Raw genomic sequence first — 57,671 nt, 5'->3', positions numbered from 1 at the left:
GGCCAAGGCGCGCGGCGCGCGTGGCCTGGCGTACGTGGTGCTGGACGCCGAGACCGGCGAGGCACGCGGGCCGGTGGCCAAGAACCTCTCCGCCGAGCACCTGGGCGGCCTGGCCGACGCGGTCGGGGCCAAGCCGGGCGACGCGGTCTTCTTCGCCGCCGGCACGAACACCCGGGAGGCGCAGGAACTGCTCGGCGCGGCCCGGATCGAGATCGCCAAGCGGGCCAAGCTGGTCGACGAGAGCGCCTGGGCGTTCTGCTGGGTGGTCGACGCGCCGATGTTCGAGCGCACCGACGACGGTGGCTGGACGGCCGTGCACCACCCGTTCACCTCGCCGAACGCCGACTGGGTCGACCGGTTCGAGGAGTCCCCGGACCGGGCGCTGGCGTACGCGTATGACATCGTCTGCAACGGCAACGAGATCGGCGGCGGCTCGATCCGTATCCACCGGGGCGACGTGCAGCAGCGGGTCTTCGACCTGCTCGGCATCACCCCCGCCGAGGCGCAGGACAAGTTCGGCTTCCTGCTGGAGGCGTTCAAGTACGGCGCCCCGCCGCACGGCGGCATCGCGTTCGGCTGGGACCGGGTCTGCATGCTGCTGGCCGGGGCCGACTCGATCCGCGAGGTGATCGCCTTCCCGAAGACCCGGGGCGGCTTCGACCCGCTGACCGGCGCCCCGACCCCGATCACCGGGCAGCAGCGCGCCGAGGCCGGCATCGACGCCAAGCCCAAGCCGGCCGCCACCGCGTCCACCGGCACCGCCGGCCCGGCCGCCCCGGTTGCCGACCCGGTCTGACCCCCCCCACCCGGAGCCCGGTCCGGCCCACCCGGCATCGTTGATCAAGAGGTTTGCGTCATCATCGCTCTCCGAGGTGACGCAAACCTCTTGATCGTGACGGGGGAGTGGTGGGATGCGGATGCTCGTGGTGGGCGGAAGCGGGTTTCTCGGGGGTGAGGTGTGCCGGCGGGGGGCCGCTGCCGGGTGGTCGGTGGTGGGAACCTGCCACTGCGGCCGGGTCGCCGTGCCGGGCGTCGGGACACGTCGGCTGGACGTGACCGATCGGGACGCGGTGCGCCGGCTTGTGGCCGAGGTACGCCCGGACGTCGTCGTCGGGACCGCGTACCGTGCCGACGACTGGACGGTCACCGCCGACGGGGCGGCGCACGTCGCGTACGCGGCGGCCGAGGTGGGGGCGCGGCTGGTGCACCTGTCCAGCGACGCGCTGCACGGTGGACGTCCCGAACCCTATGGCGACGACGAGCCGCCCAGCCCGATCCACGTCTACGGTGCGGCGAAGGCGGCGGCGGAGACCGCGGTCCGGGCGATCGACCCGTCCGCCGCGCTGGTGCGTACCTCGCTGATCGTCGGGGAGGGTAGCAAGCAGATCCGGCTCTGCCGGGAGGCGCTCGCCGGGCGGGCCGTCCTGTTCACCGACGAGCTGCGCTGCCCGATCGACGTGACCGACCTGGCCGGCGCCGTGCTGGAGCTGGCCACGTCGTCGTACGCCGGGCCGCTCAACGTCGCCGGCCCCGACGCGGTCAGCCGGGCGGAACTGGGGTTGCTGGTCGCCCGGCGCGACGGGCTCGACCCGGGTGGGATGACGACCGCCACCGGGCGGTCGTCGGGATTGGTCCGCCCGACACAGGTACGCCTGGACTCCTCCCGCGCGGCCGGTCTGCTCCGGACCCGGCTGCGCGGCGTCACCGAACTCCTCGCCGGCTGACCCCGCCCGCCCCGCCTGACCCTCCGCCCCGCCTTGCCCTCCGCCCCATCGGGCCCAACGGCCCGCCTGGCCCTCTGTTCTGCCCGCCCCCGCCCACTGCCGCACCGACCGTGCGGCGGAGTCCGACCGGTCCGCCATAACTGTCGCACAGTTTCTATGCACAACTCTTGTGCATAGAAACTGTGCACAGGTATTGTGCGGTCATGGCGAACGACGGACCCACCCCCCGACCCGCGCCGCGCGAGGTGCGGATCGACAAGCGGCAGGTGCGGGTGCTGGCGCACCCGCTGCGGATGCGGCTGCTCGGCGCACTGCGGGTTCAGGGGCCCGCCACCGCCACCACCCTGGCGGAACTGCTCGGCACCAACACCGGCGCCACCAGCTACCACCTGCGGCAGCTCGCCGAGGTCGGGCTGGTCACCGAGGACCCTGACCGGGGGACCGGCCGGCAGCGCTGGTGGCAGGCGGCCCATGAGATCACCAACTGGGAACCGACCGACTTCGACGACGACCCCGACGCGCGGGCCGCGATCGAGTGGATCCAGGGCGACCAGGTACGCCTGCTCGTCGAGCACGCCGAACGCTGGTTCGCCACCCAGCACGAGGCGACCCCCGCGTGGCGGGACGCGATCGGCATGAGCGACATCTTCCTGACCGTCGCACCGGACCGGCTCGAGGCGCTCACGGCGGAGGTGTGGCAGGTGCTGGAGCGGTACCGCCGCGAGGCGGAACACGCGCCCGTCGACCCGCAGGCCCGCCCGGTGCAGGTGTTCCTGGCCGCCTACCCGCTGCTGGAGGGGCCCCGATGAACGCGCTCACCGTACGCCAGGTCCGGTTGCGCTACCTGACCCTCTACGGCCTGCGGTGGCTGCCCACCGGCCTGACCATCCCGGTGATGATCCTGCTGATGCAGGAACGCGGCCTGACGCTGTCCCAGATCGGCCTGGTCTCCACCGCCCAGGGCCTGGTCGTGCTGGCGCTGGAACTGCCCACCGGTGGCCTGGCCGACGCGCTCGGCAGCCGGGTGGTCCTGGTCACCGCCTGGGCGGTGAGCCTGCTGTCGCTCGGGCTGTTCGCGGTGGCGGACTCGTTCGCCCTGTTCTTCCTGGTCTGGGCCCTGCAGGGGGTCTACCGGGCACTCGACAGCGGCCCGCTCGACTCCTGGTACGTCGAGTCCACCCTGGCCGCCGACCGCGACGCCGACTACGAGCCCGGCCTCGGCTTCGCCGGCACCGTCGCGGGCGTGACCATCGCCGGTGGCGCTCTGCTCAGCGGCGGCCTCATCGCGCTCGGACCGGTCGGTCCGGTGAGCGCCCTGACCGTCCCGGTGCTGGTCGCCGCCGCCCTGCAGGCCGTCGCCCTGGTCGTCCTGCTGATCCTGCTGGTCGAGACCGGCCCCGCCCGGGGCGCCGGCGCGCTGCGTGCCTCGGTCGTGGCGGCGCCCCGGATGGTCGGGCAGGCCGTCGGCCTGCTACGCCGCTCCCGGGTGCTGCTGGCCCTGGTGTCGGTGGAGCTGTTCTGGGGCTTCGGCATGGTCACCTTCGAGTCGCTGCTGCCGGTCCGGCTCGCCGACGTGGTCGGCGACCCCGAGCGGGCGGCGGCCATGCTCGGCCCGGCGAACTCGGCCGCCTGGCTGGTCTCGGCGGCCGGCGCGGCGGCCACCCCGCTGCTGCTGCGCTGGCTCGGCGCCGCCCCCGCCGCCGGGCTGCTGCGGATCCTGCAGGGCGTCACCGTGCTCGGCATGGGGCTGCTCGCCGGGCCCGCCGGGGTGCTGGTCGCCTACCTGGCCTGCTACGCCGTGCACGGCGCATCCAATCCGCTGCACCTGGGGCTGCTGCACCGGCAGGTCGACGGGCCCTACCGGACCAGCGTCATTTCGCTGAACTCGATGATGGGGCAACCGGGGTTCGCCCTCGGCGCGGTGCTGCTCACCGCCCTGGCCGACCGTTCCGGGGTCGGCCCGGCGATGGTGGTCGGCGCGATCGCGCTGGCGGTGGCCGCCCCGCTCTACCTGCCCGCCTGGTGGGCCGGCCGCCGGGCCACCCCGGCCACGCCCGATGGAACCGGACCGGCGACCGGTCCGGCCGGAACCGGACCCGGGGCCGAACCGGCCGGGCCTGAACCGGCCGGGCCCGCAGCCGGGGGCGTCCAGCCGGTCGGCGCGGCGGCCTCAGCCGAGCCACACCGAGCTGCGCCGTAGCGTGCCGGTGAAGCCGAGCCGACGGTAGAGCCGCAGCGCGGCCAGGTTGTCGGCGTAGACGCCGAGCGCGACGTGGTCGTACCGGGCGAGCAGGGCCCGGGTCATCCCGGCGGTCAGCGCCGCGCCCAGCCCCCGTCCCCGCCGGTCGCGGGCCACGGTGAGCCCGGCGAGGAAGCCGATGTCGCCGCGACTGCGGTCCGCGCCGCAGGCGACCAGGCGGTCGGCCTCCCAGATGCCGTACCAGTCGGTGACCGTCGGGTCCTGCGGGCGCGACGAGGAGGTGGGGAAGGCGTCGTCGATCAGCGCCGCCAGCGCCGGGTGGTCCGTCCGACCGAGGCGGACCACCCGATCCTGCCCGGGTTGCCGGGGTGGGGCGGCGGTGGTCCAGAGGAAATCCCAGTCGTCGACCCGGGTCGCCGCGAACCGGTCGACCAGCAGCCTCCGGTCGGCCCGGGGAAGCTGCAGGTACTGCCCCGGGCGCACAGCCCCGTCGGCGACCAGCGCCGCGACCAGCCCCACCGCCGCGTCGACCGGGCCGAGGACGCCGCCGGCCCGGTCGGTCCCCGCCGCCGGGAGCAGCCAGGCCACCGCGCCGTCGCGGGCCCAGGCGCGGGGCGCGTCGTCGAGCCGCACCGCGTGCCGGACGAACGGGTGGTGGTCGGTGGCGGCGAGGACGGCCGCCCGGCCGGCGAGTTCCCGGTCGGTGTCGATCATGCAAGCAGCCTAGAACCCGGCCGGGCGGGACGCCCCGGCGACGCCGATCTCCACGATGGAGATTGACGAGTCGACCGATTGGGTACATCGGGGCCGACCTACTGGGACCCCCTACCGGAGGACATAACCATGCTCGCCATCCTCGCGGCCGTCGTGTTCGGCTTCGCGCTCCTGCTGGACCTGCTCAACACCAACTTCGGCGCCCCCGACCTGTTCAACTGGAACACCCTGGTCCTGATCGGCCTGCTGCTGCTCTCGCTCTACCTGGCCGGCGTCGGCAGCGGCCCGCGCGGCGGTGGCGGCGGCCGGTGGTACCGGGGCCGTCGGCCGGGCCGCGGCTGACCGCAACAGATCAGAACGGGCGCGGCCCACGGCGCGATTCCGGCGTCGTGGGCCGCGCCCGGTACTGTCTTCCTGATGGATTCCGACGCCCTCTTCTCCCTCGGTGCACCCGCCGCGGCGCCCAGCGCCCCCGCGGGCTCCGTCGGCGTCGACGACTTCGCCTCCGTCGGGCAGGACGCCCCGCTGCCGGTGCGGATGCGACCCGCGAGCATCGACGAGCTGGTCGGCCAGGAACACCTCCTCGCCCCCGGGGCCCCGCTACGGCAGCTCGTCGGCGGTGGCGCGGCGCTGTCGGTCATCCTCTGGGGCCCGCCGGGCAGCGGCAAGACCACCATCGCCCACCTGGTGGCCCGGGCCACCGACCGCCGGTTCGTGGCCATGTCGGCGCTGACCGCCGGGGTCAAGGACGTCCGGGCCGTCATCGAGACCGCCCGCCGCCAGCGCCGCTCCGGCGGCCCGCAGACCGTGCTCTTCATCGACGAGGTGCACCGGTTCAGCAAGACCCAGCAGGATTCGCTGCTCGCCGCCGTCGAGGACCGCACGGTCACCCTGCTCGCGGCGACCACCGAGAACCCGTACTTCTCCGTCATCTCGCCGCTGCTGTCCCGGTGCGTGCTGCTCACCCTCCAGCCGCTCGACGACGACGCCGTGCGCGCGCTGCTGCGCCGTGCCGTGACCGACCCGCGCGGCCTCGCCGGCACGCTCACCCTGGCCACCGACGCCGAGGACCACCTCGTACGCCTCGCCGGCGGCGACGTTCGCAAGGCGCTGACCGCGCTGGAGGCGGCGGCGGCCTCGGCGACCGCGCTCGGCGTCGACCGGATCGACCTGGCCACCACCGAGCAGGCGGTGGACGTGGCGGCCGTGCGCTACGACCGCGACGGCGACGCGCACTACGACGTGACCAGCGCCTTCATCAAGAGCATGCGCGGCTCGGACGTCGACGCCGCGCTGCACTGGCTGGCCCGGATGTTGGTCGCCGGGGAGGACGCCCGGTTCGTCGCCCGCCGTATGGTCATCTTCGCCAGCGAGGACGTCGGCATGGCCGACCCGTCGGCGCTGAGCGTGGCGACCGCCGCCGCGCACGCGGTGGAGTACGTCGGCCTGCCCGAGGCCCAGCTCAACCTGGCCCAGGCGGTGATCCACCTGGCGACCGCGCCGAAGTCCAACTCGGCCACCACGGCCCTCGGTGCGGCGATGGCCGACGTGCGGGCCGGCCGGGGCGGCGCGGTGCCGCGTGGGCTGCGCGACGCGCACTACGCCGGCGCCCGGGGGCTCGGGCACGGCACGGGCTACCGCTACCCGCACGACGACCAGCGCGGGGTGGTCACCCAGCAGTACGCTCCCGACGACCTCGTCGGGACCGACTACTACCGGCCCAGCGGGCACGGGGCCGAGCGGTCGGTGGCCGCCCGGCTGCCCCTGCTGCGCCGGATCGTCCGGGGGCTGTCCGCCCCGGCGACGCGCCCCGACGGTCCGGTGCCGGTGGTCAACGGCCGGCATCCGTCGGGCACGGGGCACGCCGGTGGGGCGGACGAGGACGGCGGCGACGCCGCCGGGGAGGTTCGGCAGTGACATCGCGAGGTGGGGAGCAACCGCAGGACGGTCCCGACGAGCGGCGTGAACCTCGCGCCAAGGGACGTCGGTGGGGTCGTGGGCGGGGCGGCGACGAGACCCCGCCCGAGCCGGTCGGCGAGGATTTCGGCTGGATCGACGACCTGCGTACGGCGAAACAGCAGCGCACCGAACTCGGCCCGGAGGGCGGCCCGGTTCCGCCCGTGCGCCCCCCGGCCGCGCCGCCCGTCGGCCGGGGGGCGGTCGCGCCGCAGTCCGGGCCGGTCGCGCCGCGCGTCGGTCAGCCGGTGCACCGCCCCGACTCCGCCGCTGCCCGCCCCGCGCAGCCGGATCGCCGACCGCACCCGACGCCTGCCGGGACCGGACCGGAGCCGGCACCGCCGGGCGCCCGGCCGCAGTCCGGGCCCCCGGCAGCCCCGTTCCCCGGTCAACCGGGTCCGCGCCGGGAGCCGACGGCCCCCGGTGTCGCCCGCCCGCCGCAGCCCGCAGGCCCGGCCGAGCCGCCACCGGCCGGGATGACCCGGCCGGGTCCGGTGCCGGCCGGTGGCGGTCCGGTCCGGCCCGGACGGTCGGTCGCCCACTCCGACGGGCCGCCGCAGCACCCCGCCGGCCCGGCTGCCCCGCCGGTCCGTGGGCCGGGCTGGCCCGCGACCCCCGAACAGCGTCCACGCCCGGGTGCGGGGCCGTGGCCGGACCCGGCACCGCCCGGCCGGCCGGGCCCGCAGCGGCCCGAGGAGGCGTCCCGCCCGGACTCCACCACCGGTGGCACCGACCCGGTCCGGGCCGCCGTCCCGGCCCCGGGCCGTGCGTCGGTCCCCGGCACCGGGCCCGGCCGGGCGACGCCCCCGGTCGGTCAGGCCTCCCCGTCGGGTCAGGCACCCCCGGTCGGTCAGGCACCCCCGTCGGGTCAGACACCTCCGCGGGTTCAGGCACCTCCGGTCGGCTGGGCCGGCCCCGGCGGTACGGCCTCCGGCGTCGCGACCCCCGCCGAGCCGTCCCTGCGCAACCGCCGGACGGTGCCGGATGACCGGCCGAGAGGCCGCCGGGCGGCACCGGTCGAGCCGGCCAGGCCCGGCCCGGGTTCCGCCCCCGTCGGCGTCGACCCGGGCGGTGCCCCCCGGGCCGGGGCGGGTACCCCGACCGGTGCCGGACTGCTGCCGGACCCGTCGGCCGGTGGCCCACGAGCCGCCGCCGTGGCACCGGTGGGCCCGCGTCCCGAGGCGACCGCACCCGGTACCCCGGGCCGGCCCGCTGACGCGGCGACCGGCGCGGGCCGGGAGCCCGCGGACCGGCCGGCCGGCGAGCGGGGTGGCCGCCGTCGCGCGGCCGAGCCGGACCAGCCGCTGGTGCCGCTGAGCGGCAACGCGCCATCGCTGCCCGAGGCCGCGCCGGGCGCGCCCGCCGCCCCCTCCGTTCCGGGTCGACCCGGTTCGGCCGCCCGGGACGACAACGGGCGTCGCCGCCCGCCCACCGACGTCGCCGCACCGCCCGGCCGGCGGGCCCGCCCCGACGACGGGCCGGCCGTCCACCGCCCCGAGCCCGCGGGCGACGCACCCGTGGGTCGCCGGGCCCGCCCCGACGACGAGGAGCCGTCGGGCGGATGGCGGCACCCGGTCGGCACCGACGCCCCCGGTTCCCGGGCCCGTCCGGACGCCGACGAGGTACCGGGCCGGCGGAGCCGATCCGACGAGGGCGGGACGGCCGGCCAGCCGACGGTCCCGCCGGCGCCGGGCGACCGGCCCCGGGGCGACCGTCCGGAGCGCCCGGCCGACTGGCTGCGCCAGGCCGGGCGCACCTCGCACACCGACCCCGCCCTGCGGGTGCTGAACCGGTCGACCCCGCCGCCCGGCCGGCCGGACCCGTCGGCGGCGGCCACCCCGGCCTCCCCGACCCGTCGGGGTGGCCCGGAGACGACAGGCGTCCCCGTCGGGCCGTCCTGGCCCGATCAGCCCGGCCCGACCCGGGCGACGGACCGGCCGAACCCGCCCGAGGGGGCTCCCGGCCGGCCGACCGGCCCCGGGCCGCAGGGGCCCGACCGTCCCGCCCGGGGTACCCACTCCGGTTCCGGTCCGTCACCGGAGCCGACCCGGGGACAGCGTCCCGGTGCCGCCGGGGCGGTGCCCGGGGATCACCGGGCCGGTGGCCCGTCTCCGGTACCCGGCAGCGCGCCGGTGCCGGGTGGCCTGCGTGCCCATGGCCCCGGCGGTCCTGACGGCCCCGGCCTCCCCGGGGGCCGGGGCACCCCGTCCGGTGGGCCCCGGACCGGTGCCACCGCGGCCGTGCCGGTGCCCGGCGTCGCGCCGGTCGCCGACGGCCCGCGTGCGGCGGCGTCCCCACCGGTGGCCCGCCCGACCGGTGCCACCGGTCCGGACGCGGCCGCCGCGGCACCCACCTCCGGCGCTCCCCGGGTCGGCGTTCCGGTCCCGAACGCCCCCCGCCCAGCCGGGCCCCCCGGTGGCGGCCCCCGCCCCGATGTCCCGGGCCCGGGCGGCCCGCGGCTCGGCGAGCCCGATCCCCGGGCCCCGCGCCCCGGTGCCCCGTCGCGCGGCACCGCCCGCCCGGACACCCCAGCCACCGGCACCGCCCGTCCGGCCACCGGGGTGGCCCGTCCGGACGGCCCGGCCGCCGGTGCCGCGCGCCCGGTCACCGGCGTGGCACGTCCGGCCGCCGGTACCGCGCGTGTGGACGGTCCGGCCGGTCCGGCCGGTCCGGCCGCCGGCACCGTGCGTCCGGGCGGCCCCGCCACCGGCACCGCGCGTCCACCCGTACCCGCCGACGACCCGCGTCGTGTGGCGGGACCGGAGGGGGGCCGACGGCCCGGACCTGCCGCCGATGCCGCCCCCCGGCCCGCCGGTGCGGGCGGGGTCGTCGCGGCGGCGGCGGTGGCCCGGGCCACCGCGCCGGGCGTACGGCCGGAGGAGTCCGTCGGCCGGGCGGCTCCGCCGGTGCGTCCCGCCGACCGGGCGGAGGCGGCGGGTTCCGCCGCCGTGCCACCCACCGCCGGCCGGGTCGACGGGCCGGGTGTGGCCCGGGTGACCTCCCCGCAGGAGGCCCGGTCCGATTCCGACGGTCCGTCCGGCGGGCCGTTGCGCCCCGCCACCGGGGGCGACGCGTCCGACGTCGACCCCGACGCGCCGACCGGCACCGAGCCGCGACGCCGGTCGGGGGAACGGCGTCGGCTGCGGCTGGGAGTCCTGGTGCTGGTCAGCGTGGTGCTCCTCGGGGCGCTCCCGCTCTATTTCGGGATGCGGACGTTGAGCCGGGATCCGGTCTTCGACACCCTCGACGAGTTGGGTGTGCCCGGCTGGGCGACGGCGAAGACGGTGGACAACGTCAGCGGCAGCCGCTGGTGTCTGCAGGACTGCCGGTTGCGGGAGCGCACCGTGGAGTCCGACCGGGCGCCGGAGGAGACCGCCCGGGTCTACGAGCAGGCGCTGCGGACGGAGGGCTGGCGGCGCTGGGAGGTCACCCGCTGCCCGGAGCAGCCGGCCAAGGGCAGCTACACCTGCTGGCGGCGCGACGAGTTGACCCTCGACCTGTGGGTGCGGGAGCCGACCTGCGCGGCACCACAGGCGAGCGGTGACCCGGCGGTGCCGCCGGCCACCCCGGTCCCCCCCGCAGCGGGGGAGTGCACCGGTTCGTTGGTCTCGGTGAAGGTCCGTAACGCGATCGACGACGAGCGGACCCGGCCACAGCCGAGCACCGACCCGTCACTGACCGGTGAGGACCCGTTCCCGACGATTACCGATGATCCGCTCGGCGATCTGACACGCTCACCATCCTGAGCCGGTTTCCATCACGGACGGTAGGGTCTGGGGCTGGCAGGCCCGCCTGCTCCCGATGGCCCCGTGCGGGTCACGCCGCGACGGCGGGGATCCGGGTCGCGTGTTCCGGGGCGTCGGGCCCCGGAACCCTGCTTGAGGAGGACTTGCGTGGATGGTGGACAGATCGCTGCGCTGATCGCGGCCGGCGCGTTCCTGATGCTGGTGCTCGTGCTGGCGGTGCCGATCCTGCGGCTGCGGCACACCGTGGACGCGACGACCCGGATGATCAACGACCTCAACGAGCAGACCGCTCCGCTGCTGGGGGACGTGAACACCACGGTGAAGAACGTCAACGTCGCCCTGGAGCAGGTGCAGACCTCCCTCGACGGGGTGAACCTCCAGCTCGCCAAGGTCGACACGATGACCAGCCACGCGCAGAACGTCACCGCCAACGTGGCGAACCTGGCCACCGTCGTCTCGGCCGCCGCGGCGAACCCGCTGGTGAAGGTGGCGGCCTTCGGGTACGGCGTCCGCCGGGCCGCGTCGGCGCGGCGGACCGCGGAGACCGAGCGTGAGGTGCGCGACACCATCAAGCAGCAGCGTCGGGCCGCCCGGCGCGGCAACCGCTGACCCCGGGCCGGCGGCGCACAGGAGGATAGGGACATGAGGCGACTTTTCTGGCTCGGTATCGGGCTGGCCGTGGGCGTGGTGGTGGTCCGTAAGGCCACCCGGACGGCCCAGGCGTACACCCCGGCGGGCATCGCCAGTGGGCTGTCCGAATCCGCTGGCGGTCTGGTCGAGTCGCTGCGTAACTTCGTGGAGGACGTACGGATCGGGATGGCCGAGCGCGAGCAGGAGATCCACGAGGCGTTCGCCCGGGGTGAGGCGTTCGACGACCAGTTCGCCGAGCTGCGGGAAGACCCGCGTATCGGTGACCGAGAGATCTTTCCGGAGGAACCCCAGCGATGAAGACGGCGGAGATCAAGCGGCGGTACCTCGCCCACTTCGAGGCGAACGGGCACACCGTGGTGCCGTCCGCTCCGCTGCCCGCCATCAGCGATCCGAACCTGCTGTTCGTCAACGCCGGCATGGTGCAGTTCGTCCCGTACTTCCTGGGGCAGCAGACCCCGGCGTACCGGCGGGCGGTGAGCGTGCAGAAGTGCCTGCGCACGCCGGACATCGACGAGGTCGGCAAGACCAGCCGGCACGGCACGTTCTTCCAGATGAACGGCAACTTCTCCTTCGGTGACTACTTCAAGGCCGGGGCGATCCCGTTGGCCTGGGACCTGGTCACCAAGCCGGTCGCCGAGGGCGGGTACGGGCTGGACGGCGAGCGGGTCTGGCCGACGGTCTACCTCGACGACGACGAGGCGTTCGAGATCTGGCGGTCGGTGGGGGTGCCGGCCGAGCGGATCGTGCGCCGGGGCAAGGCGGACAACTTCTGGTCGATGGGCATTCCCGGCCCGTGCGGCCCGTGCTCGGAGCTGTTCTACGACCGGGGTCCGGAGTACGGCCGCGAGGGTGGCCCGGCGGTCGACGAGGACCGCTACATGGAGTTCTGGAACCTGGTCTTCATGCAGTACGAGCGGGGTCCGGGCAGCGGGAAGGAGGACTTCCCGATCCTGGGCGACCTGCCGGCGCAGAACATCGACACCGGCATGGGCCTGGAGCGGATGGCCTCGATCCTGCAGGGCGTGGACAACCTCTACGAGATCGACGAGGTGCGGCCGATCCTGGACCGGGCGGCGGAGCTGACCGGCAAGCGGTACGGCGCGCACTCCGGGCACGTGGCGAGCGAGTCGCACCCGGACGACGTACGGCTGCGGGTGGTCGCCGACCACGTGCGCACCGCGCTGATGCTGATCGGCGACGGGGTGACCCCGAGCAACGAGGGGCGTGGCTACGTGCTGCGCCGGATCATGCGGCGGGCGATCCGGGCGGTGCGGTTGCTGGGCTGGCAGGAGCGGGCGTTGCCGGAGCTGCTGCCGGTGGCCCGGGACTGCATGTCCCCGTCGTACCCGGAGCTTTCGGAGGAGTTCGACCGGATCTCCCAGTACGCCTACGCCGAGGAGGACGCGTTCCTGTCGACGCTGCGGGCGGGCACGACGATCCTGGACACGGCGATCGCCCAGACCCGGTCGGCGGGGAAGCCGGCCCTGTCCGGGGAGAAGGCGTTCCAGCTGCACGACACGTACGGCTTCCCGATCGACCTGACCCTGGAGATCGCGGCCGAGCAGGGCCTGCAGGTCGACGCGGAGGGCTTCCGTCGGCTGATGGCCGACCAGCGCAGCCGGGCCAAGGCCGACGCGCAGGCCCGTAAGACCGGGCACACCGACGTGTCGGCGTACCGGTCGGTGCGCGACGACGGCGGTGAGGTGGAGTTCACCGGCTACACCGAGTTGCAGCGGGAGTCCCGGGTGCGGGCGCTGCTGCGCGGTGGCGCGACGGTGGGCGCGGCGGTCGAGGGGGAGACGGTCGAGCTGGTGCTCGACACCACCCCGTTCTATGCCGAGGGCGGCGGTCAGCAGCCCGACCAGGGGCTGATCACGGTCGGCGCCGGTCAGGTCGAGGTCTTCGACGTGCAGCAGCCGGTGCCGGGGCTGATCGTGCACCGGGCGAAGGTGGTCCGGGGCGAGGTGCGGGCCGGCGAGACCGGTTACGCCGAGATCGACGTGACCCGCCGCCGGGCGATCTCCCGGTCGCACACGGCGACCCACCTGGTGCACCAGACGATGCGCAACTTCCTCGGTGAGTCGGCGACCCAGGCGGGTTCGTTGAACGCGCCGGGCCGGCTGCGGTTCGACTTCAACACCCCGACGGGGGTGTCGCCGAGCGTGCTGCACGACGTGGAGCAGCAGGTCAACGAGGTGCTGCTGGCGGATCTGGAGGTCAACGCCTTCATCACCACCCAGCAGGAGGCGCGGCGGATCGGCGCGATGGCGCTGTTCGGCGAGAAGTACGGCGAGCGGGTCCGGGTCGTCGAGGTCGGCGACTACGCCCGGGAGCTGTGCGGCGGCACCCACGTGGCCCGGTCGGCCCAGCTCGGCCTGGTGAAGATCCTCTCCGAGGCGTCGGTGGGTTCCGGGGTGCGCCGGATCGAGGCGCTGGTCGGGATGGACGCGTTCGGCTTCCTGGCCCGTGAGCACCTGCTGGTGTCCCGGCTGGCGGAGCTGTTCCGGGTGCCCGGTGAGCAGGTCGCCGACCGGGTGGAGCAGACCGTCACCCAGCTGCGTGACGCCGAGAAGGAGCTGGAGAAGCTCCGCGCCCAGCTGGTGCTGGGCGGGGCGGCGGCGCTGGCCGGGCAGGCGAAGGACGTCCGGGGGGTGGCGTACGTCGGCACCGAGGCGCCGGAGGGCGCGGCCGGCAACGACGTGCGGACCCTGGCCCAGGAGATCCGCGGCAAGATCGATCCGGCGCGGCCGGCCGTGGTGGCGGTGGCGGCCCGATCGAACGGCAAGGCCTCCCTGGTGGTGGCCGTGAACGCGGCGGCCCGTGGGCGTGGCCTGGCGGCGAACGACCTGGTCAAGGCGGCCTTCTCCGGGCGTGGCGGAGGCAGCCCGGACGTGGCGCAGGGCGGTGGCCTGCCCGCCGCCGAGGCGTCGAACCTGCTGCTCACGGTCGAGAAGACGATCGCCGACGCGTGACGGAACAGCACCCGAGCCAGGGCGGACCCGAGCTGGTCCGCCCTGGCTCGTCACCGGGGAGGGTGACCATCTGTGAGTGAGTCGTCCCGTGGGGTCCGGTTGGGCGTCGACGTCGGGCAGGTCCGGGTGGGGGTGGCCCGGTCCGATCCGCACGGCATCCTGGCCACTCCGCTGGTCACGCTGGCCCGGGACCTGACCACCGGACCGGACGCGGTGCCCAGCGACCTCGCCCAGCTCGCGCAGCTTGTCGTCGAGCACGAGGCCGTCGAGGTCGTCGTCGGCCTGCCGGTCAACCTGGCCGGTCGGCACGGCCCGGCCGCCCAGCACGTGTTGGCGTACGCGGGCCGGTTGACCGGGGTGATCGCCCCGGTTCCGGTGACCCTCACCGACGAGAGGATGTCAACTGTCGTCGCGTCTCGTAGGCTTGCCGAGCGTGGCGTCCGGGGAAAGCGCCAACGTGCGGTGGTGGATCAGGCCGCCGCGGTCGAGATCCTGCAGAGCTGGCTGGAAGCGCAGCGGAGGCGGACGGAATGATCGACGATCTGGACCTCGGGTTCGACGAGCAGGAGAGGGGGGAGAAGGGCCGGCACCGGCGCGGCTTCGTCAACCGGCGCAACGGCACGTCGGGTGGCCGCAAGTCGGGCGGCGGGCTCGGAAAGACCATCTTCGCCCTGTTCATGGCCCTGGTGCTGCTGGGTGGCATCGGCGGTGGGGCCTTCTACGGCTTCGACCGGATCCGTAACCACTTCATCACCCCGGACTTCGACGGGCCGGGCAGCGGTGAGGCGCTGGTCGACGTCAAGCAGGGCGACACCGCCACCGACATCGGCAACTCCCTGTACGACGCCGGTGTGGTCAAGAGCACCAAGGCCTTCGTCGAGGCGGCCGACGACAACGCGCTCAGCAAGAACATCCAGGTCGGCCGGTACAAGGTCAAGAAGGAGATGCGCGCCACCGACGCGCTCGCCCTGCTGCTGGACCCGAAGAGCCGGGTGGTCAACGGGGTCACCATTCCCGAGGGCATGATCACGCTGGCCATCTACGACCTGCTGGCCAAGGAGACCAAGATTCCGGTCGCCGAGTTCAAGGCCGCCGCGAAGGACCCGGTCAAGTTGGGCGTGCCGGAGTTCTGGTTCAACCGCAAGGACGGCAAGAAGGGCCCGCGCAGCCTGGAGGGCTTCCTCTTCCCGGCGACCTACGAGCTGCCGCCGAAGGCGACCGCCCCGCAGATACTGTCGCTGATGGTGGACAAGTTCCTCGACGTGACCGGGGGGATGAAGTTCGTCGAGACGGTCGAGGCCGACCGGGGCATCTCGCCGTACGAGGCGTTGATCACCGCGTCGATCGCGCAGGCCGAGTCGGTCAACCACGAGGATATGCCGAAGGTGGCCCGGGTGATCTACAACCGGGTCTACACCGACCGCTACCACTGCAAGTGCCTGGAGATCGACAGCGCGATCAACTACTGGCTGCGGTTGCAGGGCAAGAACCCGAAGGATTCCGACATCCTCAAGCAGTCCGAGCTGAACGACCCGAGGAACCCGTACCGGACGCACGGCGCGGACGGCCTGACCATCACCCCGATCAGCAACCCCGGCGAGGATGCCCTCAAGGGCGCGATGAGCCCGCCCAACGGCACCTGGGTCTACTTCATGACCATCGACAAGAAGGGCACCATGGGCTACGGCACCACCGATGCCGACTTCCGCGAGCTGCAGCGCAAGATGTGCACCAACGGCGTGCTGAGCGGCGAGAACTGCCGGTGAGGGCGGCGGTCCTCGGCCAGCCGATCGCGCACTCCCTCTCCCCGGTGATCCACAACGCGGGTTACGCCGCCGCCGGGCTCGACGGCTGGTCGTACACCCGGATCGAGTGCGGGGCGCAGGAGCTGCCGGCGCTGGTCACCGGCCTGGGCCCGGAGTGGGCCGGGCTGTCGGTGACCATGCCGGGCAAGGAGGCGGCGCTCGCGGTGGCCGCCACCGCGTCGCCGGTCGCCGCCGCCGTCGGCGCGGCCAACACGCTGGTCCGTCGTCCCGACGGCTCGTGGTACGCCGACAACACCGACGTCACCGGCATGGTGGACGTGCTGACCGAGGCCGGGGTGCGCCCCGGTGCCACGGTGACGGTGCTCGGCGCCGGCGGCACCGCCCGTGCCGCCCTGGCCGCCGCCGCCCGGCTCGGCGCGACCACGGTGACCGTGGTGGCCCGGCGCGCGGAGGCGGTGGCGCAGTTGCGGCCGGTGGCGTCGGCGGTCGGGGTGGAGCTGGTGCCGGCCGCCTGGTCCGACGCCGCCGCGCACACCGGGGCCGACCTGGTCGTCTCCACCGTGCCCAAGGGGGTGGCCGACCCGGTCGCGGCCGGGGTCGACTGGGGACCGTCCACGGTGCTCTTCGACGCCCTGTACGACCCGTGGCCGACCCCGCTGGCGGCCTCGGCGCAGGCCGCCGGCCGGCGGGTGGTCTCCGGGCTGGATCTGCTGCTGGCCCAGGCCGTCGGCCAGTTCTCCCAGTTCACCGGGGTGCCGGCGCCGGTCGACGCGATGCGGGCGGCGTTGGCGGCGGCCCGCGGCTGACCCACCGGTGGCCGGTCGTCACCGCATCGCCGACTTTCCGGTCAATCAGGCGTAACCTCGCCGAAGCGGCATTCGTTTGCTGGCCTGCCGAAAAGCAACCCCTGTTCCCTTATTCTTTGGTTAAGTCGTGTCGCCACTCTGATTTCCGACCTGCCATATCCAGCCGTGGTGGATACGCTGCTGCCGGTAATCGTCGCCCACCCGGGGAGTGTTCCTTGAGCCGGCACGGAATCCACCGCGCACTTCCGGCCATCAGCGGTCGACGCAAGGCGGTCGTCCTCAGTGTCCTGAGCGTCACCGCAGTCGGCGGCATCATGGCCACGATGATGCCGTTGATCGCCGCCGAGCTGCCACCGATCACGCTCTCCGCCGTCGCGGACACCACTGTCACCCAGGTGCCGCAGGACGGCGACAACGGGGTCAAGACCACCCTGGCGAGCTGCCCGCAGCTGTGCGACGGCAACCGCAACGGCCAGCGCGACGCGGTGCTGGAGTTCCAGGTGCGGGGCCTGCCCGCCGACGCGGTCGACGTCAAGGCGTCGCTGCGGGTGTACGCGTGGCAGCAGTTCTCGTCCCGGGTGCGGGCCCACGCCGCCCAGGGCACCGCCGTCGGCGCCGGCCAATGGGCCTACCGACCCGCCCTCGGCCCGGTGCTCTCGGCCGTCGACCGGGTCGCCCAGGGCTACAACGAGTGGGACGTCTCCGCCGCCGTCAAGGGCAACGGCCCGGTCACCTTCGCGTTGACCCAGGAGAACTGGAACACCCGGATCTACTGGGCCTCGCGGGAGAACGCCAAGGCCGCCATCCGACCGAGCCTGGTGCTGACCTACCAGCGCAGCGACCGGACGCCGACCCGGCCGCCGGCCACCACGGCGGCGCCGACCACCGCCGCCCCGTCACCGACGCGGACGTCGCCGTCGCCGTCGCCGAAGCCGACGCGGACGGTCAGCCCGCCCGCGCCGACCACGGCCCCTCCGCGCCCGACGCCGACCGTGCGCCCCGGCACCGATGTGCCCGGCTGGCGGCTGGTCTGGTCCGACGAGTTCACCGGGCCCACGGTCGACCTCAAGCGGTGGAACCTGCGCGACAACGAGGGCCGCGACATCGACAAGGGCTGCAACGTCGACGACCCGGACAACACCTTCGTCGCCGACGGGGTGCTGACCCTGCGCGCCCAGCGGGAGACCGCGGTGTGCAGCTCGCAGACCCGGCAGTACACCCAGAGTTACCTGGACACCATCGGCAAGGCGTCGTTCACCTACGGCCGGTTCGAGATGCGGGCGAAGTCGCCCAACGGGCCGACCGACTCCAAGGGGCTCTGGCCGGCGTTCTGGTTGCGTCCCGACGACGGCGGCAAGGGCGAGATCGACGTGGTGGAGCTGCCCGGCGGGTCGTCCCTGCACGGGGCCGCCACCCAGGCGATCTTCTACGACTACACGCCGGTCAAGCAGGACCAGCGGTGGGACTTCCCGACCGGCTACCCGGGTGACGGCTTCCACACGTACACCACGGAGTGGGAGCCGGGGGTGATCCGCTGGTACATCGACGGCCGTCAGGTCTGGCAGCGGGACCGCAGCACCACCCCGTGGTTCGACGAGGCGTTCAACAAGCCGTTCAACCTGCGGCTGAACTTCCAGGTCGGTGGCTGGCTGGGTGACCCCGACGCGGCCACCCGCTTCCCGGCCGACTTCCGGGTCGACTACGTCCGCGTCTGGCAGCGCTGAGCCGCCCGGCACGGGATACGCCGCCCGGTGGGTCACGGCCCGCCGGGCGGCGGCTTGTCCGCTGGTCCTATCGTGGCCGCGAGCGCGCGGCGGTCGGGCGGGACGGGTGGAGGGCATGACGGTGGCGACGGATCCACGGACCCGGCAGGACGGCGTGGGCTGGGTGACCCGGGCCATCTTCGGTGACCCCCGGCTCTGGCTCGGCATGCCGCCCGACCCGGTGCCCGCCACCCACCGCCCGGTCGTCCGGTACGCCGTGGTGCCCTCGGTGGAGCGGGCCAGGTTCCTGCTCCCGCTCGCCTCCCGCCGGGTCGGCGCGGCGTCGACGCTGGCGTACAACGCGCTGCGCCCGCCCCGGGTGCGGGCCAACCGGCTGGCCGTCGGGATGCTGGCCGGGCTCGGGGCGACCGGGCTGGCCCGGATGCCGGTGCTGACCGTGGCGGTGCCCACCGACGCCGACCCGGCCGAGCTGCTGCTCGCCGAGCACCTGGGTCGGCTGGCGGGCCGACCGCTGCACGCCGCGATCGGCATCCGGCCGCCGGACCCGCACCACAAGCCGACGTTGCAGCTCTTCGACGACCGGGGCGTCGCCCGGGCGTACGCGAAGATCGGGTGGAACGACGCGACCCGGGCGATGGTGCGCGCCGAGGCCGCCGCGCTGCGGGATCTGCCCCGCGACGGCGGTGACTTCCCGGACGTGCCCCGGCTGCTGGACGAGGTGGGTTGGGGTGACCTGGCGGTGACCCTGGTCGAGCCGATGCCGGCCCGGGTGCGCCGCCCCCGCCATCCGCTGCGCCCGGAGGTGACCGCGATGCTGGCGGTGGCCCGGCGCGGTGGCCCGCCGTCGACACCCCGGCCGCTGCGCGGTTCGGCGTTCCTGGCCGACCTGACCGCGCGGGCCGCGACCGCCGGTGGTCCGGTGGTCGGGGCGCTGGCGGCCCTGGCCGCCCGCGACGGCGACCGGCCGGTGGAGTTCGGCCACTGGCACGGCGACTGGGTGCCGTGGAACCTCGGCCGGCACCGGGGCCGGTTGGTCGTCTGGGACTGGGAGAACAGCGGCGCCGACCGGCCGCTCGGGTTCGATCTCGCCCACCACGGTTTCCAGAGCGCCCTGTCGCTGGGTGGCCGGGACGTGGCGGGGGCGACCGGGGAGATGGTCGAGCTGTTGGGCCGGCACGGTGCGGCGTTCGGCCTGGACCCGGCGGGGTGTCAGTTCGTCGCCGACGCATATCTCGTCGAGCTGTGGTTGCGGACGGCGGAACTGGCCGCCGGCGGTGGTGGCTGGAGTGCGAAGTTGCACCCCGCGCTGCTGCACACGCTCGCCGACCGGTTGGGCACGCCCCGCCCCTGACCGGCGGTTTCCCGTGGGCTGGGACAAGTGTCGGGGTCCCGACCGGAAAAACGGCGAAAAGCCCACACTGCCGTCACCGCCGCTACCGAAGCCGCCTCACGTTCCACTAGGGTGGCCCCACTCGACGACTACCGGCCGGTGACGGCGTGGTCGGTCCGGCCCGGGACGACGTGGGGACCTCGTCCGGGGCACAGGTGTGGGGGAGGCCCGGCCGACGGCCGGCACAATCAGGGAGCACGATGGGATCGTCACGTGTCATTCAGCCCGGGGTGGACCACGCCCCGGCCACCGGCCGTGCGAGCGGTGGTGACCCCCGGTGACCATCGTCTACCTGCTGGCCGTGCTGGCGGTGCTGGTGCCGCTGCTGGTCGTTCCGGTGCTGGCGTCGCGCTGGATGTCGGCCGTCGCCACCGGTCGGACGGCCGAACGGTTCCGGATCGCCCTGGCCGGGCTGACCGCCGCGTTCGGCCGGGTCGGCGCGGCCGTGGTGGTGCTGCTGGCCGGGTGCGCGGCGGTCGTCGCCGTGTGCTGGCCGGTCGGTGAGGCGATCTCCCGGCTCGAACCCCACGTCGACCACCGGGTCTTCGACTACGTGCACGCCCACCGGGTCGGCTTCTGGGAGGACGTCAACCTGTTCATCTCCCCGATCGGCGACCGCTACCCGCTCAAGTGGGTGACCGTGGTGGCCGCGATCGGCTTCGCCATCGCCTGGCGTCGTCGCCGCTGGTGGATCCCGTTGGTGGCGATGCCGCTGCAGTTCGTCGTCGAGCAGTACACCCAGACGATCCTCGCGAAGGTCGTCGACCGGGGCCACCCGCCGACCGACCTGGGCACCTACCCCTCCGGCGGCTGCGGCCGGGTGCTGATGACCTTCGGCACCATCCTGGTGCTGGCCGCGCTGACCTGGCGGCTGCCGCGCCGGGTGCTGATCGGCCTGGTCACCGCCCTGGCCGTGCTGGCTTCGGTGGAGGGCTACACCCGCATCTACGCCGAGAAGCACTGGCTCACCGACGTGTTCGGCGGGTGGTTCTTCGGCACCCTGCTGACCGGTGTGATGGTGCTCGCCGTGCTGGTCGCCGACGGTCGGGTCCGCCGACCCGCCGCCCCGGCACCGACCACCACCACCGACGACGACCGGATGTTGACCGGCACCTGACCCGTACCCGTCCGGTGGGCGCGACCCGTTCCCGCGCCGTCCGGACCCGGCCCCCACCCCTCCTCGCACAGAAGTTGGGCCACCGACGTGACCACCCTCCTCGTCGCCTCCACCGGTGGGCACCTCGCCGAGCTGCACGACCTGCTGCCCCGGCTCGGGGTGCAGCACGACTGCGTCTGGGCGACGTTCGACTCCCCGCAGAGCCGGTCGCTGCTCGACGGGCACGAGGTCATTCACGTGCCCCCGGCGAGCACCCGCGACCCGGTGGGTGCGCTGCGCGACCTGCTGGCCGCCCGCCGGGTGCTCTGCGACGGGCGGTTCCGCCGGGTGATCAGCACCGGCGCCAGCGTCGCCATGTCGTTCTTCCTGCCCGCCGCCCGGCACGGCCTGGACTGCCACTACATCGAGAGCGCCACCCGCACCGTCGGCCCGTCGCTGACCGGCCGACTGGTCGCCCGGGTGCCCCGGACCCGGCTCTACACGCAGTACCCGGGCTGGGCGAACGGCCGGTGGCGCTACGGCGGTTCCATCTTCGACGGGTACGCGCCCGCGCCCGCCGCCCCGCGCCCGTTGTCCAAGATCGTGGTGACCCTCGGCACCCAGGACCGCTTCGGCTTCCCGCGGCTGCTGCAACGCCTGGTCGACGTGGTGCCCGCCGAGGCGGAGGTGCTCTGGCAGGTCGGCTCGACCCGGATCCCCCGGATGCCGGCCGGTGCCCGCCGGCAGGTGCCGTACGCCGAGATGCAGCAGGCCATGCGGGAGGCCGACGTGATCATCACCCACGCCGGGGTGGGGTCGGCGCTGGCCGCGATGCGCGCCGGCCACCGCGCCGTCTACGTGCCGCGCCGGGCCCGCCACGGTGAACACGTCGACGACCACCAGGTGGAGATGGCCCGGGAACTCGACCGACGCGGACTGGTGCTGGCCCGGGAGGCCGACGCGGTCACCACCGACGACCTGACCCGGGCGGCCGCCTGGACGGTGACCGCCACGGGTGTCGTCCCGGCGTTCCGGTGGGCGGAGGCGGCGTGAGGCCGAGCGGGGTGGGGCGGCCCGGTGGTGGGCTCCGCCGGTCGATGCGCGATTCTCGTCCTGCGTGGGTCGTCCGGACGCGACCCGTACGACAGGACAGGGCCGAGCCGGTGGCCGACCGGACCGGTCGGTTGATGGTGGGAAATGTCCGGGCAGAGCAAGCTACGCACGATCTCACTTCATTTTTGGGGGCGCCAGTGCTTCACAGAACGTCTCGACCGGTGTGGCGGCGGTGGTTCGCCGTGCTCGCCGCACCGGTGCTCGCGGTCGGCCTCCTGGCCGCGCCCGCCCACGCGGCGGATCTCACCCCGGTAACCAGCACACTCACCTCGGCCAACCCGGCGGACAACATTCCGCACGCGCAGGACGGCGACACCAAGGCGTTCGCCGAGATCGGCAACACGGTCTACGTGGGCGGTTCCTTCACCTCGGTCAAGGCCGCCGGCGCCACCAGCTGGACCTCGCGCAACTACCTGTTCGCCTACGACCGGACCAGCGGGGCGCTCAAGGCCGACTTCAGCCCGACGCTCGACGGCGCGGTGCACGCCCTCGCCGCCAGCCCCGACGGCAAGCTGATCGTCGGTGGCGCGTTCAAGAACGTCAACGGGGTCAGCCGCAAGAACCTCGTCGCGCTCGACCCGGTGACCGGCGCGACGGTCGCCAGCTGGGTCGGCCGCAGCGACGGCGGCCTGGTCCGCCGTACCGTCGTGGTCGGCAACAAGCTCTACATCGCCGGCGCGTTCCACTGGGTCAACGGCACCGAGCACTCGCTGCTGGCCCGGCTCGACGCGACCACCGGCGCGATCGACCCGAGCTTCCAGATCGACGCCAGCGTCGCCCGCGCCAGCAGCGAGCTGGTCTGGGGCCTGGCCGTCGCCCCCGACGGCAAGACCCTGGTCGCGGTGGGCAACTTCACCGAGGTCAACGGCCAGCCCCGCAACCAGGTGGTGGTCGTCGACCTGGACGGCACCCCGACGGTCGCCAACTGGAGCACCCAGCGCTACGTGGCGCCCTGCTACAGCGGCTCGTTCCCGTTCTACGCCCGCGACGTCGACTTCTCCGACGACGGCACGTACTTCGTGATCATCGCTGACGGTGGCCGGGGCGACGGGGCGTACTGCGACGCCATCGCCCGGTTCGAGACCGCCGACCGGGGTACGGCCATGGACGCCACCTGGGTCAACTACACCGGCACCGACTCGGTGACCTCCGTCGAGGTGGCCGACAACGTGGTCTACGTCGGCGGTCACTTCCGCTGGCTGAGCAACGCCAACGGCAACGACTCGGCCGGCAGCGGCGCGATCAACCGGTTCGGGCTCGGCGCGCTGGACCCGATCAACGGCCTGCCGCTGGTCTGGAACCCGACCCGCTCGGGCGCCCCGGCGGGCACCACCACCTGGGGCCCGATCATGTGGGAGCTGTGGCGGGGCAGCACCGGCCTCTACGCCGGCTTCGACTCCGACGGCCTCGGCAACGAGTACCACGGGCGGCTGGGCCTGTTCCCGCTCGCCGGTGGCCGTACCGTCGCGGCGACCAACGCGCCGACGGCGTCCTCGGGCTACCTGTACGTCGGGACCGGCAACGGGCAGACCGCCAAGGTGTCGTTCAACGGCAGCACCGTGGGCACGCCGGTGGCCAGCGCGCAGGCGAACCTCACCGCGTCCGGCGCGTCCTTCTCGGTCGGCAACAAGCTCTACTGGTCGAAGACCGACCCGACCGCCGCCGGCGGCAGCTACCTGGGTGTGTCGATGTTCACCGGCGGCACGGTGGGCGCACCGTGGGTGAGCAGTGGCTACAACGACTGGTTCAACCCCGCCACGATGGCCGGCGCGTTCTACCTCGACGGTCGGATGTACTACACCAAGGCCGGTACCAACAAGCTGTTCTACCGGTACCTGGAGCCCGACGGCTACATCGTCGGCTGCACCGAGTTCACCCTGCCCAGCGTGGGCCTGAACTGGGGCAACGTGCGGGGGATGGCCTGGGTCGACGGTAAGATCGTCTACGGCAACACCAACGGCTCCCTGCGGGCCGTGCCGTTCGACGAGACCGCCGTCGACGGCGCCGCCTCGGTGGAGATCGCACCGGCCGGCGGCGACGTGAGCTGGTCGAGCAAGACGCTGTTCTTCGCCACCTCCTGAGCCGCACCTGCCACGGGCGGTCCGCCGGTGTCCCGGACACCGGCGGGCCGCCCGTTGCGCAAGGGGACCGGTCGGCTGTCGACCACAGGTGAACGGTCGGCGACAATGGGACAACCAGCGGCTCGCCCCGGGGCGGTCGTCGGCCCTCGCCGACCCGCCCACCCCTCGCATCGCAAGAGGACCTGACTGATGGATGTGACCGACGTCACTCCCGCCCGGCAGCGCCCGGTCGGCCTGGCCGAGTTGGCCCGCATTCCGCTGCGCCGGTGGCGCACGGTGCTCGCCGCCACCGGGCTGGTGCTGTTACTGGTGGCCGCCTACCTGCTGGTCTTCCCGGCCACCTACACCGCCACCACGGCCGTGGTGGTCCGTCCGGTGGTCACCGACCCGTTCTCGGTGCCCTCCGGCGGCGCCGACCGGGCGGTCAACATGACCGCCGAGAGCGGGATAGCCACCAGCAACGACGTCATCGACAAGGTCGCCTCGATCACCGGCCGGGACACCACCGCCGTGGCCGACTCGCTCACCGTGGAGACGCCGGTCGGCGGGCAGGTGATGCGGTTCAGCTATGCCGGGCACAGCGAGACCGAGGCGGTCAACGGTGCCAACGGCGCCGCCGAGTCGTACCTCGAACTGCGCAAGGGCATGTACGAGAACCAGCGCGCCGCGGTGCTCAAGTCGTACGACGAGACCATCGCCCTGGTCACCAGCCAGCGCACCACCACCCAGCGGTCGTTGCCGGCCAACCAGGGCTCGTCCAGCCCGTCGCCGCGTACCAGCGCCCTGCTCGACCAGCTACGGGCCCTCAACGACCAGCTCGCCACCCTCGCCGAGCAGCGTTCCAAGATCGCCTCGGCGGACCTGAGCCCCGGTTCGGTCACCAGCGCCGCCCGCGCACCCGTCCCGTCGAGCCGGGACGCCGCCCCGCTGATCCTGGTCGCCGGGCTCCTCGGCGGCCTGCTCGTCGGCGGGCTGGTCGCCTTCGTCCGGGAATCCATGGACCGCCGGGTCCGCACCGCCGGTGAGGCCTCCGCGCTGGTCGGTGCCCCGCTGCTGGGCACCGTCGGACGGGACCGCTCGGGTCGGCTCTCCGACACCGACCTGCGCTACCTGGTGCTGGCCCTGGGCCGGTGGGTGGACGGGCCGGCGCCGCTGCCCCTGGTCCTGCTCTCCAGCGCCGCCGACGAGCAGCGGGAACAGGTCACCGCCGGGGTCGCCGCGGCGCTGGCCCAGTCCGGGCACGAGGTACGCCTGGGCGTCGCCCCGGAGAGCCAGGAACGCATCCGGGCGCTGCTCACCGACGCGCAGCGCCGGCACCCGGCCGTCGAGCAGACCCGTCCCCGGGTGCCCCGCCCCCGGCCGATGCCCAGCAGCGTCCCGGCCCCGGCCACCACCCCGGCCACCGGCGGCAACCCGGAGGACACCATGGTCATCCCGCCGGTCCGCAAGCCCCGGCCCTTCCCCACCGACGACCCGAAGAACGGTGGCGTCTACCGCTCCACCACCACCTCGGCGGACAAGACCGAGATCATTCCCCGGGTGCTGCCCAAGGAGGCCCCCGCCGCCGACGGTGAGCAGGTCCGCATCGGTGCCGGCGCGGTACGCCTGGTCCCGCTGGAGGCCCCGGTGGCCGCCGGGGTCACCGTGATCGACGCCCCGCCCGCCCTGCACGACGAACGGGGTGTCCGGGCCGCCCGGGAGGGACGGGCCGTGCTGGTCGCCGCCCGCGACAAGACCCGCACCGGCCGGCTGGGTCAACTGGTGGACCGGTTGCGTTCGGTGGGCGTCGAACCGGTCGGGTTCGTGGTGACGGGAGAGAAGCGTGACTGAGCCGACCACCGCCGCGTACCCGCCGGTGACCGTGGTGATCGCCACCCGGGACCGGCCCGGCCTGCTGGAACGGGCCGTGCGCGCGGTGCTCGACCAGGACTACCCCGGGCCGGTGGAGTGCGTCGTCGTCTACGACCACACCGACCTGCGGGAACTGGACGTCGACGTGCCGGCCGGGCGCACCCTGCGGTACGTCCACAACACCCACCGGCGGGGGCTGCCCGGCGGCCGGAACACCGGCTTCGACACCGCCACCGCCGACCTGATCGCCTTCTGCGACGACGACGACCACTGGCTGCCGGCGAAGCTGCGCCGGCAGGTGGAGCTGCTGGCGCAGCGGCCCGACGCCGCCGCCGCGAGCTGCGGCATCCGGCTGGAGGGGCCGGGCATCGCCAAGGAACGGCAGCTCGACCGGGCCGAGGTCGGCCTGCCCGACTTCGTCGAGGACCGGATCATGGAGGTGCACTCCAGCACCATCCTCATCCGGCGCACCACCTGGGAGGCCATCGGCCCGGTCGACGAGGAACTGCCCGGCGGCTACGGCGAGGACTACGAGTGGCTGCTGCGCATCGCCGGGCACGGCCCGGTGGTGATCGTGCCCGAGGTGCTGGTGGTGGTCGACTGGCACGGCGGTTCGTTCTTCTTCGGCCGCTGGGCGACCATCGTCGAGGCCACCCGCTACCTGCTCGACAAGCACCCCGAGCTGGCCGGCAGCCGTACCGGGCTGGCCCGGCTGCACGGGCAGATCGCGTTCGCCCTCGCCTCCGGCCGGCGGCGCGGCGAAGCGGTGCGGGAACTCGGCCGGGTGATCCGGCTCAACCCCCGGGAGAAGCGGGTGCTGGTGACCGTCCCGGTGGTGCTCGGGCTGCTGTCGGGGGAGCGGGTGCTGCAGCTCGCCCAGCGCCGGGGCCGGGGTGTCTGACCGGCGGGTGCCCGGATCACTCGCCGGGCCGCCGCCGCTGCCCACCTGGCCGCTACTGGCCATGTTCGGGCTGGTCCCGCTCTGGTGGATGCTCGGCGGCTTCTACCTGGGCTGGTCGGTGTTCGGGGTGGTGCTGCTGGGCCTGATGGTCACCCGGGGTCGGGTGGCGCTGCCCGCCGGCACCGCCTGCTGGCTGGTGCTGCTCGCCCTGGTGCTGCTCAGCTTCACCCGGCTCGAACGGGCCACCGCCTACCTCACCTCCGGGCTGCGCTTCGGCTTCATGCTGACCGCGCTGATCGTCTGCGTCTACGTCTACAACCTGGTCCGCGACGGCGTCCCCTGGGAGCAGGTGCTCCGCCCGCTCGGCTGGTACTGGCTGGGCGTGGTCGCCCTCGGCTGGCTGGCCGTGCTGGCACCCAGGTTCCAGCTCACCACCCCGGTGGAGATGCTGCTGCCGGGCAGCATGTCGGGGGAGCGGTTCATCCAGGCGCTGACCCACGTGCGGGCCAACGAGTTCAACCCGGTCTCCCGGGCCCCGATCTACCGGACCGCCGCGCCCTACCCGTACACCAACAACTGGGGTACGGCGTACGCGCTGCTGGTGCCGTGCGTGCTGGCGTACCTGACCTCGGTGCGTACCGGCAAGTTCCGGGTGGCGCTGCTGGTGTCGTTGCCGCTGTCGATGGTGCCGGCGTTCATGACCCTCAACCGGGGCATGTTCCTCGGCCTCGGTGCCGGGCTGACCTACCTGGGCCTGCGGGCGCTGGTACGCGGCAACGCCAAGCTGATCGCCTCGATCGGTGGACTGGTGCTGCTCGTCTGGGTGGTCAGCCTGGTGGTGCCCGTGCAGGAACTGATCGACAACCGGGTCAGCAGCACCGACACCAACGTCGACCGGATGGACCTCTACGTCCGTACCCTCCAGGCCGTCGAGCGCTCGCCCCTGCTGGGGTACGGCGCACCGAACAGCGTCGACACCACGCTCGCCGAGGAACCGCTGGGCACCCAGGGGATGATCTGGCAGGTGCTCTACAGCCACGGCATCCCGGCCCTGATCGCTTTCCTGGGCTGGCTGGCGCTGATCGCCAAGCGGCTGGCCGGCGCGGTCTCCCCGGCCGGGCAGTGGCTGAGCACCATCCCGGTGATCGCCCTGGTGGTGATCCCGGTGTACGCCTACATCGACCCGAACATGTCGGTCATCTTCTTCGCCGTCGGGGCCGGCCTGGCGGCGGTCAGCGGGCCGGTGAACCGCACGGTCACCCTCGCGCCCGGGGTCGTCGACGCCCGCACGTCCCGCGCCGCGACGGCCGGCGCCGGCATGCCGTCCTCGGCTGCCGGCACCGTGGCGTCCGGCAGCACGGCGTCCGGCGGCACGGCGTCCGGCGGTACGGCGACCGGTCGTGCGGCCCCGGGCGGTGCGGCCACGGGCGGTGCGGCCACGGCGACCGGAACGGCTGCCGTGCCGGCCCGGGCGTCGGCCACCGTCCCGACCCCGCCGACCCGGGCCGCCGCCACCGTGCCACCCCGGTCGACCCGGGCCACCGCTGCCGCGCCACCCCCCGCTTCGCCCGCGCCGGCACCCGGTGCCCCGCCCCGATCCCCGACTCCACCTGTGGCGGCGTCCCCGATCCCGCCCCGCGTCCCGGATTCGCCCGTGACGGCGACCCCGGCCCCGCCCCGCGCCCCGGATTCGCCGGTGAGGGCAACCCCGGTCCCGCCGGCGACTCCGGCCCCGCCTGCGGCGGCATCCACGCCCGCACCCCGACCCCCGGCGTCGTCCGCGACGACGTCCTCGGCCGCGCCCCCGGTCCCGCCGTCGACGTCGGCTCCGGGCCGGCCAGCGGCCCCGTCTCCGGTTCCGTCCTGGCCCCCGGCTCAGGCCCCGGCCCGCCCCTGCGCACCCGCCCCGGCGTCGAACCGGGGAGCGTCGCCGACCCCGCCTCCGGTCGCGCCCCCGCCCCCGACAGCCGGGCAGGTTCCCGACCCGATGCCCCGCCGGACCGCGATCCCCCTTCCCGGGCCGGCCCGACCGCCGGTTCCCGACCAGCCGTCGTCCCCGAGCGCCTCTGCGACGCCGTCCCCCGCGCCGTCTCCGACGGCCGCTCCGGCTGCCCCGCCGGTCCCGGCCCGGATCGTGTCTCCGGCTCCGGCCCCGGCTCAGACCTCGGCCCCGGTTCAGACCTCGGCTCCGGCTCCCGCCCGACCTCCGGCGACGGCATCTGTCAGCGGTCCCCGGCCGGCCGGCGGGGTGGACGCGCCGACGGTGGTGCAACCCGCCCGCACCGGCGGCGACACCCCGCCCGGCACTGCGGCCGACGACCGTCCCCACGCCCGGGACCAGCGCGACACCGGGGACCAGACCCGCACCGACGACGGCAGGGAGCAGGCATGAGACGACCGGGAACCGGAACCACTCCGGCGGTGCCCCGGCAGCTCGACCGCCGCTCCGCCGACCCGGGGGCGCACCCGTCGACCGGCCCGGCGGCCACCGACGGGAGCGACGCGACGGGCGGCGCCGGCGAGGTACGGCGCAGCGCCCGCAGCGGTGCGGTCGGGTTGGTCGGCGCTGCGGTCAACGGCGCGTTGGGTTTCCTGCTCACCGTGGTCATCGTGCGCGGCTTCGGCACCGACGGCTCCGGTGCGCTCTTCACCGCCATCGGCGTGGTCTCCATCCTGGGCGCGGTCTGTTGCGCCGGTGCGGACACCGCCCTGGTCTGGGCGCTGCCCCGACGCCGGATCGGCGTCGACGGCGACGCCGCCCGGCTGCTGCCGGTCGCGTTGCTGCCGGTGCTCCTGCTCACCGGGGTCGTGGCGGCGGTGGGCGCGCTCACCGCCGACCGGCTCGCGCCGGTCTTCTTCGAGCGGTCGGACGGGCCGACACTGCTGCGGCTGGCGTTCCTCGCCCTGCCGGTGACCGTGGCGATGACCGTGCTGCTCGCCGCCGTCCGGGCGGTCCGGCCGGTGACCGCCGTGGTCGGCATCCAGTACGTGCTGGTGCCGCTGGCCCGGCCCGTCCTGCTGCTGGCGACCGTCGCCACCGGTGCCGGGGTGGCCGTCGGCTTCGGCGGTTGGCTGCTGCCGGTGGCGTTGGCCGTGGTCGCCGCCGCCGTCCTGCTGCTGCGGCCCCTCGGCCTGCTCGCCGGGGCGCGGCTGCGGCCGGACGGCGCGGACTGGCGTACCCTCTGGGGCTTCGCGTTGCCCCGGGCGGTGTCGGCGGCCATCGACGCCAGCAGCATGTGGGTGGGGGTGCTGCTCACCTCGGCGTTGGCCGGTGCGGACGAGTCGGGTGTCTTCGGTGCGGTCGGCCGGTACGCCCTGGCCGGGCTGCTGATCATGCAGGGGTTGCGGGTGGCCGTCGCACCCCAGTTGTCCCGGCTGCTCGGGCAGGGGCGCACCGCCGACGCGGCGCTGGTCTACCGGCGGGTCACCGTCGTGATCATCCTGCTGTCCTGGCCGGCGTACCTGCTGCTGGCGGTGTTCGCACCCGGGTTCCTCAGCCTCTTCGGCGACGGGTTCACCGTCGGGGCCGCCCCGCTGGCGGTGCTCGCCGGTGCGATGCTGGTCAACTCGGGGGTGGGCATCGTGCAGACGATGCTGCTGATGAGCGGCAACAGCGCCCGCCACCTCCAGGCCACCGTGGTCGGGCTGGCGCTCACCGTCGGGCTGGGCTTCCTGCTCATCCCCGACCACGGCGCGCTGGGCGCGGCGTACGCCTGGACGGCCGGCGTGGTCGCCGAGAACGTGCTGGCCGCGGTGGCGGCCCGGGTGGCGATCGGCGAGCCGCTGCTCACCCGCTCGGTGGGCTGGGCGGCGCTCGGGGCCGGCGGCGGCGCGGCCGTGGTGGCGGTGCTCAGCGCGTTGGTCGCCGGCCGGGGTGTGGCCGGCCTGGCGCTGGCCCTGGTGGTGCTGGCGGTCGTCGCCGTCGGGCTGCTGCTGGACCGGCGGGTCCGGCGTACGGTCCGGGCCGCCGTGACGATGCTCAGGCCGAAACCGGCGTGACGAGAGGGAGACGATGACGATCCGCGACCGCCTCAAGGGTGTGGTCCCGCACCAGGTCACCCACCAGGTGCGCAGCTCGCTGGTCCGGTACGGCGAACGCACCAGCGACCGCCGGCCGCTGCCGGACTTCCTGATCACCGGCACCAAGCGGGGCGGCACCACCTCGCTGTGGCGTTACCTGCTGGCGCACCCCCTGGTGCCCCGGCTCTTCCCGGCCTGGAACACCAAGACCTCGCACTACTTCGAGGAGAACTGGGGCCGGGGTGAGGCGTGGTACCGGTCGCACTTTCCGACGGTCCGGCACCGGCAGGCCCTGGAACGCCGGCACGGTGGGCCGGTCCGTGTCGGTGAGGCCGCGCCGCTGTACATGTTCCACCCGCTCGCCGCACAGCGGGTCGCGGAGTTGATGCCCGACGTCCGGTTGATCTTCCTGCTCCGGGACCCGGTGGAGCGGGCGTACTCGCACTGGAAGGAGCGGCGTACCGAGGGCAGGGAGCCGCTGGACTTCGCCGAGGCGCTGGCCCGGGAGGAGGAACGGACGGCGGGGGAGCGGGAGAAGCTGATCGCCGACCCGACGTACTTCAGCGAGGCGTACGACTGGTACACCTACCGCGCCCGGGGCCGCTACCTGGAGCACCTGACGCCGTGGCTGGACCGGTTCGACCGCTCCCAGCTGCTGATCCTGCCCAGCGAGACGCTGTACGCCGAGCCGGCCGCCACGTACGCCCGGGTGCTGGACTTCCTCGGCCTGCCCCCGCACCAGCTCGCCGCGTACGAGGCGCACAACCACCGGCGCAGCAGCGCCATGCCGGATCAGGTCCGGGCCGAGCTGAGCGCCCACTTCGCCCCGCACAACGCGGCGCTGGAACAGCGGTTGGGGATGCGCTTCGACTGGTCGTGACCGGTGCCGGTGCCGGGCCGGGTGGACCTCGTCGTCCGCAGGGCGGGACGGGCCGGGCACGGTGCCCTCGCCGGGACCGGGCGTGACAGACTGACGCGGTGTTGCGTTGGCTGACTGCAGGTGAATCGCATGGTCCGGCTCTGGTGGCGTTGTTGGAGGGGGTTCCCGCCGGGGTGGCGGTGACTTCCGGTGACATCGCAGGTGAGTTGGCGCGTCGTCGGCTCGGCTACGGCCGGGGTGCGCGGATGGCGTTCGAGCAGGATGAGGTCGAGGTCGTCGGTGGCCTGCGGCACGGGTTGACGTTGGGTAGTCCGGTGGCGATCCGGGTGGGTAATTCGGAGTGGCCGAAGTGGCGGACGGTGATGGCCGCCGACCCGGTCGATGCGGACGAGTTGGCGAGTCAGGCCCGTAACGCCCCGTTGACGCGTCCCCGGCCGGGTCATGCTGATCTGGCCGGGATGCAGAAGTACGGCCACACGGATGCGCGGCCGATCCTGGAGCGGGCCAGCGCCCGGGAGACCGCCGCGCGGGTGGCCGTGGGCACCGTGGCGAAGGCGTTGGTGAAGCAGGCCCTCGGCATCGAGATCGTGTCGCACGTGGTGGAACTCGGGTCGGTGGCGGTGAAGTCCGGTTTGCGGCCGACGCCCGAGGACGCTGAGCGGATCGACGCGGACCCGTTGCGGTGTCTCGACCCGGACGCGAGCGCGCGGATGGTCGCGGAGGTCGACGCGGCGAAGAAGGCCGCGGACACCCTCGGTGGGGTGGTGGAGGTGTTGGCGTATGGGGTGCCGCCGGGTCTGGGTAGTCACGTGCAGTGGGACCGCAAGCTCGATGCCCGGTTGGCCACCGCGTTGATGTCGATTCAGGCGATCAAGGGTGTGGAGATCGGGGACGGCTGGCAGCAGGCGCGGTCCCGAGGCTCGGAGGCGCACGACGAGATCATGCCCACCGCGACCGGGGTCCGTCGGGTCACCGACCGGGCCGGTGGTTTGGAGGGTGGGATCACCACAGGTGAGCCGGTGCGGGTGCGGGCGGCGATGAAACCGATCTCGTCGTTGAACCGGGCCCTGGCCACGGTGGATGTGACCACGGGTGAGCCGGCGACGGCGATCAACCAGCGCAGCGACGTGTGTGCCGTTCCCGCTGCTGCGGTGGTGGCGGAGGCGATGGTGGCGTTGGTGCTGGCGGAGGCGGCGGTGGAGAAGTTCGGTGGTGACTCGGTGGCCGAGATCCGCCGTAACCTGACCGGCTACCTCGACAGCCTGATCATCCGGTGAGCAGCGGCTGTCAGGAAAGGCTGAACCAGTGACGAAGCCTGTCTGTGTGCTGGTCGGGGCACCCGGTTCCGGCAAGAGCACCGTCGGCGCGGAGCTGTCCACCCTGCTCGGGGTGGCGTTCCGGGACACCGACACCGACATCGAGCAGATGGCGGGCAAGCCCATTCCGGAGATCTTCATCGACGAGGGTGAGGCGCACTTCCGGGCCCTGGAGCAGGCCGCGGTGCTGGCGGCGTTGACGTCGCACGCCGGGGTGCTCGCCCTGGGAGGTGGGGCGATCCTCGCCGAGGAGAACCGGGCCGCGCTGGTCGGGCACACCGTGGTGCACCTGTCGGTGGAGTTGACCGACGCGGTGAAGCGGGTCGGGCTCGGCGCCGGCCGGCCGTTGCTGTCGGTCAACCCGCGCGCCACCCTGAAGCACCTGATGGACCAGCGTCGGCCGCTCTACGCGGAGGTCGCGACCGCTACGGTGGTCACCGACGGCCGTGCGCCGGAGGAGATCGCCGCCGAGATCGTCGCCCTGCTCAAGCCCTGACCGTCCCCACCCGACGCCGGACCGGCGTCGACCCGTTCCGACGGGGTTCGGGCCGCCAGGTCGCCAGCAGGGCCAGGGCGAGCAGGATCTCGGCCAGGTCGCCGACGTAGTACATCAGGGTCGCCGCAGTCCTGAGCTGGGCGGCCGGGGCGGCGGCGTCGACCAGGCCGGCGTACATCAGCTGGGCGAGGGTGGCGTGGGCGGCAACGGAGAGGCCCAGCACCACCAGGCGTACCGGCACGCCGGGGCGGTGCGGTCCGGGGTCGGGGCCGGCGATCGACCAGGTGAAGACGTACCCGCTGACCAGGAAGTGCAGCAGCAGCACCGGGTGCATGCCGGGATGGGTCAGGGTGACCCGGTACAGCGGCGTCAGGTGCAGCAGGTAGAGGCCGCCGGCGGTGAGCAGCAGCCCGGTGACCGGATGGCTGGCGACCGTCACGGCCGGCCGGCGCAGCAGCCGCAGGGCGGCCCGGCCGGTGCGGGGTGTGACGCTGCGCAGCGCCAGTGTGCCGGGTGCGCCGAGCACCAGCCCGAGCGGTGCGAGCATGCCGACCAGCAGGTGCTGCCACATGTGCCCGACCAGGTCGTGCGCGGGCAGCAGCAGGGCCACCGCGAGCAGTGCGGTGCCCGCGCCGAAGCTGGCGGTGCGCCAGTGGCTCCACCCGCCCCGTCCCGGGTCGCGTTGGCGCAGCGCGGCGGCCAGGTAACCCCAGAACACCACCGGGGGTACGAGCAGCAGCAGCCCCACCCCGCCGCCGTGTGTCCCGGTCATCGCCGCCCGGCGCAGGTGTCCACGGCCGTGGCCCGGCGCTGCACCGCCCAGCCGAGGGCCACCAGTGCCGCCCCGAGCAGCAGGAAGCCGACGTCCCAGGCGGTCTGGTGCGGGCCGCCGTGCACGTGGTGGATGCCGAGCAGGTGGTGGTCGACGATCCCCTCGACCAGGTTGAACAGTCCCCACCCGACCAGCGCCCAGCCCCAGAGTGCGCCGGAGCGCCACAGCCGGCCCCGGGACCGGGTGACCCGGGAGTAGAGCAGGGCCAGCCCGGTGAGCACCGCCACCCAGGTCACCACGTGGAACAGCCCGTCCCACAGGGTGTTCATCTGCAACCCGGGCACGGTGTCCACCGGGTACGCCCTGATCCCGACGTTGTCGCTGCCGGTGCTGCTGAGCATGTGGTGCCACTGGAGCACCTGGTGCAGGACGATGCCGTCGACGAAGCCGCCGAGGCCGACGCCGAGGACGATGGCCGGGAGCCGGATGTCCGCGCCGTCGACGGTGGTGCTGCCCATGGGGTTCCTCCACGTTCGGGTCGGCACGTTCGGGTCGGTCCCGTCCCCGGTGCCCGGGTCCCGTGGGGCTAAACGCCGGCCCGGCCCCCGGGTCACGCCGGGGTGGGCCGCCATCAGGTGGACACTCCCCGTGCCGGAGCCGACGCTGGACTAGGCTGCCGGCGATGGACGAGGTGACCCGGATTCCGGTCGGCGGCGAACGGCCGTACGACGTACTGGTCGGGCGGGGCCTGCTGGCCGAGCTGCCCGCGTTGCTGCCCGATGCGACCCGGACGGCGGTGCTGTACGCGCCGCCCCTGCGGGCGTTGGCCGAGGAGATCGGCGAGCGGTTGGCCGGGGCGGGGATCACCCCGCTGGCGATCGAGGTGCCCGACGCCGAGGCGGGCAAGCGGGTCGAGGTGGCCGCCGACTGCTGGGAGCAGCTCGGGGCGGCCGGCTTCACCCGTACCGATGCGGTGGTCGGGGTGGGCGGCGGTGCGGTGACCGACCTGGCCGGCTTCGTCGCGGCCTGCTGGTTGCGCGGGGTGCGGTGGGTGCCGGTGGCGACCTCGCTGCTCGGCATGGTCGACGCCGCCGTCGGCGGCAAGACCGGGGTGAACACGGCGGCCGGCAAGAACCTGGTGGGGTCCTTCCACCCGCCGGTCGGGGTGCTGGCCGACCTGGGCACACTTGACAGCCTCCCGCCGGCCGACCTGGCCGCCGGGCTGGCCGAGGTGGTCAAGTGCGGTTTCATCGCCGACCCGGTGATCCTGGACCTGGTCGAGGCGGACCCGGCGGCCGCCGTCGACCCGACCGGCCCGGTGGCCCGGGAGCTGATCGAGCGGGCGATCCGGGTGAAGGCCGACGTGGTCTCCGGTGACCTGCGCGAGTCGGGGGTGCGGGAGGTGCTCAACTACGGGCACACGCTGGCGCACGCGATCGAGAAGGTCGAGGGGTACCGCTGGCGGCACGGGCACGCGGTCTCCGTCGGCACCGTGTATGCCGGCACGCTCGCCCGGCTGGCCGGGCGGCTCGACGCGGCGACCGCCGAGCGGCACCGCCGGGTGCTGTCCGCGCTGGACCTGCCGACCAGCTACCCGGCGGACGCCTGGCCGGACCTGCTGGCGGCGATGCGGGTGGACAAGAAGGCCCGGGGGAGCCGGTTGCGGTTCGTGGTGCTCGACGGTCTGGCCCGTCCGGCGATCCTGGACGGCCCGGACGACGAACTGCTGCACGCCGCCTACCGGGAGGTCAGCCGGTGACCGGCCCCGACACCCCCCGGGTGTACGTGCTCAACGGGCCGAACCTGGGCCGGCTGGGCACCCGCCAGGTCGACGTGTACGGCGTGACCAGCTATGCCGACCTGGTGACGCTCTGCGTCGAGACGGGCCGTGAGCTGGGGTTGGACGTGGTGGTGCGGCAGACCGACGCGGAACACGAACTCGTCGGCTGGCTGCACGGGGCGGCGGACGAGGGCGCGTCGGTGGTGCTCAACCCGGCGGCCTGGTCGCACTACTCGATCGCGGTCCGCGACGCCTGCGCGTTGCTGCGTGCCCCCCTGGTCGAGGTGCACATCTCCAACATCCACGCCCGGGAGGAGTTCCGGCACCACTCGGTGGTGTCGGCGGTGGCCACCGGGGTGATCTGCGGTCTGGGCGTGGACGGCTACCGGCTCGCGCTGCGGCACCTCGCCACCCGGCTCGCCGGGGCCGACTGAACCACCGCCCGTTACTCTGTGTGATTGTCGGCCCGGTCCGTGGGGGTGTGGCGGGCCTCCGTTGACGGCCCCGCCGCCGATTAGACGCAGCTAGTAGACTTGTCAGGTCTGTCCGCCAATTGATGATCAAGGCAGGAAATGGCATCCACCAACGACCTCAAGAACGGCCTGGTACTCAACCTCGACGGGGAGCTGTGGTCCGTCGTCGAGTTCCAGCACGTCAAGCCCGGTAAGGGTGGGGCGTTCGTCCGCACGACGCTGAAGAACGTGCTGTCCGGCAAGGTCGTCGACAAGACCTTCAACGCGGGCACCAAGGTCGAGACCGCCACCGTCGACAAGCGCACCATGCAGTACCTGTACGCCGACGGTGAGGACTACGTCTTCATGGATCTGGAGACGTTCGACCAGATCACCGTCCCCGGCGGCACCGTCGGCGAGGCCGCCAACTACCTCCTCCCCGAGGCCGAGGCGACCGTCGCCACCCACGAGGGTGTGCCGCTCTACATCGAGCTGCCCACCAGCGTGGTGCTCCAGGTCACCTACACCGAGCCGGGTCTGCAGGGCGACCGGTCGACCGGCGGCAACAAGCCGGCCACCGTCGAGACCGGCGCGACCGTGCAGGTGCCGCTGTTCATCACCACCGACGAGAAGATCAAGGTCGACACCCGCGACGGCCGTTACCTCGGCCGAGCCTGATGGCCGAGGGCGCCAAGCAGCAGATGCCGGCGCGCCGCAAGGCGCGCAAGCGGGCGCTGGACGTGCTCTTCGAGGCCGACCTGCGGGACCGGCCCCCGGTCGAGGTGCTCGCCGGCTACGTCGAGCGGATCGAGAAGCCGCGTCCGGAACACCTGGACTACGCGATCGGTCTGGTCGAGGGGGTCGCCGGGCATCTCGACCGGATCGACGAGGTGATCGCCAGCTACGCCGAGGGCTGGACCCTGGACCGGATGCCGGCGGTCGACCGCAACCTGGCCCGGATCGCCGTCTACGAGCTGCTCTACGTCGACGAGATCGACGACGCGGTGGCGATCAGCGAGGCGGTGGAGCTGGCCCGGCAGATGTCCACCGACGATTCGCCGCGTTTCCTCAACGGCATCCTCGGCCGGATCGCCGAGTACGCCACCCGCTGAGCGTGGTCGCCCGTGCCCTGCGTGGCGTGGGCGGACCCGCACGCTGTGACGAGAAGGGCCCGTGCCGGACGGCACGGGCCCTTCTCGGTGCGTGACCGCGGATCAGGAGGCGAAGAACGCCCGCGGGTCGGCGACCAGCACACCGTGCTCGGTGAGCCGTTCGATCAGACCGGACGGCGAGGCGTCGTAGACGATCGCCAGGGCGCGCAGGTCGTCGGCGCGGATGGAGAGCACCCGGCCGTTGTAGTCGCCACGCTGCTGCTGGATGGCACGGGCGTAGCGGGCGACGTAGGCGAGGTCCTCGGAGGCCTCGTCGTACAGCCGCTCCAGGTCGAGGACGATCTTGCTGGTGGGCTCGTGCCGTACCCCGCTGCCGTCGGGCAACAGCTCCGAGACGGGAACGCGGTAGAAGTCGGCCAGCTCCGCCAGTCGGGACACGGTGACGGCCCGGTCGCCGCGCTCGTACGAGCCGACCACCACCGCCTTCCAGCGTCCGTTCGACTTCTCCTCCACCCCCTGCAGGGACAGGCCCTGCTGCTGGCGGATGGAGCGCAGGCGGGCGCCCAGCGACTTGGCGTATTCAGAGGGCATTCGGACACTCCCAGTGCTGTGCTTGGGGTTCTCCCCGCGATCGCTACGGAGCGTGACGGTACGGGGATTGCGACACGTGGTCAAGTGCTCGTGACATTCCCATCGGAGATAGCGGGTGAGTTGTCCGCATTTCGCCGTCCTGATCCGGGGATCAGTGGGTCGCGGCGAACCGCCAGGTGACCGCTGGTAACGTGGCCGCCAGCCCCGGTCGGGCCCCACGACCCGACCGGACACCCCCGACATCCTTTAACGACCCGTCCCGTGAGGCGGGGAAGGAGGTCCGCTGTGGCCTGCCCACCGGCTGCCCACCCGTCGCCCGAGCGGCAACCCTCGGTGAAGGTGATCCTCGCCAGCGCCGACGTCCAGCGCGTCGTCGACCGGATCGCCCACCAGATCCTGGAGAAGACCCAGGGCGCCGCCGACACCGTCCTGCTGGGCATCCCCACCCGGGGCGCCCCGCTGGCCCGGCGGCTCGCCGCCCGGATCAGCACCTTTGAGGACGTCGACGTCCCGGTCGGGGTGCTCGACATCACCCTCTACCGCGACGACCTGCGCCGGCACGCCACCCGCGCGGTCGGCCCGACCCAGCTTCCCCCCGGCGGCATCGACGGCAAGCGGGTCGTCCTCGTCGACGACGTGCTCTTCTCCGGCCGTACCGTCCGGGCCGCCCTCGACGCCCTCAACGACGTCGGCCGGCCCGCCTCGGTGCAGCTCGCCGTGCTGGTCGACCGGGGGCACCGCGAGCTGCCGATCCGCGCCGACTACGTCGGCAAGAACATCCCGACCGCGCTCGCCGAGAGCGTCAAGGTCACCCTCGTCGAGACCGACGGCGCCGACGAGGTACGGCTCTGCGGGGGGACCCGGTGAACCCGACCCGACGCTACCCGGCAGGCCCGAACGAGAGGCGGCCCCGCTCATGATCAGACACCTGCTCTCCGGGGGCGACCTGGACGCCGGCACCGCCACCGAGATCCTCGACACCGCCGCCGAGATGGCCACGGTCGCCGGCCGGGAGGTCAAGAAGCTGCCGGCGCTGCGCGGCCGGACGGTGGTGAACCTCTTCTACGAGGACTCCACCCGGACCCGGATCTCGTTCGAGGCCGCCGCCAAGCGGCTCAGCGCCGACGTGATCAACTTTTCCGCCAAGGGTTCCAGCGTCACCAAGGGCGAGAGCCTGAAGGACACCGCGCTGACCCTCCAGGCGATGGGGGCCGACGCGGTGGTCGTCCGGCACCCCGCCTCCGGGGCCCCGCACCGGCTGGCCAACTGGGTGGACGGCTCGGTGGTCAACGCCGGTGACGGCACGCACGAGCACCCGACCCAGGCGCTGCTCGACGCGTACACCATGCGGGCCCGCCTGGGCCGGCTCGCCGGCCTGCACGTGGCGATCGTCGGCGACGTGCTGCACTCCCGGGTGGCCCGCTCCAACGTGCTGCTGCTGAGCACCCTCGGCGCCAAGGTCACCCTGGTCGGTCCGCCGACGCTGATCCCGGTCGACTGGGCCGCCCGCGCCGGCGTCGGGTCCGTGGCGACCGACGCCGACCCCGGCACCGACGTCTGCTACGACCTCGACGCGGTGCTGCCCGGGGTGGACGTGGTGATGATGCTGCGGGTGCAGCGGGAACGGATGAACGACTCCTACTTCCCCTCGGCCCGCGAGTACGCCCGCCGCTACGGGCTGGACGGCCCGCGCCTGCGCCGGCTGCCCGAGCACGCGATCGTCATGCACCCCGGGCCGATGAACCGGGGGATGGAGATCACCCCCGAGGTCGCCGACTCACCCCGCTCCACCATCGTCGAACAGGTCGCCAACGGGGTCTCCGTGCGGATGGCCGTGCTCTACCTGCTGCTCGGAGGGAACAACCGGTGACCGCGTACCTGATCAAGAACGTGAGCGTCGTCGGCGGCGCGCCGACCGACCTGCTGATCCGCGACGGCGTCGTGGCCGAGACCGGCACCGGGCTGGACGCGCCGGACGCCGCCGTCGTCGACGGCACCGGGCTGGTCGCCCTGCCCGGCCTGGTCGACCTGCACACCCACCTGCGCGAACCCGGCCGGGAGGACGCCGAGACCGTGGAGTCCGGCTCCCGGGCGGCGGCGCTCGGCGGCTACACCGCGGTCTGCGCGATGGCGAACACCTCGCCGGTCGCCGACACCGCCGGCGTCGTCGAGCAGGTGTGGCGGCTCGGCCGGCAGGCCGGGCTGGTCGACGTGCAGCCGATCGGCGCGGTCACCGTCGGCCTGGCCGGCGAGCGGCTGGCCGAGTTGGGCGCGATGGCCGACTCGCCGGCCCGGGTGCGGATCTTCTCCGACGACGGGCACTGCGTCGCCGACCCGAAGCTGATGCGCCGGGCCCTGGAGTACGTCAAGGCGTTCGACGGGATCATCGCCCAGCACGCCGAGGAGCCCCGGCTCACCGAGGGCGCGCAGATGCACGAGGGTGAGGTCTCCACCCGGCTCGGGCTGACCGGCTGGCCGGCCGTCGCCGAGGAGGCGATCATCGCCCGGGACGTGCTGCTCGCCGAGCACGTCGGCAGCCGGCTGCACGTCTGCCACGTCTCCACCGCCGGCAGCGTCGAGGTGCTGCGCCAGGCCAAGGCGCGCGGGGTACGGGTCACCGCCGAGGTCACCCCGCACCACCTGCTGCTCACCGACGAGGTGGTGGCCGGGCGTGGCGCGTTGGCCAGCCCCGCGCTCGGGGCCGACTGGAGCCCGACGGCCAGCTACGACCCGGTGTTCAAGGTCAACCCGCCGCTGCGCACCGGCACCGATGTCGCCGCGCTGCGCGCCGCGCTCGCCGAGGGCGTCATCGACGTCGTCGCCACCGACCACGCCCCGCACGCCGTGGAGGACAAGGAGTGCGAGTGGGCGTACGCCAGGCCGGGCATGCTCGGCCTGGAGACGGCGCTGTCCATCGCCCTCGACGTGCTCGGCCCCCGGTGGGACCTGATCGCCGACCGGATGTCCCGGACCCCGGCCCGGATCGCCGGCCTCGACGACCACGGCCTCGACCCGGCGCCCGGGGTGCCGGCGAACCTGACCCTGGTCGACCCGGCCGCCCGCCGGGTGGTCGAGCCCGCGGAGCTGGCCAGCCGCAGTCGCAACACCCCGTACGCCCGCATGACGCTGCCGGGTCGCATCGTGGCGACCTTCCTGCGCGGCGAGCCGACGGTCCTGGACGGAAAGGCTGTCAAGTGATCCGAGCGAGGAACGTAGCGGAGCGGAGTCCCGCAGTCCGGATCGGAGGGGACGCGTGATCCGAGCGAGGAACGTAGCGGAGCGGAGTCCCGCAGTCCGGATCGGAGGGGACGCGTGATCCGAGCGAGGAACGTAGCGGAGCGGAGTCCCGCAGTCCGGATCGGAGGAGACGCAGCATGGTGAAACGTAGGTCCGCGATCCTCGTGCTGGAGGACGGGCGCACCTTCCACGGTGAGTCGTACGGCAGTGTCGGGGAGACCTTCGGCGAGGCGGTCTTCAACACCGGGATGACCGGCTACCAGGAGACCCTGACCGACCCGTCCTACCACCGGCAGGTGGTGGTGCAGACCGCCCCGCACATCGGCAACACCGGGGTCAACGGCGAGGACGACGAGTCCGACCGGATCTGGGTCGCCGGGTACGTGGTCCGCGACCCGGCCCGGATCGGCTCCAACTGGCGGGCCACCGGCGGCCTGGAGGACCGGCTCGGCGTCGAGGGCGTGGTCGGCATCGCCGGGGTGGACACCCGGGCGCTCACCCGGCACCTGCGGGAACGGGGCGCGATGCGGGTCGGCATCTCCAGCGTCGAGGACGACCCGCGTGCCCTGCTGGAGCGGGTCCGGCAGTCCCCGCAGATGGTCGGCGCGGACCTGTCCGCCGAGGTGAGCACCGCCGCGCCGTACGTGGTCGAGGCGGAGGGTGAGCACCGGTACACCGTCGCCGCGCTGGACCTGGGCATCAAGCGCAACGTGCCGCGGCGGCTGGCCGCCCGGGGGGTCACCACCCACGTGCTGCCCGCCGGCTCCACCATCGACGACCTGCTGGCCACCGGCGCGGACGCGGTCTTCTTCTCGCCCGGCCCGGGTGACCCGGCCACCGCCGACGGGCCGGTGGCGCTGGCCCGGGAGGTGCTGAGCCGGCGGATTCCGCTGTTCGGCATCTGCTTCGGCAGTCAGATCCTCGGCCGGGCGCTGGGCTTCGGCACCTACAAGCTCGGCTACGGCCACCGGGGCATCAACCAGCCGGTGCTCGACCGGGCCACCGGCAAGGTCGAGGTGACCAGTCACAACCACGGCTTCGCGGTGGCCTGGCCGGGCCGCGGCGACGGGCCGGCCGGTGCGGTCGTCCCCGACCAGGTCATCGAGACCGAGTTCGGTGGCGTGCAGGTGTCGCACGTCTGCCTCAACGACAACGTCGTCGAGGGGCTGCGGGCCGTGGACGTGCCCGCCTTCACCGTCCAGTACCACCCGGAGGCGGCAGCCGGCCCGCACGACGCCGACTACCTCTTCGACCGTTTCGCCGAGCTGATCGAGGGCCGTGGCCCCGACGGGCAGCCCGGCGCGGGCCGGAACCACAGCGAGGGGCGCACGAATGCCTAAGCGCGACGATCTCAAGCACATCCTGGTGATCGGCTCCGGGCCGATCGTGATCGGACAGGCCTGCGAGTTCGACTACTCCGGCACCCAGGCCTGCCGGGTGCTGCGCAGCGAGGGGATCCGGGTCAGCCTGGTCAACTCCAATCCGGCGACCATCATGACCGACCCGGAGTTCGCCGACGCCACCTACGTCGAGCCGATCACCCCGGAGTTCGTCGAGCTGGTCATCGCCAAGGAGCGGCCCGACGCCCTGCTGCCCACCCTGGGCGGGCAGACCGCGTTGAACACGGCGGTCGCCCTGCACGCGGCCGGGGTGCTCGACAAGTACGGCGTCGAGCTGATCGGCGCGAACATCGAGGCGATCAACCGGGGTGAGGACCGCCAGCTGTTCAAGGAGATCGTCGCCAAGGCCGGCGTCCGGCTGGGGCTGGCCGACCCGGACGCGCTGGTGCCCCGCTCGCGGGTCTGCCACTCGATGGACGAGGTCCGCGAGACGGTCGCCGAGCTGGGCCTGCCGGTGGTGATCCGGCCGTCGTTCACCATGGGTGGCCTGGGTTCGGGCATGGCGCACACCGACGAGGACCTGGACCGCATCGCCGGGGCCGGCCTGGCCGCCAGCCCGGTGCACGAGGTGCTCATCGAGGAGAGCGTGCTCGGTTGGAAGGAGTACGAGCTCGAACTGATGCGCGACCGGCACGACAACGTGGTGGTGGTCTGCTCGATCGAGAACGTCGACCCGATGGGCGTGCACACCGGCGACAGCGTCACGGTCGCCCCGGCGATGACGCTCACCGACCGGGAGTACCAGAACCTGCGTGACCTGGGCATCGCGGTGCTGCGCGAGGTCGGGGTGGACACCGGCGGCTGCAACATCCAGTTCGCGGTGAACCCGGCCGACGGCCGGATCGTGGTGATCGAGATGAACCCCCGGGTGTCCCGGTCGTCGGCGCTGGCGTCGAAGGCCACCGGCTTCCCGATCGCCAAGATCGCCGCGAAGCTGGCCATCGGCTACACCCTCGACGAGATCCCCAACGACATCACGTTGAAGACGCCCGCCGCGTTCGAGCCGACGCTGGACTACGTGGTGGTGAAGATCCCCCGGTTCGCGTTCGAGAAGTTCCCGGGCGCGGACCCGGAGCTGACCACCACGATGAAGTCGGTAGGCGAGGCGATGAGCCTGGGCCGGAACTTCACCGAGGCGCTCAACAAGGCGATGCGGTCGATGGAAACCAAGTCGTCGGGTTTCTGGACCACCCCGGACCCGCAGGGCGCGACGCGGGAGAACACCCTCGCCGCGCTGGGGATGCCGCACGACGGCCGGCTCTACACCGTCGAGCGGGCGCTGCGGCTGGGCGCGTCGGTCGCCGAGGTCTCGGCGGCCTCCGGCGGGATCGACCCGTGGTTCCTGGACCAGATCGCCGGTCTGGTCGAGCTGCGGGCCGAGATCGTGGCCGCCCCGGTGCTCGACGCCGGGCTGTTGCGCCGGGCCAAGCGGGCCGGGCTGTCCGACCGGCAGCTCGCCGCGCTGCGCCCGGAGCTGGCCGCCGAGGACGGGGTACGCACCCTGCGGCACCGGCTCGACGTGCGGCCGGTCTACAAGACGGTGGACACCTGCGCCGCCGAGTTCGAGGCGACCACCCCGTACCACTACTCCACGTACGACGAGGAGACCGAGGTCGCCGCGTCGGACCGGCCCAAGGTGCTGATCCTGGGGTCCGGGCCGAACCGGATCGGCCAGGGCATCGAGTTCGACTACTCCTGCGTGCACGCCGTCCAGGCGCTGCGGGCCGCCCCGCGCGGTACGGCGGGCGCCGTCGCGGCGGACGCGGCCGGTTCCGTCGGCTACGAGACCGTGATGGTCAACTGCAACCCGGAGACGGTCTCCACCGACTACGACACCGCCGACCGGCTCTACTTCGAGCCGTTGACCTTCGAGGACGTGCTGGAGGTCTGGCACGCCGAGGACTCGTCCGGCCGGGCGGCCGGCGGCCCCGGCGTGGTCGGGGTGATCGTTCAGCTCGGCGGGCAGACCCCGCTGGGGCTGGCGCAGCGGCTCAAGGACGCCGGGGTGCCGGTGGTGGGCACCTCCCCGGAGTCGATCCACCTGGCCGAGGAGCGCGGCGCGTTCGGCCTGGTGCTGGCCCGGGCCGGCCTGCGCGCCCCGGCACACGGCATGGCCACCTCGTACGACGAGGCGAAGGCGATCGCCGACGAGATCGGCTACCCGGTGCTGGTCCGCCCGTCGTACGTGCTCGGCGGGCGGGGCATGGAGATCGTCTACGACGACGCCACGCTGCGCGACTACATCGGCCGGGCCACCGACATCTCCCCGGACCACCCGGTGCTGGTCGACCGGTTCCTCGACGACGCCATCGAGATCGACGTCGACGCGCTCTGCGACGCCGACGGCGAGGTCTACCTCGGTGGGGTGATGGAGCACATCGAGGAGGCCGGCATCCACTCCGGCGACTCGTCGTGCGCGCTGCCGCCGATCACGCTGGCCGGCTCGCACCTGAGCGAGGTGCGCCGCTACACCGAGGCGATCGCCCGGGGCGTGGGGGTGCGTGGGCTGCTCAACGTCCAGTACGCCCTCAAGGACGACATGCTCTACGTGCTGGAGGCGAACCCGCGGGCGTCCCGGACGGTTCCGTTCGTGTCGAAGGCCACCGCCGTGCCGCTGGCCAAGGCGGCGGCCCGGATCGCGCTCGGCGCGACCATCGCCGAGCTGCGCGCCGAGGGGCTGCTTCCGGCGACCGGTGACGGCGGCGAGCTGCCGCCGGACGCCCCGATCGCGGTGAAGGAGGCGGTGCTGCCGTTCAAGCGGTTCCGCACCCCGACCGGCAAGGGCGTCGACTCGCTGCTCGGCCCGGAGATGAAGTCCACCGGCGAGGTGATGGGCATCGACACCAGCTTCGGGCACGCGTTCGCCAAGAGCCAGTCCGCCGCGTACGGCTCGCTGCCGACCACCGGGAGGATCTTCGTCTCGGTGGCCAACCGGGACAAGCGGGCCATGATCTTCCCGATCAAGCGGCTGGCCGACCTGGGCTTCGAGATCGTCGCCACCGCCGGCACCGCGGAGCTGCTGCGCCGGCACGGCATCGCCTGTGAGCAGATCCGCAAGCACTACCAGAGCGGCGAGGGCGCGGACGCGGTGTCGATGATCCTCGCCGGCGACGTGGCCCTGGTGGTGAACACCCCGCAGGGTTCGGGCGCGAGCGCCCGCTCGGACGGCTACGAGATCCGCAGCGCCGCCGTCACGGCCGACATCCCGTGCATCACCACCGTGCCGGGGGTGGCGGCGGCGGTGATGGGCATCGAGGCCCGCATCCGGGGCGACATGCGGGTGCGCCCCCTGCAGGAGCTCCACGCCGCCCTCCGGGCCGCCCAGTGACCCCCGACCCCCACCCCCCGCTCACCCCGCACCCCCCGCTCGAGGGCGTCGGCCGGGAGGGAACATGATGTTCGAGCGGGGTGTACGGCGGGCGCTGTTCCGGATCGGCGGCGGCGACGCGGAGGCGGCGCACGACTGGACGCTGCGCCGGTTGGCGACCCTGTCCCGGCGGCCGGCGGCGCTGGCGCTGCTGCGGGCCCGCAACCTGCACCGGGCGCCCCGGACGGTGTTCGGGGTGGAGTTCCCCAATCCGGTGGGCCTGGCGGCGGGGATGGACAAGAACGGGGTGGCCCTGCCGGCCTGGCCCGCGCTCGGGTTCGGCTTCGTCGAGGTGGGCACGGTCACCGCGCACGCCCAGCCGGGCAACCCCCGACCCCGGCTGTTCCGGCTGCCCGACAGCGCGGCCGTGATCAACCGGATGGGCTTCAACAACGCCGGGGCGCAGGCCCTGGCCGACCGGCTGGCCGCCGCGCCCCGCCCGCTGGGGGTGCCGCTGGGCATCTCGCTGGGCAAGTCCAAGGTGACCCCGCTGGAGGACGCGGTCGAGGACTACCTCACCTCGTACCGGGCGTTGCGCGGGTACGGCGACTACTTCGCGGTCAACGTCTCCTCACCGAACACCCCGGGGCTGCGCTCGTTGCAGGACAAGGCGCACCTGGACGCCCTGCTGGCCGCCCTGGTGGGGGAGAAGGCGGTGCTGGTGAAGATCGCCCCGGACCTCACCGAGCCGGCCGTGGCGGAGCTGCTGGAGGTGTGCCTGGCCCGGGGTGCGGCCGGCGTGATCGCCACCAACACCACGCTGGCCCGCGACGGGCTCGCCCCCGCCGACCGGGACCGGGGCGTGGAGACCGGTGGCCTGTCCGGCCGTCCGCTGACCGGGCGGGCCCGGGAGATGGTCGCGTTCGTGCACCGGGAGACCGGGGGGCGGCTCCCGGTGATCGGGGTCGGCGGGATCCTCGACCCGGACGACGCGGCCCGGATGTTCGACGCGGGGGCCAGCCTGGTCCAGCTCTACACCGGGTTCATCTACCGGGGTCCGGCCCTGGTGCGGGCCGCCGCCCGGGTTCCGGCGGGTGACCGGGCGGTGAGCGGCCGGTGAGCCGGCGGGCGCGTCCGGGGTTCCGGTCGTGCCCGCCCGGAGCGCCCGTCCGCCCCGACGCCGCCACCGACGAGGGTACGGAGGAGCACGCGTGACGCCCGAGGAGATCCTGACCGTCGACCGGGCCCGCGTCTGGCACCCGTACGCGGCGCTGCCGCCGGCCCACCCGCCGTACGTGGTGGACAGGGCGCAGGGTGTCCGGCTGCGGTTGGCCGACGGCCGGGAACTGGTCGACGGGATGTCGTCGTGGTGGGCGGCGATCCACGGTTACCGGCATCCGGTGCTGGATGCGGCCGTCACCGACCAGCTCGGCCGGATGAGTCACGTGATGTTCGGCGGGCTCACCCACGAGCCGGCGGTCCGGTTGGCCGAGACGCTCGTCGAGTTGGCCCCGGACGGCCTGGAACACGTCTTCCTGGCCGACTCGGGTTCGGTGTCGGTCGAGGTGGCGATCAAGATGTGCCTGCAGTACCAGCGGGCCACCGGTCGGCCGCGGCGTCGTCGGCTGGGCACCTGGCGGGGCGGTTACCACGGCGACACGTTCCACCCGATGAGCGTCTGCGACCCGGAGGGCGGCATGCACCACCTCTGGGGTGACGTGCTGCCCCGGCAGGTCTTCGCGCCGGTGCCGCCCGGTGGCTTCGCCGACCCGCCCGACCCGGCGTACGTGACGGCGTTGACCGACGCGGTCGCCCGGCACGCCGACGAGTTGGCGGCGGTGATCGTCGAGCCGGTGGTGCAGGGGGCCGGCGGGATGCGGTTCCACCATCCCGGGTACCTGCGGGTGCTGCGCGAGGTGACCCGGGCGCACGGGGTGCTGCTGATCTTCGACGAGATCGCCACCGGGTTCGGCCGGACCGGGTCGATGTTCGCCGCCGGGCACGCCGGGGTGACCCCGGACGTGCTCTGTGTGGGCAAGGCGCTCACCGGCGGCTACCTCACCCTGGCGGCGGCGTTGTGCACGCCGGAGGTGGCCCGGGGCATCTCCGCCGACGGGGTGCTGGCCCACGGGCCGACGTTCATGGGCAACCCGTTGGCCTGTGCCGTCGCCAACGCCTCCCTGGGGCTGCTGCGGGCCGGCGACTGGGCGGCCGGGGTGGCGCGGGTGGGTGCGGGGCTACGGGCCGGTCTGGAGCCGTTGCGGGGCGCGCCGGGGGTGGCGGACGTCCGGGTGCTGGGCGCGATCGGTGTGGTGCAGCTCGACCACGAGGTGGACCTGGCGGCGGCGACGGCCGCCGCGGTGGAGCGGGGTGTGTGGCTGCGTCCCTTCCGGGACCTGGTGTACACGATGCCGCCGTACGTGACCGGGGACGACGACGTGGCCCGGATCGCGGCCGGGATCGCCGCCGCCGTGGCGGCCGGCTGAGCACCGGGGGCCGGGACCGGGGCGGCGACCGTCGCCCTGTAGCAGGGGAGCACGAGACGAGAGGGAGCAACGGATGGAGACCTTCGGAACCCGTCTGCACCGGGCGGTGGCCGAACGCGGGCCGCTCTGTGTGGGCATCGATCCGCATCCGGGTCTGCTGGCCCGATGGGGCCTTGAGGACGACGTCGACGGTCTGGAACGGTTCGTCCGGACCGTCGCGGAAGCGCTCGGTGACCGGGTTGCGGTGTTCAAGCCTCAGTCGGCCTTCTTCGAGCGATTCGGGAGCCGCGGGGTGGCGATTCTTGAGTCAACTATCCGACAGTTACGTGATGTTGGCGCGCTCGTTCTTCTCGACGCCAAGCGTGGCGACATCGGTTCGACGGTCGCCGCGTACGCCTCCGCGTACCTTGATCCATCCAGCCCGATGTATGTCGACGCGCTCACGGCGAGCCCCTACCTGGGAGTAGGTTCGCTGGCCCCGATGTTCGAGACGGCCGCCGCGCACGGTGGCGGGGTCTTCGTGTTAGCGCTCACCTCGAACCCCGAGGGTGCGGAGGTGCAGCGTGCCGTCACCTCCGGTGGGCGTACCGTCGCACAGCTTGTTATCGATGAGATTTCCCAGCTCAACAGGGGTGCCGAGCCGCTGGGAAGCTTCGGATTGGTGGTCGGCGCGACCATCGGCGCCACCGGTCACGACCTGTCCCGGGTCAATGGCCCACTGCTCGCTCCGGGCCTCGGAGCGCAGGGTGCGACGGCCGCCGATCTACCCACCGTGTTCGGTCCGAACCTGTCCGCAGTGTTGCCGTCGTACTCCCGGGAGGTGCTCAACGCGGGTCCGGACGCCGACGCGTTGCGGGCCGCGGCGGCCCGGGTGGCGGCCGACTGCCGGCGCATTCTGGCTTCCGGACACTGACTGACGGCTCGGTCACTTTACGTTGATCATCGCGCGTCCACGTTGCCGAAAACTCCGTCGAACGCTAGTTTTCCCCGCGCTGGGAACCACGGACCCCTTTGGTTGCCAGCGACACCACGTTTCACAGAGCGGCGGTGCGTTCCGCCCGTCGCGATAGGGACCTGAGGAGAACTGGTGCCGCTCCCGTCACTGACCCCCGAGCAGCGCGCTGCCGCGCTGGAAAAGGCCGCGGAGATCCGCAAGGCCCGTGCTGAGCTGAAGGAGCAGCTCAAGCAGGGCAAGACCACCCTGGCCGCCGTCCTTGCGCGAGCCGAGTCCGACGACGTCGTCGGCAAGCTCAAGGTGTCGGCCGTGCTGCAGGCGATGCCGGGTATCGGCAAGATCCGGGCCACCCAGATCATGGAGAAGCTCAAGATCGCCGACAGCCGCCGCCTGCGTGGCCTGGGCGAGCAGCAGCGCAAGGCGCTGCTTGGAGAGTTCGCCGCCAACTGACCGCCGCAGCAGGTACAAACAAGCGGTGAGCACGGATGAGGAGGCGTGCCCGGCGGCACGGCTCACCGTCCTGACCGGACCTTCGGGTGCCGGCCGGGGCGGTGTGGTCGAGGCGGTCCGGGCGCGTTCTCCCGCCGTGTGGGTGCCGGTCCCGGTGACCACCCGGGCACCTCGCACCGGCGAGTCTGACGGCGTCGACCGGCTCTTCCGGGAGCCGGCCGAGTTCGACCGGATGATCGCCGCGGGCGAGCTGCTGGAGTGGTCCCGGGCCGGGCCGTACCGCCGGGGCACGCCGCGCGCCCCGCTGACCGAGTGCCTGACGCGGGGCCGGCCGGTGCTGCTGCCGCTGGACCCGCCCGGGGCGCTGGTCGTCCGCGCGGCCCTGCCGCAGAGCAGGCTGGTGCTGCTACTGCCGCCGGGACACCACCCGGACCCGGCCCTGGCGGCCTTCGCCGCGCGCGCCGTCCACCACGACCACACCGAGCGCGCCGCCGCTGAGCTGGTAGGCTTGCTCGGTTCGTCCTAATCTGGCTCCCGTCCGACCGCATAATCGTGGTCGGGCGACCGGCCGCCCAGCGCGGCCGAGCGACCAGCCACTTCAGAGGCAGAGGTATTTCGTGGGATCCATCGCCAACCCCGAGGGCATCACCAACCCGCCGATCGACGAGCTGCTCGAGAAGACCACCTCGAAGTACGCGCTGGTGATCTTCGCCGCCAAGCGGGCGCGTCAGGTCAACGCCTACTACAGCCAGCTCGGCGAGGGCCTGCTCGAGTACGTCGGCCCGCTCGTGGAGACCACCCCGCAGGAGAAGCCGCTCTCCATCGCGATGCGCGAGATCAACGCGGGCCTGCTCACCGCCGAGCCGACCGACCAGCCGTAACCCCCGTACCCCCGATGTCCGCCGAGATCGTGCTCGGAGTCGGCGGTGGCATCGCCGCCTACAAGGCGTGCGAGCTGCTGCGGCTGTTCACGGAGTCGGGCCACCGGGTCCGGGTCGTGCCGACCGCGTCGGCGCTCCGCTTCGTCGGGGCGCCGACCTGGGCGGCGCTGTCCGGCCAGCCGGTCGCCGACGACGTCTGGTCTGCGGTGCACGAGGTGCCCCACGTGCGGCTCGGCCAGCAGGCCGACCTGGTGGTCGTCGCGCCGGCCACGGCGGACCTGCTCGCCCGGGCCGCCCACGGCCTCGCCGACGACCTGCTCACCAACACCCTGCTCACCGCCCGCTGTCCGGTGGTGCTCGCCCCGGCGATGCACACCGAGATGTGGGAGCACCCCGCCACCGTCGCCAACGTGGCCACCCTGCGCTCCCGGGGGGTACGGGTGATCGAGCCCGCCGTCGGCCGGCTCACCGGCGCCGACAGCGGCAAGGGTCGGCTACCCGACCCGGCCGAGATCTTCGCCGTCGCCCGCCGGGCCCTCGCCCGGGGCATCGACGCCCCCGCCGATCTGGCCGGCCGGCACCTGGTGGTCACCGCCGGCGGCACCCGCGAACCCCTCGATCCGGTCCGTTTCCTCGGCAACCGGTCCTCCGGCAAGCAGGGCTACGCGTTCGCCCGGGCCGCCGTCGCCCGGGGCGCCCGGGTCACGCTGATCGCCGCCAACGTCTCGCTGCCCGACCCCGCCGGGGTCGACCTGGTCCGGGTGGGTACCACCGAGGAACTGCGCACCGCGACCCTGGCTGCCGCCGCCGACGCCGACGCGGTGGTGATGGCGGCGGCACCGTCGGACTTCCGGCCGGCGACCTACGCGACCGGAAAGATCAAGAAGTCGGACGACGGCAGCGCGCCGACCATCGCGCTGGTCACCAACCCGGACATCGCCGCCGAGCTGGGCCGTCGCCGTCGACCGGAGCAGGTGCTGGTGGTGTTCGCCGCCGAGACCGGCGACGCCGAGGCCAACGGCCGGGCCAAACTCGCCCGCAAACGCGCCGACCTCGTCGTCGTCAACGAGGTCGGCGTCGACAAGGTCTTCGGCGCCGAAACCAACGCGGCCACCGTCATCGGTGCCGACGGCAGCGTGCACCGCCTGCCCGAGCAGGCCAAGGAGGATCTGGCCGACCGGGTCTGGGACCTCGTACGCGATCGGTGGCCCGCCCGTTCCTGAACGGTGGATGCCGCCTCGCCCGGTCGTGAGCGGTACGCGAGGGTGACTAGACTGCTGCGGAACGATTATCTAAAGAGCTTAGGAGTGCCGTGACACGCCGCCTCTTCACGTCCGAATCGGTCACGGAAGGCCACCCGGACAAGATCGCTGATCAGATCAGTGACGGGATCCTCGATGCCCTGCTGAGGCAGGATCCGCACAGTCGGGTGGCGGTCGAGACCCTGATCACCACGGGTCAGGTCCATGTCGCCGGCGAGGTGACCACCAAGGCGTACGCCGACATCCCGACCATCGTCCGCGAGACGATCCTCGGCATCGGTTACGACTCGTCGAAGAAGGGCTTCGACGGCGCCTCCTGCGGCGTCAGTGTCTCCATCGGCGCGCAGTCGCCGGACATCGCCCAGGGTGTCGACAACGCCTTCGAGTTGCGGACGGGTGCGTCGGAGAGCGCGTTGGACGCGCAGGGTGCCGGCGACCAGGGCATGATGTTCGGCTTCGCCTGCTCCGAGACGCCTGAGCTGATGCCGCTGCCGATCGCGCTCGCCCACCGGCTGGCTCAGCGGTTGTCGGCGGTGCGGAAGGACGGCACGATCCCGTACCTGCGGCCCGACGGTAAGACGCAGGTGACCATCGAGTACGAGGGGCTGCGTCCGGTACGGCTGAACACCGTCGTGGTGTCCAGCCAGCACGCCGCCGACATCTCGCTGGACTCGCTGCTGACCCCGGACGTGCGGGATCATGTCATCGCCCCGGAGTTGGAGAGTCTGGGTCTGGACACCGAGGATTACCGGCTGTTGGTCAACCCGACCGGCCGGTTCGAGATCGGTGGTCCGATGGGTGACGCCGGTCTGACCGGTCGGAAGATCATCGTGGACACCTACGGCGGGTACGCCCGGCACGGTGGTGGCGCGTTCTCCGGCAAGGATCCGTCGAAGGTCGACCGTTCGGCGGCGTATGCGATGCGGTGGGTGGCGAAGAACGTGGTCGCCGCCGGCCTCGCCGAGCGCTGTGAGGCGCAGGTCGCGTACGCGATCGGCAAGGCCCACCCGGTCAGCCTCTTCATTGAGACCTTCGGGACGGAGAACGTGCCGGTGGAGCGGATCGAGCGGGCTGTGGGTGAGGTGTTCGACCTGCGTCCGGCTGCGATCATCCGGGACCTCGACCTGCTGCGTCCGATCTACCGGCAGACCGCGGCCTATGGGCACTTCGGCCGGGAGCTGCCGGAGCTGACCTGGGAGAACACCGACCGGGCCGCCGACCTGAAGTCGGTAGCGGGCGCCTGACCGGCACCACGCCCAGCGACCGGCGACCCGCTGACGGGTCGCCGGTCGCTCGGGTTTGCGTCGACGTCGCGCTGCCGCACCTCGACCGTCCCTTCGACTACCTGGTCCCCGCCGGGCTGGCCGACGACGCGGTCCCCGGGGTGCGGGTCAAGGTCCGCTTCGCCGGTCAACTGGTCGACGGGTGGCTGCTGGAGCGGGTCGACAGCTCCGCGCACGACGGCCGGCTGGCCTACCTGGAGAAGGTGGTCTCACCGGAGCCGGTGCTGGCCCCCGAGGTGGCCCGGCTGGCCCGCGCGGTCGCCGACCGGTACGCCGGCAACCTCGCCGACGTGCTCCGGCTGGCCGTCCCGCCCCGGCACGCCCGGGTCGAGAAGGAACCCCGTGCCGACCCCGCGCGGGTCGACCCCGCCCGTGCCGACTCCGCCGGTGCCGACCCCGCCCGTGCCGGCACCGACCCGGGCGACGACGGGCCGACCCCGTCCGCCGTGGATCTTTCCGCCCCGCCCGCCGGAGACGGCCCCGCCCCGCATGGCGCTGGCGGGGTCGACCCGCGCGGTGCCGACAGGGCCGCCCCGCCCGGTGCGGCCGGTTCCGCCCCGCGCGACGCGGTCGGGGTCGACCCGCGTGGCTGGCGGGACTATCCCGCCGGCCCGGCGTTCCTGACGGCACTCGCCGACGGCCGGGCCCCCCGGGCGGTCTGGTCGGCGCTGGCCGGGGAGGACTGGGCGGCCCGCTACGCCGACGCGGTCGCCGCCACCCTCGCCGGTGGGCGGGGCGCGGTCGTGGTGGTCGCCGACGCCCGGGACCTCGACCGTCTCGACGCGGCGCTGACCACCCTGCTCGGCCCCGGACGGCACGTGACCCTCTCCGCCGCGCTCGGCCCCGCCCGCCGCTACCGGGCCTTCCTGGCCGCCCGGCGGGGCGACGTGCCGGTGGTGATCGGCACCCGGGCCGCCATGTTCGCCCCGGTCGACCAGCTCGGCCTGGTGGCGATCTGGGACGACGGGGACGACCTGCACGCCGAGCCCCGGGCCCCCTACCCGCACGCGCGGGAGGTGCTGCTCACCCGGGCCCGGCTCGCCGACGCCGCCGCGCTGGTCGGCGGCTGGACCCGGACCGCCGAGGGGCAACTGCTGGTGGAGACCGGCTGGGCCCGCGAGGTGGTGGCGGACCGGGCGACCCTGCGGGCGCGTACCCCGGCGATCGCCCCGACCGGGGACGACCCGCAACTGGCCCGCGATCCGGGCGCGGCGACGGCCCGGCTGCCCAGCCTGGCCTGGACCACCGCCCGGGACACCCTGCGCGCGGACGCGCCGGTGCTGGTCCAGGTGCCCCGCCGGGGTTACCTGCCCTCGGTCTCCTGCGCGGACTGCCGGACCCCGGCCCGCTGCCCGCACTGCGCCGGCCCGTTGGCACTGCGCGCCGCCGACGCCCCGCCGGCCTGCCGCTGGTGTGGCCGGGTCACCGCCGCGTACGCCTGCCCGCAGTGCGGCGGGCGACGGCTGCGGGCGGCCGTCACCGGGGCCCGCCGGACCGCCGAGGAGCTGGGCCGGGCGTTCCCCGGGGTGCCGGTGCGCACCTCCGGTCGCGACGAGGTGCTCACCGCCGTGCCGGGCGGCGCGGCGCTGGTCATCGCCACCCCGGGTGCCGAGCCGGTGGCCGACGGGGGGTACGGCGCGGTTCTGCTGCTCGACTCCTGGGCGCTGCTCACCCGGGCCGACCTGCGGGCCGGCGAGGAGGCGCTCCGGCGGTGGCTGTCCGCGGCGGCGTTGGCCCGTCCCGCCCCGGCCGGTGGCAAGGTGGTGGTGGTCGCCGACGGGGCGCTGGCCCCGGTGCAGGCGTTGCTGCGCTGGGACCCGGGCTGGTTCGCCGCGCGGGAGTTGGCCGAGCGGCGCGAGCTGGGCTTCCCACCGGCGGTGAAGATGGCAAGCGTCACCGGGGGAGCGGAGGCGGTGGCCGACCTGCTCGCGCAGGCCCGGCTGCCGGACGGGGCGGAGGTGCTCGGCCCGGTCCCCGCCGACGAGGACCGGGAGCGGATGCTGGTCCGGGTGCCCCGGTCCCGGGCCGCCGCGCTGGCCGGGGCGCTGCACACCGCCGCCGGGGTCCGCAGCGCCCGACGGGCCGCCGAACCGGTCCGCCTCCAGGTCGACCCGCTCGCCCTGTTCTGAGTCGTCGCTCAGTTCCGTCGGGGGTCCGGCCAGCCCGCCGTCGCACCCCGGGTCCGCCGGGCTGCGGGCGTACGCGTGATAGCATCGCCCCTCATGCCCGGGCGCACGAATGGCGCGACGAAGGCGGGAACGCGTCGGGTCGACGCCAAATCGATGATCTCAATCAGCCGGTGAGCAGGGGTGGACCAGTCGTGACCGTTCGTCAGTCGATCGTCTTCAACGGTGACCTCGGCAGCGGCAAGAGCACCGTCTCCGTCGAGATCGCCAAGCGGCTGGGCCTGCGCCGGGTCAGCGTCGGTGACCTCTACCGGCAGATGGCCCAGGAACGCCAGATGACCGCGCTCCAGCTCAACCTGCACGCCGAGCTGGACCAGGCCGTCGACGGCTACGTCGACCAGCTCCAGCGCGACATCGCCGCCTCCGGCGAATCGCTGGTGATGGACTCCCGGCTGGCCTGGCACTTCTTCACCCACGCGCTCAAGGTGCACATGATCACCGAGCCGGCCGAGGCGGCCCGGCGCGTGCTGCTACGCCCCTCCGGGCCGGCCGAGAGCTACACCTCGCTGGCCGAGGCGGAGGCCAGGCTGCGCGAACGCAGCGACAGCGAGCGTAACCGGTTCATCCTCCGCTACGGCGTCGACAAGGCCCGGCTGCGCAACTACGACCTGGTCTGCGACACCACCCGGGCCTCCGCCGAGGAAGTCATCACGCACATCATCGACGCGTACGAGGGCCGCCTCGCCGCCGACGTGCTGCGTGACGCCCCACCGTTGCTGCTGCTGGACCCGGCCCGGGTCTACCCGACCGAGGACGTCGCCACCCTGCGCGGGCTCGACGGGTCCGGGCTCGTCGGGGAGCTGGCGGCGGCCGGCGACGGGGCCCTCGCCCCGCTGCGGATCGGCTTCACCGGCGAGTACTTCTTCGTCGTCGACGGTCACCGCCGGCTCAGCGCCGCCCTGCGCAACGGTTTCTCGCTGGTGCCCGCGCAGCTCGTCGCCGAGGTGGACGAGCCGGTCGTCGGGCAGACCAGCGCCGTCGACTACTTCGCCGCCCACGTGCGCCCCAGCCTCGTGCACGACTGGGAGGCCGCCCACGGCACCCGGCTCCCGCTGCCCGCGCACGCCCTGCTCGGCGGGGACGCCGTGCTGGCCGGCGAACCGGGCGCCGGCGTCTGACCCGGCCGTCCCACCCCGATCACCACCCGTCGCGGTACGCCGGCCGGTGCCCCCGCCGCACTCCGTAGACTGGTACGGCACCACGCCGTCCAACGAAGGAGCCACCCCGCGTGACCGTCCAGCCCATCCGTCTGTTCGGGGACCCGGTGCTGCGCACGCCGGCCGATCCGGTCGTCGACTTCGACGTCGAGCTGCGTAGGCTCATCGCCGACCTCACCGACACGATGCGTGACCGCAGCGGAGCCGGGCTGGCCGCCCCCCAGCTCGGTGTGGGCCTGCGGGTGTTCACCTTCGAGGTGGACGACGTGCTCGGCCACCTGGTCAACCCGGTGCTGGAGTTCCCCGACGCCGAGGAGCAGGACGGCCCGGAGGGCTGTCTGTCCATCCCCGGGCTCTACTTCGACACCAAGCGCCGGCAGAACGTGATCGCCAAGGGCTTCAACGGCTACGGCGACCCGTTGCAGATCGTCGGCACCGGGCTGATGGCCCGCTGCGTCCAGCACGAGACCGACCACCTCGACGGGGTGCTCTTCCTCGACCGGCTGGACCCGGCCGGACGCAAGGAGGCGATGAAGGCGATCCGCCAGGCCGACTGGTACGACGAGGCCGCCCCGCCGACGGTCAAGGTCAGCCCGCACGCCGCCGGCAACCCCTTCGGGCTGGGCCGGTGACCGCCGGGATGCGTCTGGTCTTCGCCGGTACGCCGGCGGTCGCCGTCCCCGCCCTGGCCGCCGTGCACGCCTCCGGACACGAGGTGGTGGCCGTGGTGACCCGCCCCGACGCGCCCGCCGGTCGGGGTCGGGGCGTGCTGCGGTCCCCGGTCGGCGTCTGGGCCGACGAGCACGGCGTCGAGGTGCTCACCCCGGCCCGCCCCCGGGAGCCCGAGTTCCTCGACCGGCTCCGTACGCTGGCCCCCGACTGCGTGCCGGTGGTCGCCTACGGCGCGCTGGTGCCCCCGGCGGCGCTGGAGATCCCCCGCTTCGGCTGGGTCAACCT

49 protein-coding genes and 1 pseudogene (2 of these 50 only partly in view) are annotated in these 57,671 nt (G+C 73.7%); 46 read left to right on the top strand and 4 right to left on the bottom strand.

What is annotated here, in order from left to right; genetic code table 11:
- The 4 genes from aspS to JQX11_RS26255 all read left to right on the top strand — a co-directional run.
- On the top strand, window positions 1–796 hold the end of the coding sequence (aspS, locus tag JQX11_RS26270) for an aspartate--tRNA ligase (RefSeq protein ID WP_204927614.1). 1,010 nt of this gene lie to the left of the window's left edge; 796 of the gene's 1,806 nt are visible here — the last part of the coding sequence; the start codon falls outside the window, past its left edge; the stop codon is at window positions 794–796.
- A gap of 115 nt (window positions 797–911) precedes the next feature.
- Window positions 912–1,724 carry an SDR family oxidoreductase gene (locus JQX11_RS26265; protein ID WP_204927613.1) on the top strand — a complete coding sequence of 271 codons (813 nt, stop codon included), beginning with the start codon at window positions 912–914 and terminating at the stop codon, window positions 1,722–1,724.
- Window positions 1,725–1,927: 203 nt separating this feature from the next.
- Complete coding sequence (locus JQX11_RS26260) at window positions 1,928–2,533, top strand: helix-turn-helix domain-containing protein (protein ID WP_204927612.1); 606 nt, start codon at window positions 1,928–1,930, stop codon at window positions 2,531–2,533.
- Window positions 2,530–3,924 (top strand): MFS transporter, encoded by a 1,395-nt coding sequence (locus JQX11_RS26255; protein ID WP_204927611.1) that lies wholly within the window; start codon window positions 2,530–2,532, stop codon window positions 3,922–3,924. Before JQX11_RS26260 ends, JQX11_RS26255 begins: the two co-directional genes overlap by 4 nt.
- Here the strand turns inward: JQX11_RS26255 and JQX11_RS26250 are convergent.
- Window positions 3,895–4,638: a GNAT family N-acetyltransferase gene (locus JQX11_RS26250; protein WP_204927610.1), complete on the bottom strand. Its 744-nt coding sequence runs from the start codon at window positions 4,636–4,638 to the stop codon at window positions 3,895–3,897. The two genes, JQX11_RS26255 and JQX11_RS26250, sit on opposite strands and share 30 nt — an antisense overlap.
- A 129-nt stretch (window positions 4,639–4,767) precedes the next feature.
- Here JQX11_RS26250 and JQX11_RS26245 point away from each other — a divergent pair, with 129 nt between their 5' ends.
- The 21 genes from JQX11_RS26245 to JQX11_RS26145 all read left to right on the top strand — a co-directional run bounded on the left by JQX11_RS26245 (window position 4,768) and on the right by JQX11_RS26145 (window position 33,403).
- Window positions 4,768–4,980 (top strand): hypothetical protein, encoded by a 213-nt coding sequence (locus JQX11_RS26245; RefSeq protein ID WP_067307861.1) that lies wholly within the window; start codon window positions 4,768–4,770, stop codon window positions 4,978–4,980.
- Window positions 4,981–5,055: 75 nt separating this feature from the next.
- Window positions 5,056–6,555, top strand: coding sequence for a replication-associated recombination protein A (locus tag JQX11_RS26240; RefSeq protein WP_204927609.1), 1,500 nt, complete (start codon window positions 5,056–5,058; stop codon window positions 6,553–6,555).
- 3,185 nt (window positions 6,556–9,740) lie between these two features.
- A complete protein-coding gene (locus tag JQX11_RS26235; RefSeq protein WP_372444640.1) occupies window positions 9,741–10,340 on the top strand; it encodes a hypothetical protein in 600 nt (199 codons plus the stop codon).
- Window positions 10,341–10,487: 147 nt separating this feature from the next.
- Window positions 10,488–10,949, top strand: a complete 462-nt coding sequence (locus JQX11_RS26230) for a DUF948 domain-containing protein (RefSeq protein WP_088647310.1) — start codon at window positions 10,488–10,490, stop codon at window positions 10,947–10,949.
- Between the two features lie 33 nt (window positions 10,950–10,982).
- The gene (locus JQX11_RS26225; protein WP_204927608.1) at window positions 10,983–11,288 is read left to right on the top strand and encodes a hypothetical protein; all 306 of its coding nucleotides are present in this window, start codon (window positions 10,983–10,985) and stop codon (window positions 11,286–11,288) included.
- A complete protein-coding gene (alaS, locus tag JQX11_RS26220) occupies window positions 11,285–13,963 on the top strand; it encodes an alanine--tRNA ligase (protein ID WP_204927607.1) in 2,679 nt (892 codons plus the stop codon). The genes JQX11_RS26225 and alaS overlap by 4 nt, the downstream gene beginning before the upstream one ends.
- A 72-nt stretch (window positions 13,964–14,035) precedes the next feature.
- A complete protein-coding gene (gene ruvX / locus JQX11_RS26215) occupies window positions 14,036–14,497 on the top strand; it encodes a Holliday junction resolvase RuvX (RefSeq protein ID WP_204927606.1) in 462 nt (153 codons plus the stop codon).
- Window positions 14,494–15,729, top strand: a complete 1,236-nt coding sequence (gene mltG, locus JQX11_RS26210) for an endolytic transglycosylase MltG (protein ID WP_204927605.1) — start codon at window positions 14,494–14,496, stop codon at window positions 15,727–15,729. Before ruvX ends, mltG begins: the two co-directional genes overlap by 4 nt.
- Entirely contained in the window at window positions 15,726–16,535 is an 810-nt protein-coding gene (locus JQX11_RS26205) for a shikimate dehydrogenase (RefSeq protein ID WP_204927604.1), read from the top strand. Before mltG ends, JQX11_RS26205 begins: the two co-directional genes overlap by 4 nt.
- Before the next feature lie 215 nt (window positions 16,536–16,750).
- The gene (locus JQX11_RS26200) at window positions 16,751–18,259 is read left to right on the top strand and encodes a glycoside hydrolase family 16 protein (protein ID WP_204927603.1); all 1,509 of its coding nucleotides are present in this window, start codon (window positions 16,751–16,753) and stop codon (window positions 18,257–18,259) included.
- A gap of 115 nt (window positions 18,260–18,374) precedes the next feature.
- The gene (locus JQX11_RS26195) at window positions 18,375–19,610 is read left to right on the top strand and encodes a hypothetical protein (protein ID WP_204927602.1); all 1,236 of its coding nucleotides are present in this window, start codon (window positions 18,375–18,377) and stop codon (window positions 19,608–19,610) included.
- Between the two features lie 316 nt (window positions 19,611–19,926).
- Window positions 19,927–20,766: a phosphatase PAP2 family protein gene (locus JQX11_RS33505; RefSeq protein WP_204927601.1), complete on the top strand. Its 840-nt coding sequence runs from the start codon at window positions 19,927–19,929 to the stop codon at window positions 20,764–20,766.
- A gap of 87 nt (window positions 20,767–20,853) precedes the next feature.
- Window positions 20,854–21,798, top strand: coding sequence for a glycosyltransferase (locus tag JQX11_RS33500; protein WP_204927600.1), 945 nt, complete (start codon window positions 20,854–20,856; stop codon window positions 21,796–21,798).
- 242 nt (window positions 21,799–22,040) lie between these two features.
- On the top strand, window positions 22,041–23,939 hold the full coding sequence (locus JQX11_RS26180; protein ID WP_372444639.1) for a delta-60 repeat domain-containing protein: 1,899 nt from the start codon (window positions 22,041–22,043) through the stop codon (window positions 23,937–23,939).
- A 189-nt stretch (window positions 23,940–24,128) separates the two neighbouring features.
- Window positions 24,129–25,769, top strand: a complete 1,641-nt coding sequence (locus tag JQX11_RS26175) for a hypothetical protein (protein ID WP_204927599.1) — start codon at window positions 24,129–24,131, stop codon at window positions 25,767–25,769.
- On the top strand, window positions 25,762–26,691 hold the full coding sequence (locus tag JQX11_RS26170; protein WP_204927598.1) for a glycosyltransferase family 2 protein: 930 nt from the start codon (window positions 25,762–25,764) through the stop codon (window positions 26,689–26,691). Before JQX11_RS26175 ends, JQX11_RS26170 begins: the two co-directional genes overlap by 8 nt.
- Window positions 26,692–26,698: 7 nt before the next feature.
- Window positions 26,699–29,083 (top strand): O-antigen ligase family protein, encoded by a 2,385-nt coding sequence (locus JQX11_RS26165; RefSeq protein WP_204927597.1) that lies wholly within the window; start codon window positions 26,699–26,701, stop codon window positions 29,081–29,083.
- The gene (locus JQX11_RS26160; RefSeq protein ID WP_204927596.1) at window positions 29,080–30,690 is read left to right on the top strand and encodes a lipopolysaccharide biosynthesis protein; all 1,611 of its coding nucleotides are present in this window, start codon (window positions 29,080–29,082) and stop codon (window positions 30,688–30,690) included. The genes JQX11_RS26165 and JQX11_RS26160 overlap by 4 nt, the downstream gene beginning before the upstream one ends.
- A 13-nt stretch (window positions 30,691–30,703) precedes the next feature.
- Window positions 30,704–31,591 carry a sulfotransferase family protein gene (locus JQX11_RS26155; RefSeq protein ID WP_204927595.1) on the top strand — a complete coding sequence of 296 codons (888 nt, stop codon included), beginning with the start codon at window positions 30,704–30,706 and terminating at the stop codon, window positions 31,589–31,591.
- Between the two features lie 98 nt (window positions 31,592–31,689).
- Window positions 31,690–32,868, top strand: a complete 1,179-nt coding sequence (gene aroC / locus JQX11_RS26150; RefSeq protein WP_204927594.1) for a chorismate synthase — start codon at window positions 31,690–31,692, stop codon at window positions 32,866–32,868.
- A gap of 28 nt (window positions 32,869–32,896) precedes the next feature.
- Window positions 32,897–33,403, top strand: a complete 507-nt coding sequence (locus JQX11_RS26145) for a shikimate kinase (protein ID WP_204927593.1) — start codon at window positions 32,897–32,899, stop codon at window positions 33,401–33,403.
- Here the strand turns inward: JQX11_RS26145 and JQX11_RS26140 are convergent.
- Window positions 33,393–34,175 (bottom strand): cytochrome c oxidase assembly protein, encoded by a 783-nt coding sequence (locus JQX11_RS26140; RefSeq protein ID WP_204927592.1) that lies wholly within the window; start codon window positions 34,173–34,175, stop codon window positions 33,393–33,395. The two genes, JQX11_RS26145 and JQX11_RS26140, sit on opposite strands and share 11 nt — an antisense overlap.
- Entirely contained in the window at window positions 34,172–34,693 is a 522-nt protein-coding gene (locus JQX11_RS26135) for a DUF2243 domain-containing protein (protein WP_204927591.1), read from the bottom strand. The genes JQX11_RS26140 and JQX11_RS26135 overlap by 4 nt, the downstream gene beginning before the upstream one ends.
- A 164-nt stretch (window positions 34,694–34,857) precedes the next feature.
- Between JQX11_RS26135 and aroB the strand changes: the two genes are divergently transcribed.
- From aroB to nusB, 4 genes are all read left to right on the top strand, one after another.
- Entirely contained in the window at window positions 34,858–35,934 is a 1,077-nt protein-coding gene (aroB, locus tag JQX11_RS26130) for a 3-dehydroquinate synthase (RefSeq protein ID WP_204927590.1), read from the top strand.
- Window positions 35,931–36,389: a type II 3-dehydroquinate dehydratase gene (gene aroQ, locus JQX11_RS26125; RefSeq protein WP_204927589.1), complete on the top strand. Its 459-nt coding sequence runs from the start codon at window positions 35,931–35,933 to the stop codon at window positions 36,387–36,389. The genes aroB and aroQ overlap by 4 nt, the downstream gene beginning before the upstream one ends.
- Window positions 36,390–36,527: 138 nt before the next feature.
- Window positions 36,528–37,085: an elongation factor P gene (efp, locus tag JQX11_RS26120; RefSeq protein ID WP_088645221.1), complete on the top strand. Its 558-nt coding sequence runs from the start codon at window positions 36,528–36,530 to the stop codon at window positions 37,083–37,085.
- Window positions 37,086–37,108: 23 nt separating this feature from the next.
- Window positions 37,109–37,519: a transcription antitermination factor NusB gene (nusB, locus tag JQX11_RS26115; protein ID WP_204927718.1), complete on the top strand. Its 411-nt coding sequence runs from the start codon at window positions 37,109–37,111 to the stop codon at window positions 37,517–37,519.
- Window positions 37,520–37,621: 102 nt separating this feature from the next.
- Here nusB and bldD read toward each other — a convergent pair whose 3' ends face one another.
- Window positions 37,622–38,110, bottom strand: coding sequence for a transcriptional regulator BldD (gene bldD, locus JQX11_RS26110; RefSeq protein ID WP_013285505.1), 489 nt, complete (start codon window positions 38,108–38,110; stop codon window positions 37,622–37,624).
- Between the two features lie 285 nt (window positions 38,111–38,395).
- Between bldD and pyrR the strand changes: the two genes are divergently transcribed.
- The 17 genes and pseudogenes from pyrR to fmt form a co-directional block, all read left to right on the top strand.
- Window positions 38,396–38,977 (top strand): bifunctional pyr operon transcriptional regulator/uracil phosphoribosyltransferase PyrR, encoded by a 582-nt coding sequence (pyrR, locus tag JQX11_RS26105; RefSeq protein ID WP_088645219.1) that lies wholly within the window; start codon window positions 38,396–38,398, stop codon window positions 38,975–38,977.
- A 49-nt stretch (window positions 38,978–39,026) separates the two neighbouring features.
- Window positions 39,027–39,980 carry an aspartate carbamoyltransferase catalytic subunit gene (locus JQX11_RS26100; RefSeq protein ID WP_204927588.1) on the top strand — a complete coding sequence of 318 codons (954 nt, stop codon included), beginning with the start codon at window positions 39,027–39,029 and terminating at the stop codon, window positions 39,978–39,980.
- A complete protein-coding gene (locus JQX11_RS26095) occupies window positions 39,977–41,308 on the top strand; it encodes a dihydroorotase (protein ID WP_204927587.1) in 1,332 nt (443 codons plus the stop codon). The genes JQX11_RS26100 and JQX11_RS26095 overlap by 4 nt, the downstream gene beginning before the upstream one ends.
- Window positions 41,309–41,487: 179 nt before the next feature.
- Window positions 41,488–42,687, top strand: coding sequence for a glutamine-hydrolyzing carbamoyl-phosphate synthase small subunit (carA, locus tag JQX11_RS26090; protein ID WP_307826365.1), 1,200 nt, complete (start codon window positions 41,488–41,490; stop codon window positions 42,685–42,687).
- The gene (gene carB, locus JQX11_RS26085) at window positions 42,680–46,075 is read left to right on the top strand and encodes a carbamoyl-phosphate synthase large subunit (RefSeq protein ID WP_204927585.1); all 3,396 of its coding nucleotides are present in this window, start codon (window positions 42,680–42,682) and stop codon (window positions 46,073–46,075) included. The genes carA and carB overlap by 8 nt, the downstream gene beginning before the upstream one ends.
- A 64-nt stretch (window positions 46,076–46,139) precedes the next feature.
- The gene (locus tag JQX11_RS26080; protein ID WP_204927584.1) at window positions 46,140–47,174 is read left to right on the top strand and encodes a quinone-dependent dihydroorotate dehydrogenase; all 1,035 of its coding nucleotides are present in this window, start codon (window positions 46,140–46,142) and stop codon (window positions 47,172–47,174) included.
- Window positions 47,175–47,265: 91 nt separating this feature from the next.
- On the top strand, window positions 47,266–48,540 hold the full coding sequence (locus tag JQX11_RS26075; protein ID WP_204927583.1) for an adenosylmethionine--8-amino-7-oxononanoate transaminase: 1,275 nt from the start codon (window positions 47,266–47,268) through the stop codon (window positions 48,538–48,540).
- A 73-nt stretch (window positions 48,541–48,613) separates the two neighbouring features.
- On the top strand, window positions 48,614–49,453 hold the full coding sequence (gene pyrF, locus JQX11_RS26070; RefSeq protein ID WP_204927582.1) for an orotidine-5'-phosphate decarboxylase: 840 nt from the start codon (window positions 48,614–48,616) through the stop codon (window positions 49,451–49,453).
- A 174-nt stretch (window positions 49,454–49,627) separates the two neighbouring features.
- Entirely contained in the window at window positions 49,628–49,945 is a 318-nt protein-coding gene (gene mihF, locus JQX11_RS26065; RefSeq protein WP_067309448.1) for an integration host factor, actinobacterial type, read from the top strand.
- Between the two features lie 25 nt (window positions 49,946–49,970).
- A pseudogene (locus JQX11_RS26060) lies at window positions 49,971–50,502 on the top strand (guanylate kinase); the annotation flags it as partial.
- A 60-nt stretch (window positions 50,503–50,562) separates the two neighbouring features.
- Window positions 50,563–50,826, top strand: coding sequence for a DNA-directed RNA polymerase subunit omega (gene rpoZ, locus JQX11_RS26055; protein WP_007075826.1), 264 nt, complete (start codon window positions 50,563–50,565; stop codon window positions 50,824–50,826).
- A 14-nt stretch (window positions 50,827–50,840) separates the two neighbouring features.
- Window positions 50,841–52,049 (top strand): bifunctional phosphopantothenoylcysteine decarboxylase/phosphopantothenate--cysteine ligase CoaBC, encoded by a 1,209-nt coding sequence (coaBC, locus tag JQX11_RS26050; protein ID WP_204927580.1) that lies wholly within the window; start codon window positions 50,841–50,843, stop codon window positions 52,047–52,049.
- Between the two features lie 89 nt (window positions 52,050–52,138).
- Window positions 52,139–53,332, top strand: a complete 1,194-nt coding sequence (gene metK, locus JQX11_RS26045; protein ID WP_204927579.1) for a methionine adenosyltransferase — start codon at window positions 52,139–52,141, stop codon at window positions 53,330–53,332.
- A 71-nt stretch (window positions 53,333–53,403) separates the two neighbouring features.
- A complete protein-coding gene (locus JQX11_RS26040; RefSeq protein ID WP_232378626.1) occupies window positions 53,404–55,500 on the top strand; it encodes a primosomal protein N' in 2,097 nt (698 codons plus the stop codon).
- A gap of 191 nt (window positions 55,501–55,691) precedes the next feature.
- Complete coding sequence (locus JQX11_RS26035) at window positions 55,692–56,675, top strand: AAA family ATPase (protein WP_204927578.1); 984 nt, start codon at window positions 55,692–55,694, stop codon at window positions 56,673–56,675.
- 110 nt (window positions 56,676–56,785) lie between these two features.
- On the top strand, window positions 56,786–57,346 hold the full coding sequence (gene def, locus JQX11_RS26030; RefSeq protein ID WP_204927577.1) for a peptide deformylase: 561 nt from the start codon (window positions 56,786–56,788) through the stop codon (window positions 57,344–57,346).
- A gap of 8 nt (window positions 57,347–57,354) precedes the next feature.
- Window positions 57,355–57,671: the 5' portion of a methionyl-tRNA formyltransferase gene (gene fmt, locus JQX11_RS26025; RefSeq protein ID WP_204927716.1), read on the top strand. Its footprint extends 610 nt past the window's final position; 317 of the gene's 927 nt are visible here — the first part of the coding sequence; its start codon is at window positions 57,355–57,357; its stop codon lies off the right edge, out of view.

The sequence above is a fragment of the Micromonospora humida genome (genome assembly GCF_016901255.1).
Classification (GTDB): domain Bacteria; phylum Actinomycetota; class Actinomycetes; order Mycobacteriales; family Micromonosporaceae; genus Micromonospora; species Micromonospora wenchangensis.
The sequence above is the reverse complement of the archived record's forward strand: the minus strand, read 5'-3'. Positions and strand labels throughout refer to the sequence as shown.

Excerpts from the sequence above, each read along its gene's own strand:
- JQX11_RS26265 (WP_204927613.1), top strand. The coding sequence starts at position 912 with ATGCGGATGCTCGTGGTGGGCGGAAGCGGGTTTCTCGGGGGTGAGGTG.
- JQX11_RS26260 (WP_204927612.1), top strand. The coding sequence starts at position 1,928 with ATGGCGAACGACGGACCCACCCCCCGACCCGCGCCGCGCGAGGTGCGG.
- JQX11_RS26255 (WP_204927611.1), top strand. The coding sequence starts at position 2,530 with ATGAACGCGCTCACCGTACGCCAGGTCCGGTTGCGCTACCTGACCCTC.
- JQX11_RS26250 (WP_204927610.1), bottom strand. The coding sequence starts at position 4,638 with ATGATCGACACCGACCGGGAACTCGCCGGCCGGGCGGCCGTCCTCGCC.
- JQX11_RS26245 (WP_067307861.1), top strand. The coding sequence starts at position 4,768 with ATGCTCGCCATCCTCGCGGCCGTCGTGTTCGGCTTCGCGCTCCTGCTG.
- JQX11_RS26240 (WP_204927609.1), top strand. The coding sequence starts at position 5,056 with ATGGATTCCGACGCCCTCTTCTCCCTCGGTGCACCCGCCGCGGCGCCC.
- JQX11_RS26225 (WP_204927608.1), top strand. The coding sequence starts at position 10,983 with ATGAGGCGACTTTTCTGGCTCGGTATCGGGCTGGCCGTGGGCGTGGTG.
- alaS (WP_204927607.1), top strand. The coding sequence starts at position 11,285 with ATGAAGACGGCGGAGATCAAGCGGCGGTACCTCGCCCACTTCGAGGCG.
- mltG (WP_204927605.1), top strand. The coding sequence starts at position 14,494 with ATGATCGACGATCTGGACCTCGGGTTCGACGAGCAGGAGAGGGGGGAG.
- JQX11_RS26195 (WP_204927602.1), top strand. The coding sequence starts at position 18,375 with ATGACGGTGGCGACGGATCCACGGACCCGGCAGGACGGCGTGGGCTGG.
- JQX11_RS26175 (WP_204927599.1), top strand. The coding sequence starts at position 24,129 with ATGGATGTGACCGACGTCACTCCCGCCCGGCAGCGCCCGGTCGGCCTG.
- JQX11_RS26160 (WP_204927596.1), top strand. The coding sequence starts at position 29,080 with ATGAGACGACCGGGAACCGGAACCACTCCGGCGGTGCCCCGGCAGCTC.
- JQX11_RS26155 (WP_204927595.1), top strand. The coding sequence starts at position 30,704 with ATGACGATCCGCGACCGCCTCAAGGGTGTGGTCCCGCACCAGGTCACC.
- JQX11_RS26140 (WP_204927592.1), bottom strand. The coding sequence starts at position 34,175 with ATGACCGGGACACACGGCGGCGGGGTGGGGCTGCTGCTGCTCGTACCC.
- JQX11_RS26135 (WP_204927591.1), bottom strand. The coding sequence starts at position 34,693 with ATGGGCAGCACCACCGTCGACGGCGCGGACATCCGGCTCCCGGCCATC.
- aroB (WP_204927590.1), top strand. The coding sequence starts at position 34,858 with ATGGACGAGGTGACCCGGATTCCGGTCGGCGGCGAACGGCCGTACGAC.
- efp (WP_088645221.1), top strand. The coding sequence starts at position 36,528 with ATGGCATCCACCAACGACCTCAAGAACGGCCTGGTACTCAACCTCGAC.
- nusB (WP_204927718.1), top strand. The coding sequence starts at position 37,109 with ATGCCGGCGCGCCGCAAGGCGCGCAAGCGGGCGCTGGACGTGCTCTTC.
- bldD (WP_013285505.1), bottom strand. The coding sequence starts at position 38,110 with ATGCCCTCTGAATACGCCAAGTCGCTGGGCGCCCGCCTGCGCTCCATC.
- JQX11_RS26100 (WP_204927588.1), top strand. The coding sequence starts at position 39,027 with ATGATCAGACACCTGCTCTCCGGGGGCGACCTGGACGCCGGCACCGCC.
- carB (WP_204927585.1), top strand. The coding sequence starts at position 42,680 with ATGCCTAAGCGCGACGATCTCAAGCACATCCTGGTGATCGGCTCCGGG.
- JQX11_RS26080 (WP_204927584.1), top strand. The coding sequence starts at position 46,140 with ATGATGTTCGAGCGGGGTGTACGGCGGGCGCTGTTCCGGATCGGCGGC.
- pyrF (WP_204927582.1), top strand. The coding sequence starts at position 48,614 with ATGGAGACCTTCGGAACCCGTCTGCACCGGGCGGTGGCCGAACGCGGG.
- coaBC (WP_204927580.1), top strand. The coding sequence starts at position 50,841 with ATGTCCGCCGAGATCGTGCTCGGAGTCGGCGGTGGCATCGCCGCCTAC.